The organism is Streptomyces sp. NPDC057950, assembly GCF_042887295.1.
Classification (GTDB): domain Bacteria; phylum Actinomycetota; class Actinomycetes; order Streptomycetales; family Streptomycetaceae; genus Streptomyces; species Streptomyces kaempferi.
This window is the reverse complement of the sequence record NZ_JBHVPP010000010.1, coordinates 1-57,671: the sequence shown is the minus strand read 5'-3', so window position 1 is coordinate 57,671 and position 57,671 is coordinate 1. Positions and strand designations below refer to the sequence as shown.

At 70.0% G+C, this 57,671-nt stretch carries 36 protein-coding genes (1 of these 36 running past the window's edge); 21 read left to right on the top strand and 15 right to left on the bottom strand.

Annotation, left to right across the window (positions count from 1 at the left end):
• The 4 genes from ACFVTC_RS18000 to ACFVTC_RS17985 form a co-directional block, all read right to left on the bottom strand.
• Window positions 1-960 carry the start of an ATP-binding protein gene (locus tag ACFVTC_RS18000; protein ID WP_390127963.1) on the bottom strand. Its footprint begins 1,359 nt before the window's first position, so only the first 960 of its 2,319 coding nucleotides appear in the window; its start codon is at window positions 958-960; its stop codon lies off the left edge, out of view.
• A 316-nt stretch (window positions 961-1,276) separates the two neighbouring features.
• Window positions 1,277-2,962 (bottom strand): ribonuclease J, encoded by a 1,686-nt coding sequence (locus tag ACFVTC_RS17995; protein ID WP_390127961.1) that lies wholly within the window; start codon window positions 2,960-2,962, stop codon window positions 1,277-1,279.
• Between the two features lie 164 nt (window positions 2,963-3,126).
• Window positions 3,127-6,756, bottom strand: a complete 3,630-nt coding sequence (locus ACFVTC_RS17990) for a S8 family serine peptidase (protein ID WP_390127959.1) — start codon at window positions 6,754-6,756, stop codon at window positions 3,127-3,129.
• Between the two features lie 811 nt (window positions 6,757-7,567).
• Entirely contained in the window at window positions 7,568-8,716 is a 1,149-nt protein-coding gene (locus ACFVTC_RS17985; RefSeq protein WP_390127957.1) for a serine hydrolase domain-containing protein, read from the bottom strand.
• 967 nt (window positions 8,717-9,683) lie between these two features.
• Here ACFVTC_RS17985 and ACFVTC_RS17980 point away from each other — a divergent pair.
• From ACFVTC_RS17980 to ACFVTC_RS17945, 8 genes are all read left to right on the top strand, one after another.
• A complete protein-coding gene (locus tag ACFVTC_RS17980) occupies window positions 9,684-10,772 on the top strand; it encodes a sugar ABC transporter substrate-binding protein (protein WP_390127956.1) in 1,089 nt (362 codons plus the stop codon).
• Window positions 10,773-10,891: 119 nt separating this feature from the next.
• Complete coding sequence (locus ACFVTC_RS17975; RefSeq protein ID WP_390127954.1) at window positions 10,892-11,668, top strand: ATP-binding cassette domain-containing protein; 777 nt, start codon at window positions 10,892-10,894, stop codon at window positions 11,666-11,668.
• Window positions 11,665-12,945: a sugar ABC transporter permease gene (locus ACFVTC_RS17970; protein WP_390127953.1), complete on the top strand. Its 1,281-nt coding sequence runs from the start codon at window positions 11,665-11,667 to the stop codon at window positions 12,943-12,945. Before ACFVTC_RS17975 ends, ACFVTC_RS17970 begins: the two co-directional genes overlap by 4 nt.
• Before the next feature lie 94 nt (window positions 12,946-13,039).
• Window positions 13,040-14,164 (top strand): ROK family protein, encoded by a 1,125-nt coding sequence (locus ACFVTC_RS17965; RefSeq protein ID WP_390127950.1) that lies wholly within the window; start codon window positions 13,040-13,042, stop codon window positions 14,162-14,164.
• A gap of 250 nt (window positions 14,165-14,414) precedes the next feature.
• Window positions 14,415-15,398, top strand: coding sequence for a hypothetical protein (locus ACFVTC_RS17960; RefSeq protein WP_390127948.1), 984 nt, complete (start codon window positions 14,415-14,417; stop codon window positions 15,396-15,398).
• A gap of 44 nt (window positions 15,399-15,442) precedes the next feature.
• Entirely contained in the window at window positions 15,443-17,290 is a 1,848-nt protein-coding gene (locus ACFVTC_RS17955) for an HSP90 family protein (protein ID WP_390127946.1), read from the top strand.
• Between the two features lie 2 nt (window positions 17,291-17,292).
• Entirely contained in the window at window positions 17,293-20,241 is a 2,949-nt protein-coding gene (locus ACFVTC_RS17950; protein ID WP_390127944.1) for a tetratricopeptide repeat protein, read from the top strand.
• A 515-nt stretch (window positions 20,242-20,756) separates the two neighbouring features.
• Complete coding sequence (locus tag ACFVTC_RS17945; protein WP_390127942.1) at window positions 20,757-21,602, top strand: alpha/beta hydrolase; 846 nt, start codon at window positions 20,757-20,759, stop codon at window positions 21,600-21,602.
• A gap of 208 nt (window positions 21,603-21,810) precedes the next feature.
• Here the strand turns inward: ACFVTC_RS17945 and ACFVTC_RS17940 are convergent, their stop codons facing one another.
• Window positions 21,811-22,509: a TetR/AcrR family transcriptional regulator gene (locus ACFVTC_RS17940; RefSeq protein ID WP_390127941.1), complete on the bottom strand. Its 699-nt coding sequence runs from the start codon at window positions 22,507-22,509 to the stop codon at window positions 21,811-21,813.
• A gap of 102 nt (window positions 22,510-22,611) precedes the next feature.
• Here ACFVTC_RS17940 and ACFVTC_RS17935 point away from each other — a divergent pair, with 102 nt between their 5' ends.
• Together ACFVTC_RS17935 and ACFVTC_RS17930 are read left to right on the top strand one after the other, a co-directional pair.
• On the top strand, window positions 22,612-23,169 hold the full coding sequence (locus ACFVTC_RS17935) for a hypothetical protein (RefSeq protein WP_390127938.1): 558 nt from the start codon (window positions 22,612-22,614) through the stop codon (window positions 23,167-23,169).
• A 141-nt stretch (window positions 23,170-23,310) separates the two neighbouring features.
• Entirely contained in the window at window positions 23,311-23,469 is a 159-nt protein-coding gene (locus tag ACFVTC_RS17930; RefSeq protein ID WP_390127936.1) for a hypothetical protein, read from the top strand.
• Between the two features lie 456 nt (window positions 23,470-23,925).
• Here the strand turns inward: ACFVTC_RS17930 and ACFVTC_RS17925 are convergent, their stop codons facing one another.
• From ACFVTC_RS17925 to ACFVTC_RS17905, 5 genes are all read right to left on the bottom strand, one after another.
• Window positions 23,926-24,867: an ROK family protein gene (locus ACFVTC_RS17925; protein WP_390128401.1), complete on the bottom strand. Its 942-nt coding sequence runs from the start codon at window positions 24,865-24,867 to the stop codon at window positions 23,926-23,928.
• 50 nt (window positions 24,868-24,917) lie between these two features.
• Window positions 24,918-26,696: a dipeptide ABC transporter ATP-binding protein gene (locus ACFVTC_RS17920; RefSeq protein WP_390127934.1), complete on the bottom strand. Its 1,779-nt coding sequence runs from the start codon at window positions 26,694-26,696 to the stop codon at window positions 24,918-24,920.
• Window positions 26,693-27,592 (bottom strand): ABC transporter permease, encoded by a 900-nt coding sequence (locus ACFVTC_RS17915; RefSeq protein ID WP_390127933.1) that lies wholly within the window; start codon window positions 27,590-27,592, stop codon window positions 26,693-26,695. The genes ACFVTC_RS17920 and ACFVTC_RS17915 overlap by 4 nt, the downstream gene beginning before the upstream one ends.
• Window positions 27,589-28,548 carry an ABC transporter permease gene (locus ACFVTC_RS17910; RefSeq protein WP_390127931.1) on the bottom strand — a complete coding sequence of 320 codons (960 nt, stop codon included), beginning with the start codon at window positions 28,546-28,548 and terminating at the stop codon, window positions 27,589-27,591. The genes ACFVTC_RS17915 and ACFVTC_RS17910 overlap by 4 nt, the downstream gene beginning before the upstream one ends.
• A 166-nt stretch (window positions 28,549-28,714) precedes the next feature.
• Complete coding sequence (locus ACFVTC_RS17905) at window positions 28,715-30,529, bottom strand: peptide ABC transporter substrate-binding protein (protein ID WP_390127929.1); 1,815 nt, start codon at window positions 30,527-30,529, stop codon at window positions 28,715-28,717.
• 352 nt (window positions 30,530-30,881) lie between these two features.
• Here ACFVTC_RS17905 and ACFVTC_RS17900 point away from each other — a divergent pair, with 352 nt between their 5' ends.
• From ACFVTC_RS17900 to ACFVTC_RS17890, 3 genes are all read left to right on the top strand, one after another.
• On the top strand, window positions 30,882-32,138 hold the full coding sequence (locus tag ACFVTC_RS17900; RefSeq protein WP_390127928.1) for an ROK family protein: 1,257 nt from the start codon (window positions 30,882-30,884) through the stop codon (window positions 32,136-32,138).
• 283 nt (window positions 32,139-32,421) lie between these two features.
• Window positions 32,422-33,945, top strand: coding sequence for a M81 family metallopeptidase (locus ACFVTC_RS17895; protein ID WP_390127927.1), 1,524 nt, complete (start codon window positions 32,422-32,424; stop codon window positions 33,943-33,945).
• Between the two features lie 80 nt (window positions 33,946-34,025).
• Entirely contained in the window at window positions 34,026-34,835 is an 810-nt protein-coding gene (locus ACFVTC_RS17890) for a copper homeostasis protein CutC (protein ID WP_390128399.1), read from the top strand.
• 281 nt (window positions 34,836-35,116) lie between these two features.
• Here ACFVTC_RS17890 and ACFVTC_RS17885 read toward each other — a convergent pair whose 3' ends face one another.
• From ACFVTC_RS17885 to ACFVTC_RS17875, 3 genes are all read right to left on the bottom strand, one after another.
• The gene (locus ACFVTC_RS17885; protein ID WP_390127925.1) at window positions 35,117-35,440 is read right to left on the bottom strand and encodes a CPCC family cysteine-rich protein; all 324 of its coding nucleotides are present in this window, start codon (window positions 35,438-35,440) and stop codon (window positions 35,117-35,119) included.
• Between the two features lie 198 nt (window positions 35,441-35,638).
• Window positions 35,639-39,505: a S8 family serine peptidase gene (locus ACFVTC_RS17880; RefSeq protein ID WP_390127923.1), complete on the bottom strand. Its 3,867-nt coding sequence runs from the start codon at window positions 39,503-39,505 to the stop codon at window positions 35,639-35,641.
• 77 nt (window positions 39,506-39,582) lie between these two features.
• Entirely contained in the window at window positions 39,583-41,844 is a 2,262-nt protein-coding gene (locus tag ACFVTC_RS17875; RefSeq protein WP_390127921.1) for a M4 family metallopeptidase, read from the bottom strand.
• Window positions 41,845-43,368: 1,524 nt separating this feature from the next.
• Between ACFVTC_RS17875 and ACFVTC_RS17870 the strand changes: the two genes are divergently transcribed.
• From ACFVTC_RS17870 to ACFVTC_RS17840, 7 genes are all read left to right on the top strand, one after another.
• Window positions 43,369-44,400, top strand: coding sequence for a serine hydrolase domain-containing protein (locus tag ACFVTC_RS17870; RefSeq protein WP_390127919.1), 1,032 nt, complete (start codon window positions 43,369-43,371; stop codon window positions 44,398-44,400).
• 322 nt (window positions 44,401-44,722) lie between these two features.
• Window positions 44,723-45,238, top strand: a complete 516-nt coding sequence (locus ACFVTC_RS17865) for a hypothetical protein (protein ID WP_390127917.1) — start codon at window positions 44,723-44,725, stop codon at window positions 45,236-45,238.
• Window positions 45,239-45,676: 438 nt separating this feature from the next.
• Window positions 45,677-46,018, top strand: a complete 342-nt coding sequence (locus ACFVTC_RS17860) for an ArsR/SmtB family transcription factor (RefSeq protein ID WP_390127914.1) — start codon at window positions 45,677-45,679, stop codon at window positions 46,016-46,018.
• Between the two features lie 3 nt (window positions 46,019-46,021).
• Window positions 46,022-46,528 (top strand): SRPBCC family protein, encoded by a 507-nt coding sequence (locus tag ACFVTC_RS17855; protein ID WP_390127912.1) that lies wholly within the window; start codon window positions 46,022-46,024, stop codon window positions 46,526-46,528.
• A complete protein-coding gene (locus ACFVTC_RS17850; RefSeq protein ID WP_390127911.1) occupies window positions 46,528-47,148 on the top strand; it encodes a dihydrofolate reductase family protein in 621 nt (206 codons plus the stop codon). Before ACFVTC_RS17855 ends, ACFVTC_RS17850 begins: the two co-directional genes overlap by 1 nt.
• 556 nt (window positions 47,149-47,704) lie before the next feature.
• Window positions 47,705-48,340 (top strand): hypothetical protein, encoded by a 636-nt coding sequence (locus ACFVTC_RS17845; RefSeq protein WP_390127909.1) that lies wholly within the window; start codon window positions 47,705-47,707, stop codon window positions 48,338-48,340.
• A gap of 670 nt (window positions 48,341-49,010) precedes the next feature.
• On the top strand, window positions 49,011-51,125 hold the full coding sequence (locus tag ACFVTC_RS17840; RefSeq protein WP_390127907.1) for a discoidin domain-containing protein: 2,115 nt from the start codon (window positions 49,011-49,013) through the stop codon (window positions 51,123-51,125).
• A gap of 406 nt (window positions 51,126-51,531) precedes the next feature.
• On the opposite strand, the gene ACFVTC_RS17835 is transcribed toward ACFVTC_RS17840, so the two are convergent.
• A complete protein-coding gene (locus tag ACFVTC_RS17835; protein WP_390127905.1) occupies window positions 51,532-54,894 on the bottom strand; it encodes a GH92 family glycosyl hydrolase in 3,363 nt (1,120 codons plus the stop codon).
• A 566-nt stretch (window positions 54,895-55,460) separates the two neighbouring features.
• A complete protein-coding gene (locus ACFVTC_RS17830; protein ID WP_390127903.1) occupies window positions 55,461-56,873 on the bottom strand; it encodes a helix-turn-helix domain-containing protein in 1,413 nt (470 codons plus the stop codon).
• A 234-nt stretch (window positions 56,874-57,107) separates the two neighbouring features.
• On the opposite strand from ACFVTC_RS17830, the gene ACFVTC_RS17825 reads away from it, so the two are divergent.
• Window positions 57,108-57,629 carry a hypothetical protein gene (locus ACFVTC_RS17825; RefSeq protein ID WP_390127901.1) on the top strand — a complete coding sequence of 174 codons (522 nt, stop codon included), beginning with the start codon at window positions 57,108-57,110 and terminating at the stop codon, window positions 57,627-57,629.
• Window positions 57,630-57,671 lie beyond the last annotated feature (42 nt).

The following is a 57,671-nucleotide window of genomic DNA, read 5'->3' as shown; positions in this document are numbered from 1 at the left end:
CAGGCCGACGAGTTTGCGCAGGCGTTCGCCGGGTCTCGCGGCGAGCCGTTGCCCCACGATGCGCACGGCGAGCGGCAGATTGCCGCACAGGTCGGCGAGGTCCCGGGCGGCCTGCGTCTCGGCACTGACGCGTTCCGGTCCGACGATCCGGGTAAGCAGTTCCACCGCCTCCTCCCGGCGCAGAACAGACAGTTCGGTGCGGTGGACGGCTTCGAGACCGGCCAGGGCGTTGCGGCTGGTGACGATCGTCAGGCAATGTCCGGTGGCCGGGAGCAACGGCCGGACCTGGGCCTCGTTTCCGGCGTTGTCCAGAAGCAGGAGCACGCGCCGTTCGGCCAGGATGGACCGCAGCAGGCCCGAGCGGTCCTCCGTTCCCTGGGGAACGACCCGGTCGGTGACGCCCAGTGCGCGCAGGAGCCGTGCCAGTGCCTCGCGCGGGTCGGCCGGCTCCGTGTCCATGCCGTGCAGATCGAGAGCGAACTGCCCGTCCGGGAAGAACGGTGCGAGGCTGTGCGCTGCGTGCACCGCGAACGCGGTCTTGCCGAGCCCGGGTTGGCCGCACACGACGACGACCGGCGGATGCGCGGCCTCGGTGGCCGCCGCCAGGGACCGCAGCCCGTCGAGGGAGCGGCGGCGAGCGGTGAAGTCACCCAGGTCGCGGGGGAGTGCGAGCGGGTGGCGAGCCGGGCTGCCGCCTGTACGTCCACCGCGCGGCCGGCCGGTGGCGGCCGCGCACTCCAGTTCACCGGCTGCCGACGGCTCCAGGCGCAGGGCCTCGCACAGCGCCTGCACGGTGCCGCGCTGCGGGCCGCGGGTCCGGCCCCGTTCCATGTCGGCCAACGCGCGAACGCTGACGCCCGCGAGGTGGGCGAGCCGCTCCTGGCTGAGTCCGGCCCCCCGACGCAGTGCGACCAGCAGCTGCCCGAACTCGTCCGGTCCCGAGGCGCCGTCCACGCCCATGATGGTTCCCCCCCGCCCCACGCCGACCGGCCCTCGGCGCGATCTTCCCTGGTTCAGAAGTATGGCCCCCCGGTCATCCAACTCGCCGCGGCCGAGCCGGGGGCGGTGAGGCGGGGGCGGGAAGCGGTGTGGGTGTGGCTGGTTCGCTGACGTATCCGTAGAGGTCGACCAGCGCGGTGCGTCTCCTAGTTCCGGAACTCGTCACTGTCCGCCATGAACGCAGGGCTGCCGCAGCCCGAACACTCCCGCTCCGCTTGTGGATGCCGGAAACCGCTCCTGCCGTCGGCTGGGCAGGAGCGGGAACGGGGACCGCCGGTCAGGCGTCGATGATGACGGGGATGATGAGCGGCCTGCGGCGGTGGGTCCGGAAGGCCCAGTTCGCCACGGCACGGGCGATGAGCTGTTCCAGCTGGTGCGCGTCGCCGACGCCTTCCCGGGCCGCGGTCGCCAGAGTCGTCTCGATGACGGGGATGACCGGTTCGAACGTGGTGTCGTCGTGGACGAACCCGCGGGCCAGGAAGTCGGGTGTCTCGGCGAGGGCGCCCGTGTCGGCGTCGACGATCGCCACCACGGTGACCACGCCTTCCTGCGCGAGGGTGACGCGGTCCTTCAGGGACGCCTCGGTGGCGCCGCCGACCTCCATGCCGTCCACGTAGACGTTGCCCGCGGGCACCTTGCCGGTGATTGACGCACGCCCGTCCACGAGGTCGACGACCACGCCGTCCTCGGCGATGACCACCCGATCGGGATCGACCCCCGTACGGATGGCCAGGTCGGCGTTGGCCCGCAGGTGGCGCCATTCGCCGTGCACGGGCATGACATTGCGGGGCTTGACGATGTTGTAGCAGTACACGAGTTCACCGGCGCTGGCGTGCCCGGAGACGTGCACCTTGGCGTTGCCCTTGTGGACGACATGGGCGCCCCACCGGGTCAGCCCGTTGATCACCCGGTAGATGGCGTTCTCATTGCCGGGGATCAGCGAGCTGGCCAGCAGGACGGTGTCGCCCTTGCCGATGCGGATCACGTGGTCGCGGTTGGCCATCCGGGACAGAGCCGCCATCGGCTCGCCTTGGGATCCGGTGCACACCAGGGTGATCTTGTGGTCGGGGAGCTTCTCCAGTTCCTTCGTACTCACGACGAGGCCGCTGGGCACCTTCAAGTAACCGAGGTCGCGGGCGATGCCCATGTTGCGGACCATGGAGCGGCCCACGAAGGCGACCTTGCGGCCGTGCTGGTGCGCGGCGTCCAGGACTTGCTGGATGCGGTGCACGTGGCTGGCGAAACTGGAGACGATGACCCGGCGCGGGGCGGTACGCATCACCTGTTCGATCGCCGGGTTCAGTTCGCGCTCGGAGGTGGTGAAGCCAGGGACCTCGGCGTTGGTGGAGTCGGTGAGGAAGAGGTCGACGCCTTCCTCACCGAGGCGGGCGAAGGCACGCAGGTCGGTGATGCGGTCGTCCAGCGGGAACTGGTCCATCTTGAAGTCACCCGTGTGCAGCACCATTCCGGCACCGGTGCGGATCGCGACGGCGAGACTGTCGGGGATGGAGTGGTTGACCGCGACGAACTCGCAGTCGAAGGGTCCGAATCCGCGCCGGTCGCCTTCGCGGACCCGGACCGTGCGCGGCCTGATGCCGTGCTCCTTGAGCTTGGCCTCCAGGAACGCCAGGGTCAGCTTCGAGCCCACGACAGGGATGTCGGAGCGCTCGCGCAGCAGATACGGCACGCCTCCGATGTGGTCCTCGTGGCCGTGGGTGAGTACCACGGCCACGATGTCGTCCAGGCGATCACGGATCGAGGTGAAGTCGGGCAGGATCACGTCCACGCCGGGCTGAGTCTCTTCGGGGAACAGCACGCCGCAGTCGACGACGAGCAGCTTGCCGGCGTACTCGAAGACGGTCATGTTGCGGCCGATCTCACCCAGACCACCCAGGGCGACGACCCTCAGCCCTCCTTCGGGCAGGGGAGGGGCGGCTTTCAGTTCAGGATGCGGATGACTCATATTCTGACGTTACCGGAGAGTCTGCCGAGATGATCCACTGGCCGCCCGCCTGCCGGTGCAGGACGGCGCGGCCGCGGCGGTCCCGGCTCCGGATCTCTGTGGTCCTGCGGAGCGGCCGGTGCCGGGTGCCGTCGAAGGGCGTGGGCTCCGGCCGCTCGCGAGGATTACTTGAGGCCGAAGGCCCGGCTGATGGTCTGGGTGACGCCGTCGCCGTCGCGCTGCTCGGCGGAGACCCGGATGGATACGTAGTGCGCCCGGACGGGGGCGCGGAGCCGGGTGTGCCAGGTGCCCTTGTCGTTCTTCATCGCCTGCGGCTGCCAGGAGACGCCGTCGTCGTAGGACACCTCGACCTTGACCGACGCGACCGCGTCCTGAGCGGCGTCACCGCCGAGGACGACGGGCTCGACCGAGAAAGCCGACGCGCGCTCTGCCCGCCCGGCGAGGTCGAGATCTGTTCCGTAGTCGAGTTGGACCAGCGGGATGGCCTGATCGTCGACGTTGCCGGAGATGAACTTCCACTCGGTGTGCGTGGTGGTGGAGTAAGGGGTGAGGTCGGTGTTCCCCTTCGTGTCGGCGACGAGCCGGTACGGGAGTTTCTGGGGGGCCAGGTCGCCCACCCCGAAATCGGGCCGTGGCCCGTTCTGCATCAGCAGTTTGTCACCCTGGTAGAGCGAGAAGCTCCGGGACATCAGACCGGTGTCGCCGCTGTGGGCGGATCCTCCGTCACCGAATCCCGCGAGTGTGCCACCCATGGCGTCCCCGACCCGGTGCGGAACCTCGAAGCTGACCATGCGCGGCCGGGTGATGGGCCCGAACCAGTGTTCGCTCTGCACGCTGCGCGGCTGGTAACCGGCGATGTCGGTGAAGGTTGACCAGCCGTCGATGGTCGCGTACTGCTGCCACTTGACGCCGTTCCCGGCGGAGACCCAGTCGGTGCGGTGCCCGGCGGCGACGGGCTCTCTCGGGAACGGGGGAACGCGCGTCCCACCGTATACGGCGTAGGGGTAGGCAGCCGGCCAGTACTCGTAGGACGGACTGTCCTCCCGGCTTTCGAAAATCTGTTTGCCGGCGGGCGGGGCGAAGGTGTTGTCGATGCGGGCGAGGCTGCCGGGATCCGTCGCGGCGGACGGGTCGTCCGGGACCCCTCCCTGGTGATAGTCGGCCAGGTCGTACAGGTACTCCGGCGCGGGATGGGCTTCGACTGTCAGCGTCGTCCTCTTCCTTCCCGCGGTCGCGAGGGTCCGGATCAGTTCCTCGCCGTCGTCCAGGGTGACCGACGCGACCGGGACGGGCCCGGTCGCCTTCTGGTCCGGGCCGCCGTACCAGTCGTTCTTGCGGCCGTCGCCGTCGTTGACCACGAGGAGCATGGACGCCGCCGCGGCGTGCGCCGCGGCCGCCTGTTCTGCCGGCGCCGAAGTGGTACTGCTACGGACGATCACGGCCTTGCCCCGGGCGTTCAGACGGGCGTAGTCCGATGGTGCGCCGTCGCCGGCGAAGACGGCGTCGACGCGCGTGCTGCCGTCGTGGAACCGAGCAGATCCTGGCTGCACCAGCAGGGTGTCGTCGAGGTCGTGCCCGGCATAGGTGATCTTCAGTGGAGTCTGCTTGGCGCGGATCCGGGTGGTGAAGACGAAACTGCCCTTGGTCACCTTGCCCTTGGTGGGAAGGGCCCAGAGGCTGTCGTAGGCGGCGGAGGGCATGAGGATCTCGTGGAGTGCCTGCCCGTCGCGGGGCGTGGGCTCGCTGGAGGTGAAGGAGCGGAAGAGGTCGATCCTGCTGGTGGTGACCGACGTGGGCTGGGGTGTCGCCACCTTGACCTGGCGTATGCGTGACGCGTCCAGGTCGACGACCTTGTCGGATGTCAGGTTGAGTTCGGGGACGGTGAGGACGGCGTAGCCCAGGGAGTGCGGCCCGTGGCGGCCTTCCACGTCCAGGGTGGAGACGACGGTGTAGGAGCCGGGTGCCCAGCGGCTGGTGAGGGTGCCGTCGGGGACCCACATGACGGTGGTCCTCCCGTCGGCGCCGGTGATCTCGACCTCGCCGCTGACCGGCTTGCCCGACCGGTCCTTCAGGTGCACCGTCAGACCGTACTTCTCGGACTCGACGGACAGGCCCACGGCGGTGTGCACGGCGCCGGCCGCGGAGCGGGCGGTGACCTGGGCGGCGTACCGGCCCGGCGCAAGTCCCCCGGGGTCGGCCACGAGCGCGGCCGTCGAGGTTCCGCGCGCCGGCACCGTGATGTGATCGGCTGCCAGGGTGAACACTCCCGCGGGCGAGTCGCCGCGGGCCACGGAGAGCCGCAACGTGATGGGCCTGCCGGTGGTGTTGGTGTAGGTGACCTGCCGCTCGACCGGCTTCGGCTTCCGGCCGGCCGACCAGGGAACGAGTCCCGCGTCCACCGATCCGCTCGCGATGACCTGATCCTGCAGGTATGCGGTGCCCACGTCCAGCCGGCCGGCACCGGCCTGGTAGGGGCTGTACGCGGGGGTCAGGACGCTGGTGCTCATCAGGGCGTCCTTGATCCGTTGCCCGGTCCACGTCGGATGCTTCTGGGCCAGCAGCACGGCGGCCCCGGCGACATGGGGCGCCGCCATGGAAGTGCCGCTGTCCGAGCGGTAGTAGCCCTCGCCCCAGCTCATCTGCTGCGAGCGCGCGGCGAGTACGTCGACGCCGGGCGCGGTCAGGTCGGGCTTGAGCGCGTCGTCGTTCATGCGCGGCCCGGCGCTGGAGAAGTCCGCGAGGTGGTCGAAGGCGTCCACCGCGCCGACGGTGAGGGCGGCGTCCGCGGTTCCCGGCGCGCTGACGCTGTAGGGGTTGTTGCCGGAGTTGCCCGCCGCGATGACGAAGAGTGCGCCTGTCTCCGAACTCAGGTGGTTGACCGCTTGGCTCAGAGGATCGTCCTGGGTGTGCCAAGCCGGTGTGCCCAGGCTCATGTTGATGACCTTGGCGTGCTCGGTCCGCGCCGCCCACTCCATGCCGGCGATGATCCCCGAGATCGGACCGGATCCGTTGTCGCCGAGGACCTTGCCCACCAGCAGATCGGCGCCGGGGGCGACTCCGCGCTCCTTTCCGTCGGACGCGGCGCCGGTTCCGACGACGGTGGAGGCGGTGTGCGTTCCGTGTCCGTTGCGGTCGATGACGTCCTCACCCGCGACGAAACTGCGGGACGCGACTATACGGTGGGCCAGATCCGGATGAGTGGTGTCCGCTCCGGAGTCCAGTACCGCGACCCGGACGCCCGCGCCCGTGCCGCCCGCGCCCCATGCCCTGGGGGCGCCTATCTGCGCCGTGGTGTCCGCCAGGTCCGCCTGCGCCTTGCCGTCGAGCCACACCTTGTCGACACCAGCGGCGAAAGACGGCCCCGTCTCCTGGTCCGGGCTCGTGCCGGCCCTCGCCGTCGACCGCGGGGCATCCTGCCCGCCGGCGCCGGTAAGGGCGGACCAGAAGGCGGCGGCCTTCGACCGTCGGGCTTCGACGGCCTCACCATGGACGGACGGAAGACGCAGGGTTGTCTTCGCCCCCGGCAACTCGGTGTCGGACGGCAGGTCTTCGCCGGAATCTCCGCTGTTGCGAGCGGACACGTCCGGAGAGTGAGTGATGATCAAGGGGAGCGCGCCCGCGTGGGCGTCGGTGTAACCCTGGGCTATCAACTGGGTGATATTGAAGAGCTGTCTGTCGAGCCGGCCGGTCGCGATGTAGGGCATGGCCCTGTCGGGGTACACGAAGGTGTCCCCGCCCTCGATGGCGACGCGTACCGACCCCCCGGCTCCCGGCACGCGTGCGACGTCATCCACCGACACCGTTCCGCCCGGTTCCTGAGTCGCCGTCACTTTCTCGCCGGTGATCAGCGTCACGGCGACCGGCGCGCGCCGTGCACCACCGAGGGCGTCCGAAGTGATGTGCGGAGGCAGTGAAGGGGTGGAGCCATGGGCCGTCGCCGGGGCCACCAAGGTGGCGACAAGAGCTGCGGCAACCGACGCCGCAGATCTTCGGGCAAGGGGAAGCAGCACATTTCCTCCAGGTCGGTGATCGACTGAATCCGACCACTTCCTCAGAGGAAATGTAAGTTCTTGAATTCCCGACTATCTGACTGTAAGTGCAGCGCATTCAGCCGTCATGGGGCAGGTCAACGGCTGGATATCTCGCAAAACAACGGCAGTTACCTCTTATCGACGAAGATGTCCCCCACCGTCCGAAACCACTGGCTGGAAGGTCGGTCCCTCGAACAACCCCTGTCCGCAGGGACCTTGGACTCGATGCCGATGCGTTAAGGGTTTGTGGGCTGGGGACTTGTGACGAGGACAGTTTGAGATCCGGTGCGGGTCGATCGCGACCAGTTGCGGTGTTCAGTTCGCTCGAGGTGGCAGCCGGACATCTTGCGTCTCACGACGCGGGGGCTTGGCTGCTGAGTCGTCCGACAAGCGGGAGCCGTTCCATGACGTCCTGCTCGATCATTACCGGGGCTCTGCCCGGGAGCTCAGTGGGAAAGCTGCCCGGCGTGACGGACACGCTGCGCCGGGCAGAGCGCAATGTGCACTGTGGTGGCGTCGAGGTCGCCGTGCGGTGCAAGAACAGGTATTACGACGGCCCGGGTGGCGGGTGCTCCTAACCCTGCGCCGCGCACCGCCAGAACTCCCGCATCAGCGGTGTCGGAGTCGGGCCGGTCATCGCCGTCTGGGTCAGCAGGACGGTGACCGTGCCTGTCGGGGGGACGACGTGGGCCGTCGTGCCTGTGGCGCCCACCCAGCCGTAGCGGCCGGGGACGTTCCAGGGGTTGACGGAGGTGACGTCGACCTGGCCGCCGTAGCCCCAGCCCTGGCCCTCCAGGAACAGGGCCGAGGCGTCCCGCTGGGCGGCGGTGAGGTGGTCGGTGGTCATGCGGCTCACGGAGGTGGGGGAGAGGACGGGGGTGCCGTCCGGGGCCGTGCCGTCGTGGGCGAGCATCCGGCCGAAGGCGAGGAGGTCGTCGGCCGTGGAGACCAGGCCGCCGCCGCCCGACTGGAAGCGCGGCAGGCTGCTGTACGCGCCGTCCGGGGCGTCCGTCAGGCGCAGGGTGCCGTCCGCGGCGGGAGCGTAGGCGGAGGTGAAGCGGTGCCGTTTCGAGGCGGGCACCTCGAACGCCGTGTCCCGCATGCCGAGCGGCTCGAAGATCCGCTCCGCCAGGAAGTCGGGGAAGGTACGGCCCGACACCCGGGCGATCAGGATGCCCTGGAGGGCGGACGGTGTGCCGTACAGCCAGGCGTCGCCCGGCTGTTGGAGCATCGGCACCTGGGCGAGCAGGCCCAGCCAGGTGTCCGGGTCCGGCCAGTCCTGGAAGGAGCGGCTGTGATCCTGCACCGCGAACAGGGCCCGCGCGGCGGGCAGGGAGAAGTCGGAGGGGAGGCCCCAGCCGGCCCGGAAGCTCAGCAGGTCCTCGACCGTGATCGGACGGTCCGCCGGGACCACGTCCTCGACCGGTGAGGAGGGGGTGCGGACCACTGTCGGCTTCGCCAGCTCGGGCAGCCACTCCTCCACCGGCGTGTCCAGCGCCAACCGCCCGTCCTTCACCAGCGCCAGGACCGCCGCCGCCGTGACCGGCTTGCTGACCGAGGCGATCCGGAAGATCGAGTCGCGGGCCATCGGGGTGGTGCCTTCGACGTCGACGGAGCCGACGGCGACCACCTCGACGTCGTCGCCGCGGGCCACCAGGCCCACCGCCCCCGGCACGGTGCCGTCGTCGACGCGTCGTCGCAGGGTGTCGTGGAGAGAGCTCATCGGTCGGCCTTCCGGTCCGGGGAGTCGTGGTCGAACACGTCGGATACGACTTTCCTCGCCTCGCGAACTCATCGCCCCCCGATCAGTTCCCCGGTCAGGTGTCGGACGGATCCACCGTCGCCTGGCGCGGCTCAGGAAGATGCTCCTCCCCCTTCAGTCAGGGCAGGGCGCCCCTCCGGCCGGCGCCCTGCCGGCCGGAGGGGCGCGGCCGCCGCCCCCACAGGCCGCGCACGGCATCCCCTCCCACCAACCCCGGTGACCCGGTCGCCGTGGGGTCCGAGGGCGGCGAGCGCGGCGGGTTTGTCCGCGGTCGGTCTGCTCGGCGCCCCTTGAGGATCGCCACTCGTACACCCTGCGAGACCTGAGGTGGCCCGCTCAAGAAGCTTGGCGGCGAAGGCCCTTCTGCTTCGGGAGCAAGGGCGCATGGTCACCGAGGCATGGTCACCGAGGCGCTGGCCGTGGCGAGCGGCGACCGCTCCCGCGCGCTCAGGCCCTCCTCGACACCGACAGCTTCCCGAAGGCGTCCGTGACGGTGTGCCCTCGCGACCGACGTCGGAGGCGGATCGCCCCATCCCCGTGCGGCATGTGCGCGGATCAGGGACTCGTGCTCCTCGGGCTCGACGTCGTCGAGAGCGTCGTCGAGAGCGTTGGCGAAATCCGCGATGCCCCCCGGAACCACTGCCGCTCGGCCCACCGCGAGGCCCCGCGTGCTCGCCGGGCTCGTGAGGCACAGGAGGCGGTGAGGGCACCGCGTTGTGACGGGCGTCACCCAATTGTTATGGCGGATGACAAATAGCGCTTCCCGCGCTCTGGGCACGGGGTCCGGAGCGCCGTAAGTTCCCGCTCACAACATTCGATCCGGGCGGATCGCCCGACACCAGGCAATTCCCCGAGAGCGCGCTTCTCGGCTTCCTGACCGCCCTCGTACGTCCGGTCTCCGGCCGTAACACCAGAAAGGACCCTGCTCATGCGCAAGGGACTCCTCCTCACCGCCGCCTCGGTGGCACTGGTCAGTTCGCTCGCCGCCTGCGACGACTCCTCGTCGGGCGGCACTGGCGGCTCCCACGCCAAGCCGAAGATCGGCGTGATCCTCCCGGACAGCAAGTCCTCCGCCCGCTGGGAGACCGCGGACCGCAAGTACCTCTCCGAGGCGTTCAAGGCGGCGGGCGTCAAGTTCGACATTCAGAACGCCCAGAACGACAAGCAGCAATTCCAGACCATCGCGGACCAGATGATCACCAGCGGTGTGAACGTCCTGGTGATCGTGAACCTGGACAGCGGCACGGGCAAGGCGGTTCTGGACAAGGCCAAGGCACAGGGCGTCGCCACGATCGACTACGACCGGCTCACCCTCGGCGGCTCCGCCCAGTACTACGTGAGCTTCGACAACACCGAGGTAGGCAAGCTTCAGGGCGAGGGCCTCAGCAAGTGCCTGAGCGACATGAAGGCCAAGAAGCCCATCGTCGCCACACTCAACGGCTCACCGACGGACAACAACGCCACTCTCCTCGCCGCCGGCTACAACGGTGTCCTGGACCCGAAGTACAAATCGGGCGACTACGTCAAGGGCCCGGACCAGTCCGTCCCGGACTGGGACAGCGCTGAGGCCAGCACCATCTTCGAGCAGATGCTCACCAGCGAGCCCAAGATCGGCGGCGTGCTCGCCGCGAACGACACTCTCGGCAACTCGGCCATCGCCATCCTGCGCAAGCAGCACCGCAACGGCCAGGTCCCGGTCACCGGCCAGGACGCCACCGTGCAGGCCCTGCAGAACATCCTCGCGGGCGACCAGTGCATGACCGTCTACAAGGCGGTCAAGAAAGAGGCGGACGCCACCGCCGAGCTCGCCGTCTCCCTCGCCAAGGCCGAGAAGGGCGACACGAACGCGACCGTCGAGGACCCCGAGGGCAAGCGCAAGGTCCCGTCCGTGCTGGAGACACCCGTGGCCATCTACAAGGACAACGTCAAGGACGTCGTGGACGACGGCTACGTCACCAAGGAACAGCTGTGCACGGGCAAGTACGCCGCCCTGTGCGCCAAGGTCGGCATCAAGTAGCCCTGCCCGGCCGCTCGGACCGCTACCCCTGGTCCGGCCGACCCGACCGCGGGTCCCGGGGCTCCCACTTGGCCGGGACCCGGGACCTGGGACCTCACGACCACAAGGAGCCGTCTTCGATGACAGCGACCCCGATCCTTCGACTGCGCGGGATCGACAAGAGCTTCGGCGCCGTGCAGGTACTGCACGACGTGTCCTTCGACGTCCAGCCAGGGGAGGTGACCGCCCTCGTCGGAGACAACGGCGCAGGCAAGTCCACCTTGGTCAAGTGCATCGGCGGGATCCACCCGATCGACGGCGGCGAGTACTGGTTCGAAGGCGAGCAGGTCCAGGTGCACAGCCCCCGTGAGGCGGCGGCCCTCGGCGTCGAGATCGTGTACCAGGACCTCGCACTCTGCGACAACCTCGACATCGTGCAGAACATGTTCCTCGGCCGTGAGAGGCGCCGGGGACTCGTCCTGGACAACACGACGATGGAGGAGATGGCCACCAAGACCCTCCAAGGGCTGTCGATCCGCACCGTCAAGTCCATCCGCCAACAGGTGTCCAGTCTCTCCGGCGGCCAGCGGCAGACCGTGGCCATCGCCAAGGCCGTGCTGTGGAACAGCAAGGTCGTCATCCTGGACGAACCGACCGCCGCACTCGGTGTCGCCCAGACGGCACAGGTCCTCGAACTGGTCCGGCGGCTGGCCGACAACGGTCTCGCCGTGGTCCTGATCTCGCACAACATGAACGACGTCTTCGCGGTGTCCGACCGGATCGCCACCCTCTACCTGGGCCGGATGGCCGCCCAGGTCAGCACGTCGGACGTGACGCACTCCCAGGTCGTCGAACTCATCACCTCGGGCCGCAGCGGAGACCTCGGCCTCGCCCACAGCAACGGAGTCACCGGATGACCGCCGCAGTCGCCCCCGAGAAGCCCGAACTGCCGCACGGTCCCGGTACGGCGAAGAAGAACGGAGCGGCCGAAGCCGCGAGTCTGCGCTCGGTCGCCAAGAACTACGTCGACCGGCTTCGGGGCGGCGAGTTGGGCGCCCTCCCCGCCGTACTCGGCCTGATCGTCCTGTGCGTGTTCTTCGCCGTCCTGCGTCCGGTCTTCGTGTCCGAGCTGAACTTCGCCAACCTGCTGACCCAGGGCGCGGGCAGCATCGCCATCGCCATGGGCCTGGTCTTCGTCCTCCTCCTCGGCGAGATCGACCTGTCCGCGGGTTACGCCAGCGGGGTCTGCGCGGCCGTCCTCGCTGTCCTGCTCACCAACCACGGATGGCCCTGGTACGGCGCGGCCGGCGCGGCGATCCTCACGGGCACGGTCATCGGCCTGGTGCTCGGCCTGCTGGTGGCGAAGGTCGGCATCCCTTCGTTCGTGGTCACGCTGGCCGCCTTCCTGGGGTTCCAGGGCATCGTGCTGATGCTGCTGAAGGAAGGCACCAACGTCTCGATCCGAGACCAGACGATCCTGGCCGTCGCGAACAACAACCTTTCCCCCGCGCTGGGCTGGGTACTGCTCGCCGTCAGTGTCGGGACGTACGCGGCGATCCAGCTCCGGCAGAGCCGGAACCGCCGACGGCGGGGGCTCGCCCCCGCTCCACTCACCCTGCTCGCCGTCAGGATCAGCGGCCTGGCGGTGCTCGGTGCGACCGCCGTCCACCTGCTCAACCAGGAGCGCAGCCGCAACGTCATCGTCGACTCGCTCAAGGGCGTACCGATCGTGGTCCCGGTCATCGCCGTCCTGCTCATCGCCGGTACGTTCCTGCTCCAGCGCACCTCGTTCGGCCTGCACATCTACGCGGTGGGCGGTAACGCCGAGGCGGCCCGCCGGGCCGGCATCAACGTGGCAGCCATCCGCGTCTCCGCGTTCGTCATCTGCTCCTCCCTGGCCGCGGTCGGCGGCATCATCGCCGCGTCCCGGGGCAACTCGGTCGACCCCAACACCGGTGGCAGCAACGTGCTGCTGCTGGCGGTCGGCGCCGCCGTGATCGGCGGGACGAGCCTGTTCGGCGGACGGGGCAGGGTCACGGACGCCGTGCTCGGCGGCATGGTGGTCGCGGTCATCCAGAACGGCATGGGCCTGATGGGGTACAGCTCAGGGGTCAAGTACGCTGTCACGGGTTCGGTTCTGCTGGTGGCCGCAGGCGTGGATGCGCTGTCCCGTCGCCGGGCCGCACAACGATGACGTCTGGGGTTCCATGAAAGCCGGTCCCTCACAGGAGGAGATTCGCCGGCACAACCTCGGCACCCTGCTCCGTCATGTACACATCGGCGGATCCATGTCGCGGGCCGTCCTGGCGGAGCGCATGGGGCTCAACCGCAGCACCATCCTGGGTCTGGTGAGCGAGCTGGGCTCGGCCGGCCTGGTCCGCGAGGAACTGCCCCGTGAGACCGGCAGGGCCGGCCGACCGTCCCTGGTCGTACGGCCCGAGTCCGACCGCGTGTACGTCCTCGCATTCGACGTGGGCGTGGACCGGCTGGCCGTCGCCCGCATCGGCCTGGGCGGGATCTTCCTCGACCGCAGGGAGATCTCCATGCCCCCAGGCCCTCGCAACGCCGACCAGGTGGCCGAGGTCCTCGCCGGATCCGCGCTGGAAATGCTGAGCACGGCACAGCACGGCACCCACTGCGTCGGCGTGGCCGCCGCCGTCCGCGGGATGGTGCGCCGACCCGACGGCCTCGTCCGCGCCGTCCCCTACCTCGGCTGGAAGGACGAGGAGTTCGGCAAGGACCTCACGCGCCGACTGGGCCTGGGCCTTCCCGTCTCGGTGGGCAACGAGGCCAGTCTCGGCGCGCTCGCGGAGCACCTGCGCGGCGCCGGAACAGGCTGCCAGGACCTCGTGTACCTGCACGGCGACATCGGCATCGGCGGCGGTGTCATCACCGGTGGCCAACTGCTGCACGGCGACGGCGGATACGGCGGCGAGATCGGGCACATGATCGTCAACCCGCGCAACGGCAGGCCCTGCGGCTGCGGAGCGCACGGCTGCCTCGAAGCCGAGGCGGGAGAGCGCGCCCTGCTGGAAGCCGCGCGGCGCGACCCGTCGGCCACCGGCCGGGAAGCCGTACGCGCCGTCGTCGAAGCGGCCGACCGGGGCGACATCATCGCCCGCGCCGCCCTGCACGACGTCGGCGACTGGCTCGGCATCGGCGTCGCCAACCTGGTCAATGTGCTCAACCCGCGCACGGTCATCTTCGGCGGGACCCTCCGCGAGGTGTTCCTCGGCTCGGCCGCTCGAATCCGCAGCCGTATCAACCGCATTTCCCTCACAGCCTCCCGCGAGAACCTCCGGCTGCGGATGGGAGAACTCGGCGACGACGCGGTACTCGTGGGAGCCGCCGAGCTCGCCTTCTCCGAGATCCTGGTCGGCCCTCTGGAGACGCTGGCTCGCGCCGGTGCGTAGCCGGTACAGCCACGCGACCGGCACACCGGGCGGCCCGCGGCGCCTTCCCGGCCCGCGTCCCTGACATTCCGCTGCGAACCCATCGGACCTACGACGTCGTCAGCAACGGCGCCTGGCTTCCGTCGAGTCCGCCACGCGTCCCTCTGCACGACCGGCGTGCTCGAACGACTCCCCTGCACACGGCTCACCTGTCGGTGGAGCCGCTTATGCTGCACCGAAACGATCACGCGGGACCTGGGGAGGGCGCGGCATGTTCGAGAGATTGTTGAGCGGGCGAAGAGAGAGACCGGCGGATCCGCACGCCTTGCGCGCACCGCGCAGACTCATGAACGGGATGCACAGGCTGCGCGCGCTCGGCGATACCCGGGTGCTCGCGCTGACGGAGGCGGCCCGCTCCGGTGACTGGACGGCGGTCAAGGCAGCACTCACCCCGTTCGACCTCGGACGTGACGACCAGGTCCTGGGTGAACTGGCCGACCTGAACGGTGTGGAGGACTGGATCGGCCGTGCCGTCGAGGGGGACAAGGAGCACCGGGCGACCGCCTTGCTGATATCCGGCGCACGCCACGTCGTCTGGGGCTGGGAGGCACGTACTCGCGCGATGGCCGCGGACGTGACACCCGGACAGTGGCGGGTCTTCGGTGAGAGGCTCCGCATCGCCGAGGACCAGTTGCTGGAGGCGGCGGAGCTGCGGCCGGACTGGGTCACCCCGTGGCGTCGCCTGCTGACCTCCGGCCGCGGCATCTCGGTGGGCCTCGCTGTCAACGAGGCCCGCCTCGATGCGGCCCTGCGCCGCGACCCGCTGGACCTGGAGACCCACGTCGAGTGGGTGTCGTACCTCCAGCCCAGGTGGAACGGCAAGCCCGGCGAGGCACTGGCGTTCGCGCGCGAGGCGTTCGCCGGTGCGCCCGACGGCCACCGCCTCGGCTGCGTGATCGCCGTCGCGCACATCGAGGACTGGGTCGAGTCCGACCACAAGACGTGCCTCGTCACCCCCGAGATCCAGGACGAGTTGCTGGACGTCGCCGAGCGCAGCATCCTCCACCCCGCCTACGTGCGCCGGCCTGGCTGGCAGCAGGACTTCAACGCCTTCGCCATGGCGCTCTCCCTGGCTTCGGAGCGGATCGCGTCACCGATCGTCTTCCGCGAGCTGGGCGGCGCGTACACCACGTGGCCGTGGAGGTACATGGCGGAGCCGGAAAAGATGTACGCCCGCGCCCGGCGCAACTCCTGAGCCACCGCTCCCTGCCCGCCGCTCATCTCACCCCGGACTGCCCGATGACTTTGTCCCACACCCCTTCGAGCCCGGCCGGCGCCGACCGCACCTTCCAGGTGGATCTGCGCGGCCTCGTCGACCTCCTCTCCCATCACCTCTACTCCAGCCCCCGCGTCTACCTGCGGGAACTCCTCCAGAACGCCGTTGACGCGCTGACCGCGCGGCGCGGTGTCGAACCGGGCGCCGCCCCCGACGCGTTCGGTATCCGTCTGTACGCCGATGGTTCGGTGGTGCGGGTGGAGGACGACGGCGTCGGCCTCACCGAGGACGACGTGCACCGCTTCCTCGCCACGATCGGCCGCAGCAGCAAACGCGCCGAACAGATCGCCGCACAACGTGCCGATTTCATCGGCCAGTTCGGCATCGGCCTTCTCTCCTGCTTCCTGGTCGCCGACGAGATCCACGTCCTCAGCCGGTCCGCCCGCACACCCGGCGCCCCGGCCGTGGAATGGCGGGGCCGCGGCGACGGCAGCTACACCGTCCGCACCCTGCCCGCATCCGCCCGACCCCGGCCCGGCACGACTGTCACCCTGACGCCCCGCGCCGACGCCGGAGAGTGGACCCGGCCGGTCCAGGTGCAGGCGCTCGCCCGGCACTTCGGATCCCTGCTGCGGCACCCAGTGACCTTCGACGACGGCTCCGGCGGCCCCGGCACAGCCGTCAACCCCGAGCCCGCCCCCTGGGCGCGCACCTACCCCACGCCGGGAGCTCGCTCCCGCGCGCTGGCCTCCTACGGCGAGGAGATCTTCGGATTCACGCCCCTGGACACCATCGACCTGGACCTTCCCGCCGTGGGCCTGAAGGGCATCGCGTGCATCCTCCCCGAGACGGTCCCCGCCGGACGCCGTCACGGCCACCGCGTGCACGTCAAGGGCATGCTGCTGTCCGAACAGGCCGAGGAACTCCTGCCCGAATGGGCCTTCTTCGTCCGCTGCGTGATCGACGCCGAGAGCCTGCGCCCGACGGCGTCCCGCGAGTCCCTCTACGAGGACGACACCCTTGCCGCGGTCCGTGACGCCCTCGCCGGACGACTGCGCGACTGGATCGCGCGGACCGCCGCCAGCAACCCGGACCTCCTCGGCCGCTTCCTCCAGGCCCACCACCTGGCCGTGAAGTCCCTGGCCGTGCACGACGACGAGATCCTGCGCATGCTGCTTCCGTGGCTGCCGTTCGAGACCACCGACGGACACGCCACCCTGGACGAGTTCGCGCGCACCCACCGCACCGTGCTCGTGACCTCCAGCGTGGAGGAGTTCCGGCAGGTCGCCGCGATCGCCGCGGCCGCCGGCCTCGGCGTCGTCAACGGCGGTTACACCTACGACCGAGAACTGGTCCACCGGCTGCCGGAGATCAGACCCGAGGTCACGGTCGCCGACCTCGACCCGGCCACCCTCACCGCCCACCTCGACCCCGTCGAACGCGAGACGGAACTGGCCGCCGCGCCCTACCTCGCCCTGGCCCGGGACGCGCTCGCCGTCTTCGACTGCGACGTCGCGTTGCGCACCTTCCAGCCGGCCTCCGCACCCGCCCTCCTCCTCGACAGCCGCGAGGCCCGGCACGAGCGCACCCGCTCCCAGCTCGCCCGCGAACAGCAGGGCGGCATCTGGGGCGACATCCTCGGTCACCTGCGCCAGGAGGCCCCGCGGGCCCAGCTGATCCTCAACCAGCTCAACCCGCTGGTACGCACCGCGGTCACCATCGACGAGCCCGAACTGGCCCGCACCAGCGCCGAGGCCCTCTACGGGCAGGCCGCGATGCTGTCCCGGCGCCCGCTGCGGCCGGCCGAATCGAGCCTCATCAACCGCTCCTTCCTCGACCTCCTCGCCCACGCCCTGCGCAAGGACAACTGACGATGCCGACCGCACCCCGGACCACCGACGAGCTGTACCAGGCGCTCCAGGACAACGACCGCCGCCCGTACGGCCGAACCCGCACCGTCACCGCCGAAAGCCTCGCCGAGGCCGCCGAGCTGTTCGCCGAGCCCTTGCCACTGGTGCGCGCCCTGCTGGAACTCCAGGAGGCGTACACCTACGGCTCCGAACCCCGTAAATCCCCTGTCGTCTTCGCGCGATTGCTCAACCTGTTCGACGAGCAGCCCGACGTGTTCGACGAGCAGCTGCGGCACGCGCTGTTCTGGCGCTTCAAGTGGGTGGCCAACGCGCTGGTCGCCCTGCCCGAGATGCCCCTGCCCAGTCTCCGCCAGTGGCTGACCGAGATGCGCGACCGGTATGAGAAGGCCGGCCTCGCTCTCCAGCCCTACTACGGACAGGCATACCGGCTTGCCGCACACACCGGTGAGGACACCGACCTCGCCTTCGAACTGTGGGCGGGCCGCACCCGCACGCAGCTCAGCGACTGCGAGGCATGCGAAATCTGCGAGCGCGCCCTCCACCACCTCGCGGCGGACGACGACGAACGGGCGCTGCGCGTCTGGCAGCCTGTCCTGGACGGACAGGAGTCCTGCCAGGAGGAGCCCGCCCGGTCCGTGTCGTACGCGCTGCTCCCGCTGCTGCGCACCGGCGGTGCCGACAAAGCGCGCGAGCTGCACCTCACCGGTTACCGCGCCTGCCGCCGCAACCCCTCGATGTCCAGCGAGGTCGGCCGCCACCTGGAATTCTGCGCCCTCACCGGCAACGAGGCCCGCGGTCTCGAACTCCTCGCGGAGAACCGGAACCTGTTCGACGACGTCGACTCACCCCTGGACCTGCTCGGCTTCCTCACCGGCGTGGAGGTCCTCCTCCAGCGTGTCGAGCTCCTCGGCCACGGAGAACTGCCCACGCCCGGCTACGCGGGCCGCACCTGGACAGTGTCCGGTCTGCGCGCCGAGGTACGGGACCGCGCCGACGACCTCGCCGCACGCTTCGACGCCCGCAACGGCACCAGCACCCACACCGACCGGCGACGGGACCGCCTCGGCCGCGCACCCCTCCTGGCCACACTCGAACTGACCCTGCGCACCCGCACCCTCGATGACACGGCCCCGACAGCCGTCCCCGCCACCACTCCCGCCGCCGCGGTCGCCCACACCGAGTCGCCGTCCGAACTCATCGCCCGTGCGAGAGAGTTGGATGAACAGGGACACCCGGACGCGACGGCTTGCTGGGCTCGGCTGCGGGTCCTCGTCGCGGACCCCGGCTGGATCCACCCCGACGACCCAGCCCTGGGACCGCCGGCCCGGCTCCAGGCGGACCTGCTGGACGACGAGGCGGGCACGGAGGGCGAGAAGGACCGGTTCGCCGAAGCGATCGCCCTCTACGGGCGGGCCGCGGGTCTCTACGACGAAGCGGGGGCACCGGGCCACGCCGTCCTCGCCCGCGCCTGCACCCGGCTCCCCGCCGTCGAGATCTCCGGGGAGTGGGCCGACGACGACGCGAAGGCCACCGCGCTCGCCGACGTCCACACGGACCTCGTCCGGCTGCACGAGGAGACGCCCGGCCTGGCCCCTCACCTGGAGGCCCGGCTGCTGCGGCTGCGGGCGACCGCGCTCGGCATACGCTTCCAGACGTCGCGAGACGACGAGCACAAGGCGCCCGTACTCGCGGAAACGGACCTTCTGCTCGCCTTCGCCACCCAGCACGAAATCGCCGGCCAGATCTCCGGAGCCCACCTGGTGCGGGCCAACACCCACGCGCTCGCCGGTGACCTGTCCGGAGCGACCGCGGAGATCGACCGTCTCCTCGACCGACTGAGGGTGAACGGGCCAGCCTGGCACCTGCCCCGGACTCTCGGCCTGCGCGGCCGTATCCAGTTGCGCCGGCAGGACGCGAAGGCCGCACACGCGGACCTCACCGAGAGCTTGCGACTGGCCGCCGACTGGCCCTCGCTCACCGTCGGCCAGGCCCGCCTCCACGCGGATCTGGCCGAGGCATCCATGCGACTGGGGCGGCCCGAAGAGGCGCTGCGGCACCTGACCCGCTCCGCGGAACTGGATCTGCGCCACGGCAGCCGCACCGACGCGTTCTGCACCTACGGCAACGCGGCACAACTCAGCCTGGACATGGGCCACGTCGAGGACTGCATCGCACTGCTCGACTCCCTCCTGGCCGAACCAGACGTCGGCGCGGGGGAGATGGACGACCGCCTCGTCGCCCAGTTGCGCCTCACCCGGGCCCGCGCGCTGCACGCGGGAGAGGACCTCAAGGCCGCCACCGCCGAACTCGCCGCCCTCGCAGCCGAATCGGCCGGCTGGGACGACGACCCTGGAAGCCACGCCATGATCGCCGCCGAGACCGCCGTACTCCTCGCCGAGTCCGGCGAGTTCGACCGGGCTCGTGAAGCCGCGGACCAGGCGCTCGCCGCGCACGCCCGGTCCCCACGCTACGAACAACTCAGCAACAGCCTGCGCGAACTCGCCCGGCTCCAGGCAGAACAGCGGGGCGCCGAGGGCCTGGCCGGCGCCCTCGCCCTGCTCGCCGACGCCGGCCGTGTCGCCGACGAGGCCCGCGCCGCGGGGTACGAGGCCCGCGGCCGCTCCCTGGACAGCGCCCTCGCCTATGAACGGGGGCGGGTCAATGCCTACGCCCATGAGTACGAGGACGCCCTGTCGTCCCTGGACCGGGCCCTCACTCTGCTCGGCGAACCGGGTCCCGGGAAGGACGAAGACACCGGTGAGTGGGCCGAGTGCGTCCGACTCGCGGCCCTCGTGGAGGGTACGTACCTGAAACGCCCCGCCCCCGCCCTGACCCGCCTGAATGAGGCCGTGTCCCGCCTCGACACCCTCGGTCACACGGAGAACAGCGAGCGACTGGCAGCCCTGGCCGGCCGCTTGCGCGACCTGGAGCCGGGGGCGGCACCCGCGTGAGCGGGGAGCAGAACGCCGCCGCTTGACGAAATCCGAGGACGGCATCATCCGGCTGCAGAGTCAGATCGACGACGGACTGTCCGCGCAAGCGGTCGGAGCATGGTGTCAGAGCATTGGAGGAGGCCCCGGAGCCCGGACGGTGTCCGGGGCCTCCTCCAATGCGACGGGCCTTCCCTAGGGGATTCCGCGATCCCGACACCGTGAATCGGCGCCTGAGCGGTCATTGGCCTTTCTGCGAAGTACATGCGGACCCGTGCGTCTCGCGGATGACACGTGACCAGCCGCACTCGGAAGTCACCATCAAACCCCCTCAGTGCTGTGACCTGTACTTTCCGGGACTTTCCGGGAGTGAGGCACAGGCGTTGTGGCCCAGATGCTGATGTGGCGGCATGGCGTTACCGTCGTGTGGAGAACCAGGAGCGTATCGACCGGTCGGCAGCGCGTTTCGATTTCGAGGTGCTTCCCACCGATCTTTTTTATGGATGCGTTCCCTCCGGTGGACAAGGAGGATTCCGATGGCGTCCCTTACCCGACCGCGGTATCTCCCGATGACTCTGGCGGCGGCCACGATCGCCGTCACCAGCATGGTTGCCGCGGTCCCGCCAGGCGACGCCGCGAAGGCGGGAACAGCCGGCAAACAGGCGAAGCCCACCGTCGTCCTCGTCCATGGGGCGTGGGCGGACGCGTCGAGCTGGAACGGCGAGGTCAGCCTCCTGCGGAAGGCGGGTTACACGGTGCGTGCCATCGGCAACCCGCTTCAGGACCTGACCACCGACGCGCAGACGGTGAAGGACTTCCTCAAGACCATCAAGGGCCCGATCGTCCTGGCGGGACACTCCTACGGGGGTTCGGTCATCACGAACGCCGCGCAAGGGGTCAGCAACGTCAAGGCCCTCGTCTACGTCGACGCGGCAGCGCCGGCGGTCGGGGAGAACACGGGGCAGCTCAGCGGCCCGACGTCCGTGCTGGCGAAGAAGCCGCCGTCCGATCTGTACGACGCGGTACCGTACGCGAACGCGCCCTCCAAGGCATCGGCGTTGTACCTCAAGGAGAACGTCTTCGTCACGAAGTTCGCGAGCAGCGTGCCGCATGAACAGGCCGTGAACCTCTGGGCCACGCAGCGCGCCGCCACCACCGTGGCCTTCCAGACCCCGTCCAAGTACGCCGCGTGGAAGGCGATTCCTTCCTGGTACTTCATCAGCAGCGGGGACCAGATCATCACGCCGGACTCGGAGAAGATGATGGCGCGCCGCGCCCACTCGAAAGTCACGATCTACAAGGGTGGTTCGCATCTGACCTTGGTGTCGGACCCCGCCGCGGTCACGAAGGTGATCCGGGCGGCGATCTCGTCCGTGAAGTGATGCAGTGCGAAGTGCGGGCAGCCGCGGTGCCCACCGGCTGATTGCCGGCGGGCGCCGCGGCGCCGCGCCGGGGACGGCCCCCCCATCCGCGCCGCGGCCCCCCATCCGGGGAAGGTCCCCCATCCGGGGCCGCCGCTCAACACCGGGTGTCAGCCCGCCGCGGGGGCCCGCTCCGCGCTCAACGCGGCCGGTCGCGCCCCGACCACGGTTACGCGCCGGGCGGCGAGCACTCGATGTCGGAGACCGTCGTGGCCGCCGGGGACACCTGGCCGGGTGCTGAGGCGGTGCGCTCGTCGAGCCCACGGGCGGCGTGGATCCGCAGCAGTCCTTCGATGCCGCGCAGCAGGGTCTCACCGGCCGGGACGGGGTCGCCGAGGTAGCCGGCGCTCATCGCGCCGTCGCGGAGCATGACGAAGTGGCGACCGGCGTGGTCGGCTTGCGTGGCCGTGATGTCGGCGAACAGCCCGGTGACCGTCCGCAGGAACCACTCGCGGTGTTGCACGACGGCACGGTGGACCGGGTGGTCGGGATCGGGGAATTCCGCCGCCGCGTTGAGGAAGGCGCATCCGCGGTAGCCGGGCGAGCGGATCTGTTCGACCAGGGACGCGCCGATGCCCCGCAGGATGCTGTCGGTCGGCACCTCCGCGGCCATCAGGGAGCCGATCTGGCCGCGGACCGCCTGGTCGACGCTTCCGATGTAGGCGACCGCGAGATCTTCCTTGCTGCGGAAGTGGCGGTAGAAAGTGGCGTTGGTGATCTTCGACTCGGCGACCAGGCGGTCGACGCCCACCGTGTGGATGCCCTCCGCGTAGAAGAGCTGCCCGGCGGTCCTCAGGAGCCGCTCCCGGGCCTCGGAGACTCTCCTGCCGGTTCCTGTGCCGGTTTCCGTCCGTGTCATGCCCTCCATGGTAGCGGGTAGAACGCTCTCTCTTGTTTTCGGGGAAGGGATGTGCCAGGCTCCGAACAAGAGAGACCGTTCTCTCTATCTCACAGTCACTTGGAGAACCCCATGGCATCCGCCGCCTCCGCCGAGCACGTCGGCGCCACGCCCGCCCTGCGACGGCTGCACGTCAGCCGCTTCCTCTTCGCCGCCGCGTGGGCGGCGCTCCTGCTGGTGTCCGGCCCCGACCTCACCACCGGGGCCAAGGTGCTGCTGTTTCTCTATCCCGCCTTCGACGTGGTCGCGGCCGTCGTCGACTTCAGGTCGGCGGGCGCTGCCGCCCCGGTCAAGGGCCTGTACGCCAACATGGCCATCAGCGCGCTCGCCGCCGTCGGCGTCGCGGTCGCCAGTGCCTCGGGCGTCGCCGACGTGCTGCGCGTCTGGGGCGCGTGGGCGGTCGTCTCCGGCCTGGTCCAGCTCCTCGTAGGTCTCGCGCGACGACCGATGGGCGGCCAATGGGCCATGATCGTCAGTGGTGGCATCTCGGTCCTGGCGGGCGCTTCCTTCATCCGGAACGCCTCACAGGACGACCCTTCGCTGACCACCCTCGCCGGCTACGCCACGCTCGGAGGGATCTTCTTTCTCGCCTCGGCGTTCCGTCTGTCCCGCTCGACCCGCAAGGGCTGATCGGTGGCGGGGATGGCGGTGACCGGACGCGGCGACCGGACGCGGCGACCGGACGCGGCGCGCCGCCTCGCCGCTGCCCCGCCATCGCCTGCGGGCTACCGACGGCATCCACAAGCTGACCCGTGGTCGACCTCCAGCCCCATGTGCCTGCAGCCCTACGTGCCCACTCCCGCGGAGGGCTCGGACCGGCACCTCGGCACGCAGTTGGCGCAGGCCCGGACGGTCGCCCCGGGCGTGGAGTGGCTCCGGTCGCGGAAGCGGTGCGCGGGCGTGGTGCTGGGGCGGCTCAACGACCGCTGACCGGCGATCAGTTGGCCGGCGGGCGAAGTGGCCGGCATCGAGAAGTCCCTCCGGTACGCGCTCAGGCACTCCTCCGCGCCGCGCCTGGCGACCGTGCGGCCCGTGAGCCCCGGCCCGACGCACGACCCCACAGGTACCGCGGGCCTCGCTCCGACTCATGCGGTCAGCTCCTCCGCCGAGCGGACCGCCGGCCGCGGCACCCGCTCCGGCATCCTGGCTTCGCTCGGCGCGCTGCCGTCCCGGGGTGATGCTCCCCGAAAGGGCCTGACCCCCGGTCGGCCTCGGCGGGCGCTGGGTGGGCACGGCCCTGGCACAACTGGGCGAGGGGGACGAGCGGACCGGGCGCGGACGCCGGATCACTCCGTCGGTTTCGCGCGCCCGGACCGTCATGCCGTCATGCCCGTGTGGTCCGCGGGTGGGGCCCCACGGTGTTCACAGGAGCCGGGGCTCCCGTCGTCACGTCGTTGCCCTCACCCCCGTGCCCAGTTCGCCTCGGACGCGGGCGACGGCGCCGACCGGGACGGCGTCGGAGCCCAAGGCGGCCCGGACCAGGCGGACGGGGTGACCGCTGATCGGAGGGTCGGCGGCGAGGGCGGACAGGATGAAGGGTTCCAGCAAGGGCCATGCGCGGCTGACGCCACCGCCGACGACCACCGTGGTGATATCGGCGACACCCGCCGTGATCACGATCGCACGGGCGACGCCCTCTCCCGCGGCGCGGTACACCGCGAGAGCGTCGTCGTCACCTCGGTCAGCGGCCTCGGCGACCTCACGGGCGGAGCGGTGGTGCCCGGTGCGGTCGGCGTAGCGAGCGCCGATGGAGCGGCCGGAGGCCAGCGTCTCCAGATGGCCGCGGCCGCCGCAGGAGCAGGGCAGGTCCCCGAAGCCGGGGATGTGCCCGATCTCGCCGGCCGCGCCGTGCGGACCCGCGTACAGGGCGCCGTTGGTCCACAGGGCGCCGCCGACGCCGGTCCCGAGGGTCATGCCGAGGACGTCGGCCTCCCCGCGCACCGCCCCGCCGCAAGCCTCCCCGTAGAGGAAGGCGTTGACGTCATTGTCCAGGTAGGCCGGGACGCCGAGGGCGTCCTCGACGGCGGCGGTCACGGCGAAGCCGGCCCAGCCGCGGAAGGAGTCGCTCGCGACCAGGATGCGGCCGTTCGCCGAGTCCACCACCCCGGCGGCGCCGATGCCGGCGCCCTCCAGGTGCCCCGGGGTACGGGCCAGCAGCGGTTCGAGCGCTTCGAGCGCGGCGCCCACCATGGCCCGGCCGCCCTCGCGCGCCGGAGTGGCGGCCTCTGCGCGGTCGAGGACCGTCAGGTCGTCGGAGCAGACCACCACCTGGGTGGTGGTGCCGCCGATGTCGATGCCGGCGAACAGCGGCCGGCGGGAGGTGCGCATGTCCGGTTCCTGCGGGGTGTCGGGGGTGTGGGGGGAGAGAAGGGGGCCGGTCACGTCCGGGCCTCCGTACGGCCGGCCGCGAGAGCGGCCAGGCGCTCGGCCCTGCGGCCCCGCTGCACCACCGGGTCGGGCACCGGCACGGCGGCCAGCAGACGGCGGGTGTAGTCGGTCTCGGGATGCAACAGGGTCGTCCCGGTGGAGCCCTGCTCCTCGATCCGGCCGGCACGCATCACGACGACGCGCTGGGCGAAGTGCTGTACAACGGCGAGGTCGTGGGAGACGAACAGACAGGAGAAGCCCAGCTCGCCCTGGAGTTCGGTGATCACCTCCAGGACCGCTTCCTGCACGCTCACGTCGAGCGCGCTGGTGGGTTCGTCCGCGACCAGCAGCCGGGGTTCCAGCACCAGGGCGCGGGCCAGGCTGACCCGCTGGCGCTGTCCCCCGGAGAGTTCGCCGGGCGTGCGCCGGGCGACCTCGCGGGACAGACGGACCTGGTCGAGGACGGCGGCGACCTTGGCCTGCCGGTCCTTGGCGGACAGATCGCGACGGTGTATCCGGAGCGGTTCGGCGATGCACTCGCCGATGGTCATCCGGGCGTCGAGGGAGGCCACCGGGTCCTGGAGGACGACACCGATGCCGGCCCGCAGCGCGCGCCGGGCCCGGGCGCGGGTTCGGCCGAGGTCGGCGCCGAACAGGGAGACGGTGCCGGACGTGGGCGGGATCAGACCGAGCGCGACGCGGGCGGCGGTCGACTTGCCCGAGCCGGACTCACCGACCAGACCCAGGGTCTCCGCCGCTCCGACCCGGAACGACACTCCGTCGAGGGCGTGCACGGCGGTCTTCCCGCGGCCGAACACCACGCTGATGTCCCGCAGTTCGACCACCGGGCGGTCCTCGGCGTCGTCGGACCCGGCGGGCGGGACCGACGCCTCGGCCGCCGGACGGTGCGCGGGAGCCGGCGCCGTCGTGCCGGGCAGGCCGGTCGCCTCCGCGGTCCCGGCGACGGACAGCCGGGGCACGGCGGCCAGCAGACGCCGGGTGTAGTCGTGGGTGGGACGCAGCAGGACGTCCTCCACCGGCCCGGTCTCCACGATCTTCCCGTGGTACATGACGGCGACCCGGTCCGCGAAGTCGGCGACGACGCCCATGTTGTGGGTGACGAGCAGCACGCCGGTGCCGGTCTCGACGGCCAGCCGACGCAGCAGGTCGAGGATCTCGGCCTGCACGGTCACGTCGAGGGCGGTGGTCGGCTCATCGGCGATGAGCAGCCTGGGCTCGTTGGCGATGGCCATGGCGATGACGACTCGCTGGCGCTGTCCGCCGGAGAGCTGGAACGGGTAGGCGCGGGCACGCTTCTCCGGCTCGGGGATGCCGACCCGGCGCAGCAGGTCGACGGCCTCGGCGGCGGCGTCCCCGGAGGTCACCTCGCGATGGTTGCGGATCACCTCGGCGATCTGCTTCCCGACGCGGGTGAGCGGGTCGAGCGCGGTGGCCGGTTCCTGGAACACCATGGAGGCGGTCTTGCCGCGCAGCGCCGCGAGGCCGTTCTCCGAGGCGCCGACGATCTCGGTACCGTCGATGACGGCGCTGCCGGTGGTGCGGGCGTTCCCGGTGAGCAGGCCCATCGCGGCGAGCGCGATCGTCGACTTGCCGGAGCCGGACTCGCCGACGAGTGCCAGCGTCTCGCCCGGTCGGACCTGGAGGGACACGCCCTTGACCGCGGGTACCTCGCCCGTCTCGGTGGTGAAGACGACGCCGAGGCCGTCGAGTTCGAGGATCGGAGCGGGTGCTGCGGCGCGGGCGGGGGAGCCCTCGGTGGTGGCGGTCATCCGCGTCCCCTCACATCGAATGCGTCGCGGAGCCCGTCCCCGATCGCGTTGAACGCCCACACCACCAGGATGATGGCCAGGCCGGGCGGCAGGATGAGCCACCAGTAGCCGGAATAGGCGGCGGTGAGACCGGCGGAGAGCATGCCGCCCCAGTCGGTCTGCGGCGGCCGGACCCCCATGCCAAGGTAGGAGACGTACGCGACCAGCAGGATGGCATCGGCGACCTGGAAGGTCGCGGCGACGATGACGGTCGAGACCGAGTTCGGCAGGATGTGCCGAAGGATCGCCCGTGCGTGCGTGCCGCCGATGGCGCGCAGGGTCAGGACGTAGTCCCGGTTCTTCAGGGTCAGTGTCTCGGCGCGCACCAGCCGGGACGGCACCAGCCAGGACACCAGGCCGAGGATGAGGACGAGTCCGCTGAGGCCCGGTGTGGTGATGGCGGAGACCACCAGCAGGATGAACAGCGCGGGGATCGCGATGCCGGCATCGACGATCCGCATCATGACGGCGTCGACCCAGCCGCCCGCGTAACCGGCGGCGGCGCCCCACAGCGTGCCGATGCAGGTGGCGAGGACGCCCGCGGCGAGGCCGACGATCAGCGAGACCTTGCCGCCGTACATCAGCCGACCCAGCTCGTCGTGGCCGACAGCGTCGGTGCCCAGCCAGTGGGCGCCGCTGGGGGCGAGGTTGACCTGCTGGAGCATGGTGTGGGTCTGGTCGGTGGAGTACACGAGCGGACCGGCGAAGCAGAACAGGATGAAGAGGACCACGACGGCGAGTCCGACGACGGCCAGCCTGTTGCGCAGGAAGCGGCGGACGGCGAGCCGTGCGCTGGTGGCCTCGCGCGGAGCGGCGGCCTTCGCCGGGGCCGCGTCCGGCTGGATGACGGCGCTCATGCCCGGCCTGCCTTCACTCGGGGGTCGATGATCCGCTGGACGATGTCGGCGAGCAGGGTGCCTGTGACGGTGGCGACGGCGATCACCAGGACGCAGCCCAGGAGGACCGGGTAGTCGGAGGACTGTGCCGCCGTCCAGAACAGCAGCCCCATCCCCGGGTAGTTGAAGAGCTGCTCGACGACCAGGGCACCGCCGAAGAGCACCGGGATGTAGTAGCCGAGCATGGCCACCACGGGCGTCAGCGAATTACGGAACACGTGCCGTCCCAGGATGGCGCGGGAACGGGAGCCGCCGGCCCTGGCGGTTCGGACGTAGTCCTCGGAGAGGTTCTCCAGGGTGGCCGCGCGCATGTACCGGCTGAACACCGCGACCATGGAGGCCGCGCCCGCGACGACCGGCAGTACCAGTGCCTGCGGTTCCGAGAACACCTGGCCCAGGGTGTCCCCCTGCGGAGCCTGCGAGGGGAACCACGCCAGCTGCTGGCTGAAGACCAGCACCAGGATGAGCCCGAGGAAGTACACGGGCGTGGAGTAGGCGATGAAGCTCAGCGTGGTGATGATGTAGTCCGTGGCCTTGTTGCGGCGCACGGCCTGCCACATGCCCAGCGGTATCGCGAGGACGAGACCCACGAGAGCCGACAGCAGGGTGAGGACCAGGGTCTTCGGCAGCCGTTCGGTGATGAGCTGGGAGACCGGCTCGTTCAGGGTGTACGACGTCCCGAGGTCCCCGTGCAACAGCCGGCCGAGGTAGTGGAAGTACTGCACGGGCAGGGACTTGTCCAGGCCCTGTTCGTGGTTGAAGCGGGCGATCTGCTGTGCGGTGGCCTGCGGCCCGAGGATCCCGCGCGCGGGCCCTCCGGGAAGGGCGTGCAGCAGGCCGAAGACGACGATCGTCACGATGACGATCACCACGACGGCCTGCAGGACGCGTCTGATCAGGTACGAGGAAGTGCTCATGTGGTTTCCGGTCGCTTCGTCTCTGTGGCGCGTACGGGCGTCACCTGGACAGGGGCGTCACCGCGACGTGAGCGTCGGCGTGACACGGGAGCGCGAGGTGGGCGCGGGCTTCGGCCGGCCGGCCGGGCGGCCGGGTGTCCGAAGCCCGCGCCGGCACCGACCGGGCTTACTTGGTCCACTTCCACATGGCGGGGTGGAAGTTGGCGAGCGAGTCCTGGGCGAAGCCGCCGAGGCCGTTCTTGACCACGGAGATCTGGTAGTCGGGCTCCGGCAGCCAGATCACGGGGAGGTCCTTGGCGAGTGCGGCGCTGTACTTCTGCACCGCCTCGTTCGAGGAAGAGGTGGTGGTCTCGGTGATCAGCTTGTCGACGTCGGCGTTCGAGTAGCTGCCGAAGTTGGAGCCGCCCCCGGAGGCGAAGAGCGAGTCGCCGCTCGGGTAGGCGGGGAAGTACCAGCTGCCCGCGGTGCCGAAGAAGGACAGCTGCCACGAACAGCTCGACTTGCCGGCGGTGCACTGTCCGGCCTGCGACAGGACGGAGTTGACCGGGGCGGTCTTGATACCGAACTTGATGCCGGTCTTCGCGAACGACGACTGCAGCGCACTCATCATGTTGTCGGTCACGGTCGAGCCGGACTGGGACAGCACCTGCATCTCGAACTTGGTGCCCTTGTCGACGCCCGCGCCACACTGGTTGCCGCCGGTGCCGGGGGCGTTGCACACCATGGTGCCGCCCTGCTCGGTCCATCCGTGGTCGGTGAGCAGCTTCTTCGCCTTGACGGCGTCGAAGGGGTACGGGTTGTTCTTCTGCTCGGAGGAGACGAAGGACGACTCCTGACCCTGCGGAATCGGGCCGTAGGTGGAGACGGCGCTGCCGTTGAAGACCACCTTGGAGAGGGTGGTCTGGTCCACCGACATCTGGATCGCCTGGCGGGCGTACAGCTGCTTGAACACCGGGCCCATAGCGGGGTTGTTGAAGTTGTACGGCATGTAGGTGATCGCCCAGCCGCTCCACGGCTTCACCGAGTAGCCCTTGGCCTTGAAGGACGACTCCTGTCCCAGGTCCGTGGCGTTGATGTAGCCGTAGTCGACGGTGCCGGCGCGGAGGGCGTTCTCCTCGGCGTCGGTCGTGGTGAACGGCAGCAGATTAACGTTCTTGATGTTGGCCTTGCCGCCGCCGTCGTACTTCGCGTTGGCGGTCAGTTGGACCTTGCCCGCGGTGGAGAACGACTTGATCGTGTACGGGCCGCTGACCGTCTTCCACAGCGGGTCGGTCGCGTAGCCGGAGATCTTCTTGGCGGCGTTGTTGAGGTACGTCCAGACCTGCTTGGCGCCGGCGGCGGTGCGGTCGAGGTCGGAGACGGCGCCCGCGTCGCTGGTCTTGTCCCAGACGTGCTGCGGGATCGGGCGGATCATGCTCAGCTCGTTGGCGAGCATCCACTCCTGGTTGTAGGCCTTGTCGAAGGTGATCGTGAAGTGCGTGTCGTCGACCGTCTTGAAGGAGGCCCAGTTGTCCGGCGCCTTGCCCGGGCTGTAGCTGGCCCAGTCCGCCTTGTCGGCCTTGACCAGGTTGAACCAGAACTCCACGTCGCGTGAGGTGATCGGCTTGCCGTCGCTCCAGTGACGCTGGTCGAGGGTGATCGTCACGCTCTTGCTGTCCGGGGCGAACTGCGCTTCGGTGGCCAAGGAGTTGTCCTTGTTCCAACCGACCTTGCCGGTGGAGCCGTCATACGCGATCAGCGGCTCCCAGGCGGCCTGGGATATGGAGGAGTTGTTGGTGTTCAGGTGCGAGGCGGTGCCGATCGGGAGGATCCAGTTCGGCGTGAAGTTCGCAGGGAGGGCGTAGTTGATCGTGTCCGACGACGCCGAACCGGAGGACGAGATACCGCCGCCGGAACAGCCGGTGACCAGCGCGCCGGTGACGGCGGCGGCACCCGCGACGAGGGCCCAGCGGCGGCCGGCGGCCGTGTGATCAAGGAACATGACTCTCCTCAGACTGAAAGGACCCGCAAACGTCATGGGAGGACCCAGAACCGGCGCCGCGGGATTCGGCGCTGTGTATGGCGACAGTCAACGACGGACCAGCCGAACAAACAAACAAGATTTAATAACAAATAAGTTACTGCGATCTCGAATAAAGTCTGAAGCGCTCGCTTCAGGCACCTCGAGCAGTCGCTATGTGATGGTTTAGGTCGAATTGCCTTCGCGTCGGCACTCTCCCCTCACCTTCGACTTCCTTTGCCTTCCTTCGTCTTTCTTCGCGAAACCGTTCCCCGTCGGCAGCAACGGGCGTACTGTCTCCGGCACACCCAACAGCGCGGAAGTTACTTCGTACATGACTGAAATAAGTGCACGGGACCGCAAGGGCACCAAGGGCGTGTCCCCGAAGGGCACCGCGTCGAAGAGCGCGACCCTCGCCACGCGGGTCCTCGAACTCGTCGCATCAGGACAGGCGTCGTCCCGCGCCGAACTCGCGCAACTCCTCGGCACGGCCCCCTCCACCATCTCCCTCACCGTGGCCGAGCTGGTCGAGCGCGGGCTCATCGCCGAGGAGGGCACCCAGTCCTCGACCGGAGGCCGCCCCCGCAGGGTGCTCAGGGCGGGCAGCACCGACGAATACGCGGTCGCCGCCGATGTCGGCGGCCGCCACGCCCGGATCGGTGTGGTGCTCCCGGGCAACGGTGTCCGCGACGTCGCCAACGTCTCCTTCGAGATCGCCGACGGTCCCGAGGCCGCCCTGCCGAGACTCGCCGAGCACTTGGAGTCCCTCGCCGAGCGGCGTGGACGCGACCGGCTGCGGGGCGTCGGACTCTCCTTGCCGGGGCCGGTGGACGTGGCCGCGGGCGCCGTCGTCCTGCCCTCCCGGATGCCCGGTTGGAACCGTTTCCCGGTCGCTGCCTGGCTCGAGGAGCGCTTCGGGGTCCCGGCCGTGGTCGACAACGACGCCAACTGCATGGCGGTCGGCGAGCAGAGCGTCAGGCCCGCCGAGCACCGACGGACGATCACGGTCAAGATCGGCTCGGCGATCGGCGCCGGCGTCATCATCGACGGCCACCTCTACCGGGGTGCCACCGGTGCCGCCGGTGACATCACCCACATCCGTATCGACGGCGGCGCCGACGTCCCCTGCTCCTGCGGCAACACCGGCTGCCTCGAGACCGTGGCGTCCGGCGCCGCGCTCGTCCGTATCCTGCGCGAACGGGGTCTGGACGTCACCAGCACCGAGGAAGTCGTCCAGCTCGCCACCGACGCGGACCCGGAAGCTACCCGCGCCGTGCGCCGGGCCGGCGAGCACCTCGGCCAGGTGCTCGCCGCCAACGTCAACTTCTTCAATCCGGACGCCGTCTATCTCGGTGGCATCCTCTCCACCCTCGAACCGTTCGTCGCCGCGGTGCGCAGCCAGCTCTACGACAGCTGCCACCCGCTGGTGACCGAACACCTCACCATCGAGCGGGCCGTCCTCGGTGCCGACGCGGGACTGGCCGGAGTCGGGCTCTTCGCCCTGCAGCGCGCCCTGGCCCGCGCTCTGGGCGATGCCGGCGGCACCGGCGCGGACCGGTTCCACATCCTCACGCCCCCAAGAAGTGGCTGACGCCGCTCATCGCGCCCCGACCCGGGCGAACTCCCGTCCCGGACACGGTCCGACGACGCCGAAGCCCTCCGACAACCGGAGCCGTCCGGCGGCCGACCCCGTGCCGGAAACGAAGTCCTGAAGGAAGCGAAGAAAGTCCGGGGCCCGAGGCCCGGGGCCCCGCCCCCGACCGCAAAGGGGATCCCGGGCAGGAGTCCGAGCCCCGCGGAACGAATCTCCCGCACCGCCCACACCACGCACACCGCCCGCACCGCCCACTACGCATCACCCCGCACGAGGAGCCATGACGCACACCCGCACCGCCGTCGCCCGCCCGGTCATCGCCGTCGCCGGCCTCGGCATCGAGTCCTCGACCTTCTCTCCCGCCCGCACCGACGCGCCCGCCTTCCATCCCTCGCGCGGTGCAGGGGTGTTCGACCGATACCCCTTCCTGGCCCCGGGCGAGGAACTGCGCGAGGCCGCCGAATGGCACGGCGCCCTGGTCGGCAAGTCGCTGCCCGGCGGAACCGTCACCGCCGCCGCCTGGACCGCGCTCACCGACGAACTCATCGAACGCCTCGCCGTGCTGCCCCGGCTGGACGGTCTCTGGTACGACATCCACGGCGCCATGACCGTGGAAGGGATCGACGACGCCGAGGCCGTGCTGCTGGAGCGCATCCGCGCCACCCTCGGCCCGGACGTGATCGTCTCCACCTCGATGGACCTGCACGGCAACGTCTCCCGCGAACTCGCCCATCGCAGCGACCTGATCACCTGCTACCGGATGGCCCCGCACGAGGACCACATGGAGACCAAGGAGCGCGCCGTGCGCAACCTGGTCGAACTGCTGGTCTCCGGCAGCCCTCGCCCGGTCAAGGCGTGGGTGCCGGTTCCTGTGCTCTTGGCCGGCGAGCAGACCTCCACCCGGATCGAGCCCGCGAAGAGCGTGTACGCGGCGGTCGACGAGGTCGAGGCCACCGACGGCGTGACGGACGCCGCCATCTGGGTCGGGTACGCATGGGCGGACGAGCCCCGCAACCGCGCCGTCGTGGTCGTCACCGGCGACGACACGGCGGCCGTCTCGGCCGGGGCCGAACGCCTCGCCCGGGGGTTCTGGGAGGCCCGTCACGACTTCGACTTCGTCGCCCCGACCGGCACCTATGACGAACTCCTCGACGAGGCCCTGGCCTCCGACCAGCGGCCCTACTTCATCAGCGACACGGGCGACAACCCCACCGCAGGAGGCGCCGGCGACGTCACCTGGGGCCTGACCCGGCTGTTGGAACGTCCCGAGTTCCAGAAGGAGGACGGGCCGACCGTCATCTACGCCTCGGTGCCCGCCCCCACCGGGATCGAGACCGCCGTCGCCGCGGGCATCGGCGCCGTCGTCACCGTCACCGCCGGCGCGGAGGTCGACGACCGGCACGCCGGCCCCGTCACCCTCACCGGCGTGGTCCACGCGATCCGGCACGGTGACCGGGACGCCGAGACCGAGGTCGTCATCCGCGTGGGCAGCGTGTACGCGATCCTCACCAGGCTGCGCAAGCCGTACCACCACGAGCACGATTTCACCGACCTCGACCTCGCACCGCGTTCCGCCGACATCGTGATCGTCAAGATCGGGTACCTGGAGCCCGAGCTGTTCGACATGTCGGTCGGCTGGAAGATGGCCCTCACCCCCGGCGGCGTCGACCAGGACCTGGTGCGCCTCGGTCACCGTCGTATTCGCCGCCCCATGTTCCCCTTCGACCGTGACATGGCCGCCCCGGACCTGACGGCCCGTATCATCCCGGCTTCCGAGCAGCCGCTGACCGGGGACGACGAGTGAGCGAGCGCATCAGCCGGCCGCTCGACCCGACCCGACCCGACGCGACCCGGGCCCACGGTGCGGGGGCGGCCTCCGCACCGATGGCCGCTGTCGAGGTTCCCGGACGCGGGCAACGCGCCCCGGCCGCACCGGCACCGCGGCCCGCACTGGAGATCGCCGTCACCTCACCGGCCGGCGCCCGTGTCGCCCTCGAGCACGGAGCCGATCGCGTCGAACTCTGCACCGGTCTGGAACTGGGCGGTCTGACCCCGTCGGCCGCCCTGGTCGAGGCGGTCGCCGCGGTGGGCCTGCCGGTCCATGTGCTGGTCCGCTGCCGACCGGGCGACTTCGTCTACGACGCCGAGGAAACCGCCCTGATGGTCGCCGAGGTGCGGACCGTGATCGCCTCCGGAGCCTCCGGCGTGGTGGTCGGGGCGCTCACCGCCGACGGCAGCCTGGACACCGCTGCCGTCGCCCGCTTCGTCGCGGCGGCTCACGACACGGGCCGCCCTGTCGAGGTGACGCTGCACCGTGCGATCGACGTGTCCGCGGATCCGGTCGCCACCGCCGCGCTGCTGCCCGCCCTGGGGCTCACCAGGGTGCTCACCTCCGGCGGCGCCCCGGCAGCCGGCCAGGGGCTGACCCGGCTCACCGCCATGGTCGACATCGCGCCCGGTGTGCAGGTGATGGCGGGCGGCGGTGTACTCCCCGCCGACATCCCGGCGTTGACCGCCGCCGGCGTGGCCGCCGTCCACCTCTCGGCGAAGCGCCGCGCCGAACCCCGACGCGGTGGCGCGTGGATCCCCCTCGGCGCCTCCAGCGCGTCCGCCGAGCAGGACACCCACTTCGTCACCGACCCGGCCGTGGTCGCCGAAGCGAGGAAAATGCTGGAGGCGCGGCCAACAGGCTGACCGCCCCGCGTTCCCTGGAGGTCTCGCCGTCCGGAAGTGCGTGGTCCGCGTCGGACGGCGGACTCCGGGCAGTGACCCCGCCCTGCCGAACCTGACGCCTTGTCAGCGCCGGTGGATCGGGAACTTCAGCCTGGGAAACTGGGGCTCCGGCGGTCAGTTGGTGGGCTGGACCGGGCGAAGGGCTGATGCGTGGCCCTGTGGAGCTCGGTTGCTTTCACCGAGGGTCCCAGCTGTTCCCCGCTCGATCTGGTGCGCGTGTGGTCCGGCTCAAGCTCGGGGGGTCAGGACCCCGTGTAGAGGGTGCCGATTCCATAGGGTGTGCCGCTGCCAGGGTGCTCTTCCGGCAGCGGAGCGCGAGCGAAGTGGGCACCGCGCTCGTCGCGCGCGCCGAACACGTGGAAGTTCCGGCGAGGTTCGCGCAGGCTGAGGCCGCGGTTGGGGCCGCCGCGCACCTCGCCGGCATCGTGCTCGTCCTGGCCGTCGTCCTCCCAGCGGCAGACAGCGCAGATCTCGAAGCCTCCACGCTCGGCCAGGGTGATGAAGCCGCAGCAGGGACAGCGGTACGGCCCGCACTCGGCGCTTCCACGACCCACCGTGAAGGTCACCTCCGCGTCCTCATCCACTGATACCGCGCGATCAAGGGCTTCGACCCCGATGTGCGCGCTGCGCCGGGGTGGTCTCGCCGGGCATCCTGGGCGTCCCCGGACGACGCCAAACGACGCGGCGGGTGCCGGGGTACGAAGACCCCGGCACCCGCCGCGCTCAGGCCGGGACGGTGCACGCCACCGGTGGTTACCGGCGGATCACTTGGGGCCGGGCTGCAGGAACGCGCGGACCACGGTCTGCTGAACCTTGTTGCCGGCCGCGTCCGTTGCGGTCACCCGCAGGGTCACGTACGCGTCGCGGTGTATGTACGACGGCCGCTGCAGGTTGGCGATGAACTGTCCGTCGCTGCCGCGCCGCACCGTATGCACCGTCGTCCAGTTCTTCCCGTCCTCGTAGGACGCCTCGACCTTCAGCTTCACCCCGTGCGGGGCGGCCATGCCGTCCTGCATACGGACGTTGACACCGAGCGTGTGCATGCGTGCTCGGCTCACCGCGTTCCGGGTGTTGACCGGTACGTTGTAGTCGAGCTGGAGCAGCGGCAGCATGGTCGCGCCGGCCGTGGTGTCCGAGTGGAACGTCCACGACGTGTGCGTGTCGGTGCCGAAGTGCCAGTCGTCGGATTCGCGGGCCGTCGTCAGGTCCAGAGCGTATGTGGCCTTGCCCGGGGGCACTTCCAGGTTGCCCCAGGCGCCGTTGTTGGACGTGACGATCTGCTTCCCGTTGCGGTAGAGCACCGCTGTGGCCGTGTCGGGCACGGGGAAGGGATCGCTGTCGTTGACCGTGGCGCCGCCGACACCGCCGCCGAACGACGGCAGTTCGGAGAACGACCAGTGGCCGGTGCCGGAGTCGTTGAACTCCGGAACGTACACCGACAGGGTGTCGCCGTTGCGCACCGACTTCATGGCGAAGCCGCGCGGGATCGACGGTCGGACCACTGCTCCGAACCACCGCTCCGTGGCGTGCTGGCCGGGCCGGTAGGTGTGCGGGGCGTCGTGCGACCCGGCCTGCAGGGCGAAGTCCGGGATCCAGACGACGTTGTGGTGCACGAAGTGGTTCCACAGCGTGTCCGCGGCGCTGCTCACGTACTCGACGCGGGTCTGGCCCACAGGCACGTAGCGGCTGTACTGGTTCCACGCGGTGTCCTCGTACGGCCGCCATGCGAACCGCTGCTCACTCGCCCAGGCCGAGGCGCCGGTGCGGGTGTACGTGGCGCTGACCTGCGCGGTGTTTCGATCCGAGACGGTGTAGACCATCCGCTGGGGGATGGAGCCCTTCGAGACCGGCATCACGTCGTACAGATACGGGCTGTTCACCGTGCCGGAGAACTCCAGCGTCGTGGTGCCCTTCTTGATGCGATCCAGCACGGCGCCCCCGTTCTTCCAGTCGGTCCGCATCGAGGGCAGCTCCAACCGGTCACCGTCCGGCTGCCACCTGGTCCAGGCGGCTCGCCCGGTCGGTTCCCAGGCGAAAAGCACCGCCTTGGCCCCGGCCGCCGCGGCGAGCCGTGAGAAGCCGGCGTAGTCGCCCGTGGGCCACGTGTACCGGGCCACGGCCAACTTGCCGCGCACGTTGCGGAGTTCGGGCGCCGTCACGGAACCGGCGTCCACGGCGGTCAGCCGTGCGCCACGGTCCCCGAAGACCGGGGAGTACGGCTCGTAGTACGGCGTGAACACCTGCGAGCTGCCGGACATCTTCGCGCGCAGCTGCGGGGCCACCATCTGCCAGCGCGAGTGGTACTCGAAGGCGCCGTCGGTGACCGGAGCGGTGGGGCTGACGTAGAGGTGATTGACGGTGTCGAAGTACAGGGCGCCCTGGAGGAGGCCGTGACCATCGATCTCGCGGTGCAGCATGGTGCTGATGACGCCGTGCTGTTCGGCCGGGCGCGGCGTGTGGATCTTCACCTCGGTGACATCGGCGGCGTTGAGCGTCACCGTCGTGTCCTTGGTGACCTTGACTTCGGGGACGACGATGTCGCCCACCTGGTCGCCGTCCGATGTCGTGTCGTAGAAACCGGAGTTGAGGTAGTACGTGCCTTCTTCCACGACGGCGACCGCCGCGTCCCGGTCGGTGTACTGCGCCCAGCCGGCGGGGCTCCAGATGTTCGGCAGCGAGCCGGGCACGACCTTGCCGTTGCGGTCCCGGACGACCACGGTCAGCCGGTGTTGCGGGGCGTGCACCACGAGGGAGACCGTGGTGTGCGCGAGCACCTCGCCGGATGCGGACTTCGCGGTGACGTAGCCGTAGAAGCCACCGCGGACGGCGCGCGCCGCGTCGGTGCGCAGCGGCACGTCGGCGGTGGCGCCGGCGGCCAGTTGCACGGTGTCGGAGCCCAGGCTGAGCACTCCGGCAGGAAGCGCCCTCCCGGTGTCCGTGGCCAGGTTGGCCGTCAGGGAGAAGGTGATCGGGTGGTCGCCTGTGTTGGTGTAGTGGAGGGTGGCCGCCTGCCGCTGCCCCGCGGCGCCGCCGATCTGGAGCGGCGCGAGGGTGACGGAGCCGGTGGCCGTGACCGGACCGATGGCCGTCGCCAGGTCGATGCGACCGCCGCCCTGCTCGGTCACCTTGGTGCCAGGAACGGTGTGAGCGGTGCTGGTCAGGGCGTCCTTGAGCTGCTGCGCCTGCCAGTCGGGGTGCTGCTGCGCCAACAGGGCGGCCGCGCCGGCGACGTGCGGGGTGGCCATGGAGGTCCCGGACAGCGCGATGTAGTTGGCGTCGACCGGGTCGCCCAGGGTGGTACCGGCCGCGCGGGCGGCGACGATGCCGACCCCGGGGGCCGTCACGTCGGGCTTGACCGCCCCGTCGCCGAAGCGCGGGCCGCGGCTGGAGAACGGTGCGAGCGAGTCGTCGCGGTCGACGGCCCCCACGGTCAGCGCGGAGTCGGCCGCTCCGGGTGTGCCGACGGTGGACATCCCTGGTCCCTCGTTGCCCGCCGCGACGACGAACAGCGTGCCGGTGGAGTCGGTCAGGGTGTTGACGGCCTCGCTCAGCGGGTCGGTTCCGTCGGTCTCGATGGACGCGCCGAGGCTCATGTTGACGACCTTGGCGTGCTCGCCGGTCGCCCACTCCATGCCGGCGATGATGCCCGACTCGTCGCCGGACCCGCTGTCGTCCAGCACCTTGCCGATCAGCAGGTCGGCCTTGGGCGCGACACCCCTGCGGGTCCCGCCGGACGCCGCGCCGCTGCCGCCGACGATCGAGGCGACATGCGTGCCGTGCCCGAAGTGGTCACCGGTGTTCCCACTGCCGGAGAAGTCCTTGGCCTCCGCGATGCGCCCGGCGAGGTCGGGATGGCTCGCGTCGGCACCGGTGTCCAGCACGGCCACCTTGACGCCCTGGCCCTCGTAGCCCGCCTTCCACGCGGTGGGGGCGTTGATCTGCGCGGTGCTGCGGTCCAGCAGCGCCTTCACCTTGCCGTCGAGCGAGATCCGCGGAGTGACCGCCGCGCGGGCGGCGTCCGACGATCCGCCGGGGTTCAGCGTCTTCCAGAACTTGCCCAGGTCGTGGTCCGCGACACGCATCGACCGAGCGTGGATGCTCTCCAGGTCGCGGAAGGGCGCCCCGGCCGCCTTGAGTGCCACGAGCCGGTCGGCGGTGGCGGTGGCGGCCTTCGACGCCTGCGCGGTGACTCTGGCTCCGACCCGTGACGGCACCGGCCGCGAGGAGACGATCAGTGGCAACGCGGTGGTGTGGGCCTCGTCGTAGCCGTCGGCGATCAGCGCCGTCACATCGAACAGCCGCCGGTCCAGGGTGCCCGCGGACACCAGCCCCTGGGCGTCGAACGGCATCACGGTCAGTGCCTTGTCGTCCCCCTCCAGCGTCCGGAAGGGAATGTGCTCGCGCCCGGGTCCGGGCTGCACCGACGCGGTGTGCCGGCCGCCGGGCAGCGTCGTCACCGTCACCTGATCACCGGTCACGAGCCGTACGGTCGCGGAGTGGGCCGTCGGCGCGGCGGCGGGCGGGGTGGCGGTCTTGGCGCGGTCCGGCTGCGCCGCGAACGCTGCCGGCACGGCTGCGGCGACCAGCATCAATCCCGTTGCTATCGCCGCCGCCGGGCGGGTTGTGGACATCAGTCAGATACCTCTCGTATGGCTGGGGTGACAGGGCCGTGATCACGGGCACTGTCCGGCTGTGGACGGGGCACCGCCTAGAAGGTGAGCTTCCAGCTGTTGATGTGGCCGCTGTCCAGGTGGTACGCGTCCTGGACCTTCAGTTTCCAAGTCCCGCCGGCGGTCTCACCGGAGGCATTGACGGTGTAGGTGGCGATGACATTGGCCGCCGAGTCGAAGCCGTTGGACTTCTTCAGGTGGTAGAGGCTGCCGTCCGGGGCGACCAGGTCGACGACCAGGTCACCGCGGTAGGGGTGCACGATGTTGACGCCGACCGCCAGGGTGCTCGGCGCGTTGCCCGCCCGGCCGGAGACCTTGATGGCGGAGTACACGGCCGCGCCCGCGTCCGGCACCGGCACGTCGGTGGTGTTGGTGAAGACGTTGCCGCCGGTCTTGGTGACTCCCCAGCCGAAGGTCGCCGAGCCGGTGACCTTGGAGGAGTCCTTGACCTTGACCGTCACGGTGCCGAGACCGACGGTGGTGGGCGTGCCGGAGATCAGCCCCGTGGTCGCGTTGATCGACAGACCAGCCGGCAGGCCGGTGGCGGAGTACGTCAGCGCTCCCGGGTTGTTGCTGCCGGCCTGCACCTGCAGGCTCACGGGGGTCTTGACGACGGTGTTCTGGTCCGCGGGCTTGGTGACCGTGACGCGGGCGACGACGCCGATGGCGGCCCAGGTTTCGGCGACCGTGTTGTAGGTGGCGCTGCCGGCTCCCCACAGGTCGGCGGCGGCCTGCAGGGTCTGGGTACGCGCGCCCGAGTAGTCGGTGGTGGAGGTGAAGCGCTCGGTCAGGGCCTTGTACCAGAGCTTGGCGGCGTTCTCCCGGCCGATGCCGGGCACCGCCACACCGTCGGCGGTGGGGCTGTCGTAGCTGACGCCGTTGATCACCTTCGCGCCGCTGCCCTCGGACAGCAGGTAGAAGAAGTGGTTCGCCGGGCCGGACGAGTAGTGCACGTCCAAGTTGCCGAGGCCGGGGGACCAGTTGTCCGGCGAAACGCCGTCCCGTGAGGGCTTGTCCTGGTAGCGCAGTGGGGTGCCGTCACCGTAGAGGTCGATCTTCTCGCCGATGAGGTAGTCGCCGACGTCGTTCGCGTTGTCGGCGTAGAACTCGACCGAGGTGCCGAAGATGTCCGAGGTCGCCTCGTTGAGGCCGCCGGACTCATCCCCGTACACCAGACCCGCGGTGGCGGCGGTGACGCCGTGACTCATCTCGTGGCCGGCTACGTCGAGCGAGGTCAGTGGGTGCTTGTCGCCGTCGCCGTCACCGTACGTCATGCAGAAGCACGCGTCGTCCCAGAAGGCGTTGTTGTAGGCGACGCCGTAGTGGGTGCGGGAATAGGCAGCGGCGCCGTCGTCGCGGATCCCGTTGCGGCCCATCACGTTCTTGTAGAAGTCCCAGGTGACCTGGGCGCCGTAGGCGGCGTCCACACCGGCGGTCTCGGCCGTGGACGGCGAGCCGTCGCCCCAGGTGTCGGTGGAGTTGGTGAACAGCGTGCCGGTACCCGAGTCGCCGTGGTTCAGGTCATACGTCTTGTGGCCGCCACGGGTGTTGTCGGTCATGCTGTACGTCGAGCCCGACAACGAGGTCCCCAAGGTGACCCTGCCGCTGTACTCACTGTTGCCGACGCCGGTCTCGATGGCCTGGTACTCGAACAGCCTGGCGCCGGTCTTCGCATCCGAGACGACGTGCAGCCGGCTCGGGGTGCCGTCGTCCTGCAGACCGCCGACAACGGACTCCCAGGCCAGGACCGGGGCGCCGGAGGCCGCCGCCCACACCACCTTGCGGGAGCTGGTCACCGTCGGGCTGGTGGCCCCCTTGGCCTTGGCACGGCCGATCGCGAGGGTTTTCGCCGAAGCGGCGGAACGAGTCGCGGTGGTGCTCGGCACGCTGATGCGCGTGCCGGTGGCCTTGTCGGCCCCCTTCGAGGTCCCGTCGGCAGCCGTGTGCACGACCAGGTCGCCGCCGAGGACCGGCAGCCCCGCGAAAGTGCGCTCGTAGCGGGTGTGCACGGTGCCGTCGGCGTCCTTGACGACCGACTTGGGGACCAGCTGCTCCTGCGTCCCCAGGTGCAGCGACCGGGCGGTGGCCGCTCGGCCCGCCAGAGCCGCTCCGAGCAGCCTCGCCTGCTCGGCGGCCGAGAGCTGGACGGGCAGTGCCCCCGCCCGGGGCTGGACCCGGACCGCACGGGTGTGCGCCGGGGGCGTATCGGCCGTCGCGGTGCCGGACGGCGCGGTGACAGCGAGCACCGTGGCGCCGGCTATCAGCACACCCGCGACCGACTTGCGAGGGGATCGTCTCACTCGGACTCCTTCTGCGGCGCCATCGGATGGCGCCGGTGAACAGGCCGAGCAGGGAGGGGCGTTGGACCCTGCTCGGTTGGAACTGACGGCGTGGACAGGCCATATGCGGCCGCTGTGCAGGCGATTACCGCGCTGCAAAACACCACGCGTACAGCTTGAGGTAAAACCCTCCGAAAGGATTGGCTAATAGAGCCTGAACCGTCACTAGTGCTGGGTGTCGCAACTGCGACATGTCTCATTGGCGACACACGACGCCCGCACGCCGCCGTGACACCGTCAGCGCGACGTGGACCGTCAGGAATTACGCGGGTCCGGTCTCGAAGGAGCCGCCCGCCGTGCCGGCCTCGCCCCGCTCACCGACGCGACCCGCACCCGCACCCTCTTCCGGCCGGGGACCTCATCCGACCTGGTCCGAGCCACGCGCGTGCTCTCCGCACTTCCGGACGCCCCGCCGACGCGGTGCTCCGGCCGACAGGACGGCAATCCCGAACCCCGCGGCAGGCGGACCGGCCGCCGGCGTGGCGCGCAACGCCGTCCCGTCGCGGGATTACCCGTTCCCGAATTTCAGCCGGATCCTGGTGGCGCGGTCCGAGGCGAATGCCGTCACCCGACTCGGGTGCGGCCCCGCAACTACCAAACGGGAGTGCAGAGTTGGGGCCGCTATTATGCGGCGTTCCACCGGAGTGCACAAATCCCGGCCGGAATGAGCAGGCCCTTTACCGGACCTAACCCGCACAGGCCGGCAGTGCTGCGCGGCGCACGTCCAAGGGCTGTCCCGTACAAGATCTCCTGGATCGTCCCACGACGCGGCGGCAGGGTGAGCGTCAGTCGATCAGCGGCTCGGCGAGGCGCCGGACAGACCTCGGGGGAGGGCCTTCAGGGTGGCCCTCGTCTGCTCGACCGCGCCTCGCGTGACCTCGGTGCGGTGCCGGACCGTGGAGAACGTCGACTCGGTGGGGTTCGTGGTCCGCAGGTGAAGCCGGCCAGTCGTCGCGGGACTTCGAGGCCGAGCCCGACAACTCACTGAAACCGCTCGTTTCGCGGACTCCCCCTTGGAAAACACGATTGAGTATCTGATACTCATCTTTTTCATCCTGCCGTCGACTATCCTCCGAAGGATTCCCCAGGGCTGACAGGGCCCGCCGGAGCCGGCTTCGCGCCAGGTCCGGGCGACAACTCGGCGGCGGAGTCCCGTGTTCTCCTCCCCGCCCCCCGATCGTGCCCGACGGTCTTCCCGGATTCTCGAAGGAGCATGAATTGCGTGCGAATGTGTGTGTTCGACGGCGCCCGCAACTGACGGGGTTCCGCGCAGTGGCAACGGTCGCGGTGTCCGCGGCCCTCGTCGTGCCCCTCGCCGCGACCCCGTCGAGTGCGAACCCGGTTCACGAGAGCGCGGCGGTCCGTGAGAGTGCGGCCGTCGGCCCTCGGACGACGCTCGCGACCGTCCGACAGGACGGCACTGCGGGGACACGTGCTCACCTGCGAGAGTTGGCGCGGAAGTTGGTGGACGAAGGAGTGCCTGGGGTGATCGTGCGGGTGGACGACGGTCACGGCAGGCCCATCGAGATCTCCGAGCAGGCCGCCTGGACGAAGAAGGACCATCGGCTCAGGGCGGACGACGAGGTGCGAGAAGCGTCCAACACCAAGACGGTGATGGCCACCCTCGTCCTGCAACTGGTCGCTGAGCACAGACTCGCCCTCACCGACCCGGTCGACAAGTGGCTGCCCCGCCAGGTGCGCAACGGCAGGGCGATCACCCTGCGCATGCTGCTCAACCACACCAGTGGGTTGTTCGACTACACCGAGGACCCCGCCCTCGCACCTGCCCTCACCGGCCGGGACTCCCACGTATGGACGTCGACGGAGATCCTGAGGCTGGTGAGCCGACACCCGGCACTGTTCGAGCCCGGCACCGAGTGGTCGTACAGCAACACCAACTACATCGCGATCGGCGCCGTCCTGGAGAAGGTCACCGGTAAGAACCTTGCGGCGCTGGTGCGGGACCGGATCGCCGGACCTCTGGGGCTCCGGCACACCTTCTACGCCACCGGCTCCGCCTGGCGCGACCGGCACGCGCACGGCTACGAACCCGACGCCGCCCACATGCCACCGGACGTTCCCGACGAGTTCAGGAACTACGCCGGACCGCGGCACGACGACCACGTGGACGTCACCGGCGACTACGTCACGGCCGACGGAGCGGATGCCGCGGTCGTGTCCACCGCCGGCGACTGGTCCCGTTTCTACGGCGCGCTGATGTCGGGCCGCCTGCTGCCCGCCGCCCAACTGGCCGAGATGCGCACCACCGTGCCGGAGGACGGGCCGGGCGACCCGGACGAGCTGGGCTACGGGTTGGGCATCGAGTCGGCGAAGACTCGCTGCGGCATGGTCTGGGACCACGTCGGTGTCGTCCCGGGATACGCGACCTACAACGTCACCGACTCCACCGGCCACCGCACGGCCGCCTTCTTCTTTGCCACGTCCACTCTCGACAAGCAGGCGCACCAGATCGGCGCGGCCCTGATGGACGCGGTCAACTGCGCCATGTTCGACTGACCACTGCGTTTCCGTGGGAGCCGCCTCCGGATCACGATGTGAGGCGCTGAACCGGGCGGTTCCAACTTGGCTGATTGGGCGCGGAGTCGACTCCACGGTGTTCCGCGCCCATCGGCATGCGGCCGGGACCCGTGAGCAGGGCGACTTGCAGCAGTAACCACCGGGCGGCGTGTTCACCGATCCAGGTGATCACGGACCGGGACGTTCACGCGGCGCCTTCACCACCGAGCCGCACCTGGCTGGCGAGCAGGCCCGAAAGCCCCCGCCGATCGTGGTCACGGCAGGGTTGTGCCAGGCTTCCGTCCCGAGGCGGATGAGAGGGGTGACGGTGGTGTCGAGCGGTTCGGTGTCAGCGGACGATCCTGACTGGGACCCGGACGAGCACGTGCGGTTCGCTCGCTACCGGCGGTCGTTCGACGAGGTGGCACCGGCGGATGCGGCAGCCCTCATCGTCCGAGTACTCACCGATCCGGATCAAAGGATGGCGAGCAGTGCCGTCTGCGAGTACCTCGACAGACGAGCCGCTGAACTGCTCACGGATCCCGGCTATCCTGCCTGGCACCTGGAGATGACCGGTCCTGTCGCGGTGGACGACTTCTCCACAAGGCGCCTCGATGAGTGGACGTTGCTGCGGGCGATGACCTTGAGCGAGCCGTGGGACGCCGAGGATCTGCTCGGGGCCTCCAACTGGCTACAACTCCACACCGCCGAAAGGTCTTCAGCCATGGGCGTTCTGGAAGTGCTGGCCGAGAGCGGCCGCACCCGCCGCATCCGCAACGTCGCCAAGTCCCGGCTGTCCGCAGCCCAGCGGTCGACGCCGGCCGGACCGGAGCGCTGAGCCGCTGCCCCTTCGGCGCGAGCAGGCGCAAAGGGCCCGATGCTCGATCCACGGCGGGCTTCGGGCACCAGCGCCGCCGCTCTCGAGCAGCGGCGCGGTGACGTCGCTGATCCTGTGAAGGGGGCACGCCGCCGGCTTCGTGGAAGGCCCACAGCCGAAGTCGCGTTCTGGTCAAGCCGTCGTGTCGGCGGGCGAAACGGGGGCGGTTGCCCGGCGCACGGTCGGAGCTTGGGGAAGGCCGCTCAGTGGTGGGTCGGCTGCGCGCAGGGGCTCCAGCCGGCTCCAGTCGGCGGCACACGCAGTGGGCACTGCCAAGGTTTACCTGGCCCCCTGAATGAGCCCCGGCCCGCTCCGGTCGAAGCCGCCGGGCCGGACCTGACAAGCCCCACCTGACTCGTGCGGCTTGACGCATGCCGATATCGGAATACGATGGAATCCATGGCACGAGCAGCTACGACGTCGGACGTCTTCAACGCGATCGCCGAGCCGCAGCGCCGGCAGATCCTGCTGTTGCTGCGGGCGGGGGAGCGGCCGGTGACCGAGTTGGCCCAGGAGCTGGGGATGACCCAGCCGGGGGCGTCCAAACACCTGCGGGTACTCCGAGAGGTCGGGCTGGTGCGGGACCGCAAGGCGGGCAAGCAGCGCCTGTATGGCCTCGACGCCCGCGGGCTGCGACCGGTCCACGAGTGGACCGGCGGGTTCGAGCGGTTCTGGAACGAGAGCTTCGACCGACTGGACGAGTACGTGCAGGACCTCAAGCAGGCAAAGCAGGAGGAGTGACCGATGGCAGCGACAGGACGGGACGCGCCGGCGCAGTCACCGGCGGCCGACCGGGAGATCGTGATCTCCCGGGTCATCAATGCCCCACAGGAGCTGGTGTTCGAGGCATTCACCGAGGTGCGGCACCTGTCGCGGTGGTGGGGCCCGGAGGGGTTCACCACCACCACGCGGGCCTTCGAGTTCCGCGTCGGCGGGGAGTGGGACTTCGTGATGCACGGACCGGACGGGACGGACTACCAGGAGTGGATCTCCTGGACCGAGATCGCCCCGCCGGAGCGGATCGCCCTGCTCCACGGTGAGTCCCACGGCGACCCGAACGCCTTCGAGTCGACCCTCACCTTCGCGCCGGACGGCGCGGCGACCCGGATCGAGATGCGCACGGTGTTCCCCACCAAGGAACTACGCGACGAGGCGGTCGAGAAGTACCACGCGATCGAGGGAGGCCGGCAGACCCTGGGCAACCTGGCCGCGTACGTCGCCGAGATCGTTCGGAAAGGAGCGGAGGACTGATGGCCGGGAAGGTGTTCTTCAGCGTGACTATGTCGCTGGACGGTTTCATCGCGCCTGATTCCCCCGAGGACTTGATGGGGCAGCAGTGGATGGAGCTCCAACAGTGGGTCTTTCCCCAGCGGTTCTTCCGGGAGAACCTGAAGCTCGGCGAGGGCGGCGAGGAGGGGCTCGACAACGACATCGTGCGGGAGACGTTCGAGCGCACCGGCGCGAGCGTCATGGGCAAGCGCATGTTCGACGCCGGCGAGCAGGCGTGGCCGGAGGAGGCGCCGTTCCACACGCCGGTCTTCGTCGTGACGCACGAGAAGCGTGACCCCTGGGAACGGCCGGGCGGGACCACCTTCCACTTCGTCAACGACGGTATCGAGACCGCGCTCGACCAGGCCCGCGAGGCTGCCGGCGACCGCGACGTCCGCATCGCGGGCGGCGGCGCGACGATCCTCGAGTACGTGAACGCCGGCCTGATCGACGAGTTCTCGATCGCGCTGTCACCCGTGCTGTTCGGCTCCGGGATCCGCCTGTTCGAGGGCGTGGACGCGGCCCGAGTGGTCCTGGAGCCGGTCCGCGCGGAGCCCTCCCCATGGGTGACGCACCTGACCTACACCGTCCGGGAGCGGTAACGGTCCCCAATCAGCGTGCAGGTGCGGCGTGTGGTGTCGTTCAACGGGGGAGTCCTTTCTGTCTGTTCAGCTGCAACACCTTGGACCTTGGACCCTGGATCCGGACCGGTGCCGGGCGGCGGGCATCCCGGACAGCGGGGGGGCGTCCGGTGGCCGAGCGTCGCCGGACGGTGGAGGAAACCTTCGAGTCGGCGAAGGGCCTGATCGGCTGGACGAGCATCGGGTCCGCCGCTGGACCCTTGGCATCGCTGGACAACATCCGCCATGCTCGTGCACGCCTTCCGTGGTCCCGGCCGCGATCGGACGGACCGCCGCGACCACACCGCGGCTCGCCCTGCTGACCTGCGGGGAGATTCAGGGCCACTTCGCCAAATCACTGTGCCACATCCCCACGGCCTGGCGCACCGGCTCAGCTGGTCGCGCCGGCGCCGACAACGTCAGGCCCGTGCGCGCAGCAGCCACTACCGGCGCCAGGCCCTCCAACACTAACCTTCGAGGTCACGGCACTGGTTATCCCATCGCCCATCGTGAGCGACGTGGATGTGAAGGGGCGCGGATGAGCGTGATGGGGGTCTGGGTGGTCGGCATCGTGCCGGACAATCCCATCGAGGAAGTGCGTCGCCGATTCCCCGGGGCGGCAGGCGCCCACGGCACCTGGCCGGCGTCGTCCGCCGACATGAGCCAGTGGTGCGAGCCTGTCGCGCCCGCGGAATTGCTCGACGCGGCTGCCGAGCGGCCGTCGCGCATTGACGAAATCGCGCGCTTTGCGGACGCGGTCGACAGAGTCCGGAACGACGGGACCGACGTGGACGAGTTCCAGGACTACCTGCTTCACGCGGTCCCGCAGCAGGAGAGCGAGGGCATGTTCTGCGCCGCCGTACCCAGGGGCGATGGCGCGGCGGCGCTCATGTGGGGACTCGGCCGCGACACGGCACTCCGGATTCCAGGATGCTGTGGGCAGTTCCTGTTCGACGCCGCCCAAGTACGGGTCGCGCTCCCCGCGGCCGAGCAAGCGCTCGTCCTTCACCCTTCGCGTCGGGCCCACGTGGCCGCCCGGATCCGGATGTGGCTGGACGAGATGGCGGACGACCCGAACCGCGACATCAACGAGCTGATCGACGGCCCGCTCCGGGTGCTGCGTCACGCGGCGCGCACGGGAGCCGGCGCAGTCGGGCTCACTCTTTGGTACTGACAGGAGCTTCTGGAGGCCGTGGTCCCGGCCGGCAAGATCACGATCTACGGCTGGAGTACAGGCCTGTCCGACGGGTCGAGTCACCCACCCCGCGCCCGACAGCAATGTCACCCTCGACCGCGCCTCTACGGCGGTCAAGGGCGCCGAGAGGGCTGCGAAACCCGCCGAGCACGCGGTGAAGGTGGGACTCGCGCTGACTGAGACCCGTTTGGCGGAGGACGCGGTACCCGACGCCGCGGCCCGCTCGGTCCGCAGCTTCGTCACCAGCACCAGCACCAGCACCAGCACCAGCACCAGCACCAGCACCAGCGTCCGCCTCGCCCACGGAATATCGAGACCGATCAGCGAGGTGAAAGCCGGACACGTGGCTCCGGCGATCAGGATCTCCTTGTCGGTGCGTCGCGTTCAGCGGTTCACCGACCTGTTGGTACATAACGGGCACTCCGGGTCCGTGCAGCTCAGGCGCCTTCACTCTTTGAAGGCATATCGCGACCGAGGAAAGCCCGACGCCCGATTCCGTTCACAGTCTTGACGTGTCAGCAACAAGGCCGTAACCATCAGTCATCCGGAGAGCGCTCTCTCATTCGGCGACCAACCCACAGGAGACGCCGTGAGTGGAAGACCCCCGTACCGCTTATTCCGCCGTGCCCCCGCACGTTCGCCCCGAACCGTGCTGTTCACCGTCGTCACCGCTCTGCTGGCGACCTGCCTGCTGGCCCTGGTACAGGCGCCCGCCCAGGCAGCCGGAACGCTGTTGTCGCAAGGCAAGCCCGTCACCGCCTCGTCCATCGAGAACGTCGGCACCCCCGCCTCCGCCGCGGTCGACGGCGACGCCGGTACACGCTGGTCCAGCGCTGCCACCGACCCGCAGTGGCTGCAGGTCGACCTGGGCTCGAGCTCCACGGTCAACCAGGTCGTCCTGAACTGGGAGAGCGCCTACGCCACGGCGTACAAGATCCAGACGTCGGCGGACGGCAACTCCTGGACCGACGTCTATTCGACCACCACGGCCACCGGCGGCACCCAGACGCTGACCGTCAACGGCACCGGCCGCTACATCCGCATGTACGGCACGGCGCGTGCCACCCAATACGGCTTCTCCCTCTGGGAGTTCCAGGTCTACGGCACCAGCGGCAGCGGCGGCACCGGATGCTCCACGACCAACGCGGCGCTGAACAAGCCGGCCACGGCCTCGTCCACAGAGAACGCCGGCACCCCCGCGTCGGCCGCCGTCGACGGCAGGAACGACACCCGCTGGTCGAGCACCGCCGCCGAACCCCAGTGGATCCAGGTCGACCTCGGCGCCACGCAGAGCATCTGCGGCGTTCAGCTCAGCTGGGAGGCCGCCTACGGGAAGGCGTACCAGATCCAGGTCTCCGACAACGGCACCACCTGGTCCACCGTGTACCAGACGTCCACCGGTGTCGGCGCCACCGAACTGCTCACCCTGACCGGCTCCGGCCGCTACGTCCGTATGAACGGGACGACCCGGGCCACCCAGTACGGCTTCTCACTCTGGGAGTTCCAGGTGTTCACCACCGGGACCACTCCACCGCCGGGCGGCGGCAACGCGGTGCTGCTCTCCTACAAGAAACCCGCCACCGCCTCCAGCGCACAGGACGACGCGCAGTGCGGCGGCTGCACCCCGGCCAATGCCTTCGACCACGACCCGGCCACCCGCTGGGCCACGGCCGCGGGCAGCGGCTGGACCGACCCGCAGTGGATCAGCGTCGACCTCGGCGCGAGCGCGCACGTCACCCAGGTCGTCCTGCAATGGGACCCGGCCTATGCCAGCGCCTACAGGGTCCAGGTCTCGGCCGACAACACGAACTGGACCGACGTCTACTCGACGACCACCGGCATGGGCTTCAAGCAGACCCTGAACGTCGACGGAACCGGCCGGTACGTGCGGATGTACGGCACGGCGCGAGGCACGGCGTACGGCTACTCCCTGTGGACCTTCGACGTGTTCGGCACCGGGGGCAGCCCGACGGCTCCGCCGCCCAACCCACCCGACCCTGCCAACCCCCAACACGTGGTGTTCCAGGACGACTTCAACACGCCGGCCGGTACCACGCCGGACGCCTCGAAGTGGACGCAGGACACCGGCCCCGGTGTCAACGGTGAGCTGGAGTACTACACCAACGGCAGGAACACCACGATGGACGGCGCCGGGAACCTCGTCATAGAGGCCCGCAAGGAGGCCACCCCGGGCTCCAGTTGCCCCACCGATCCGCTGACCGGCTCCACCACCTGCCAGTACACCTCGGGCCGTATCAACACCTCCGACCATTTCAACTTCACCTACGGACACGTCGAGTCACGGATCAAGGTGACCGGCACACAAGGACTTTGGCCCGCGTTCTGGCTGCTGGGCTCCAACTTCAAGACCGGCACACCGTGGCCGGCCTGCGGTGAGATCGACATCATGGAGCACATCGGCAAGGTGCCCGACACCGTCTACTCGACCCTCCACGCGCCGGCCTACAACGGCGGCGGTGGCTTCGGCTCGCCGTACCAGGTCGCGGGCAGTGACTTCTCGTCCGCCTTCCACACCTACGCGCTGGACTGGGACTCCAGCCACATGACGTTCACGGTCGACAACAACGCCTTCTTCACCGTCGCCCGCTCCACGCTGGAGACGACGAAGGGTCCGTGGGTGTACGACCACCCCTTCTACATGATCCTCAACAACGCGGTCGGCGGCGACTGGCCGGGCGCCCCGAACGCCACCACCGTCTTCCCGCAGAGGATGCTGGTCGACTACGTGCGCGTCTCGCAGTAGCCGAGCGGTCCCGGCCCGTCCGGACCCTGTGGCGGGATGCCCGCGCATCCCGCCACAGGGTCCGGGAGGTGCTCCCGATGGGCCCCCAGCGGACCGGCCGCTGGGCCCCAGGCGGACCGGCCGCGCCGAAGCGGACCACTGGCTCGGTCTGGGGCCTGGACTCATCAGCTTCAGCCTTGCCTTCATCGCCGATCCCGATGATGACGACGGTTGCCTCACGTACGTGATGCATGTGATGCACGCGATGCACGCGATCTACGCGACGTACCGCTCGCGGTCCGAGGCCCGGCCTGGCGCGGTGCGCGACGGCGGGCGGGCAGCGCCGACAAGTCCCTCCCGCGCCCAGAGGGCTGGTTCCGGAGGTAGTGACCGGAACCAGCCCTCTGTCGTCAGCGCCTGCCGCGCCTCACTGCCCGAAACCGTAGGCGAACAGGTGGACAGTGCCGGTGGAGCCCGTCACCGGAAGGGTGATCGACGCCACCTGCTTGGACACGTCGAGGGGGACCTTCGTCGCGAAGACATACGTCTTCACCCCGTCCCGACCTCCGCTCGCCGTGTTCCGGTAACCCGTCGCGACGGCCGTCGTGTCCCCCGGAATCGGCTTGCTGCCGCCTCCGTTGAGCGTCCAGTCCGAGAAGCCGACTGTCGCCCGGGAAGTGGTGCCGTCGGTGTAGTTGACGGTCAACGTGCCCGAGACCCCGCTGCCGTCGGTCGGCGCGTTGGTCGCGGCGCCCAGCAGGCCGAGGGACGCACCTGCGGTGCCGGCCGGCATGGGGATGGTCTGGCCGGCCATCTCCAGGTTGTCCGGCTGACCCGACGTCACCGTCGGCCAGGTGTAGGAGATGCCGTCGGCCGTGATGGCGGAGCCGTTGGTGACCCCGGCCGCCGACAGCGCGTTCTGCGAGAACGCCCAGCCACCGCCGTCGAACCCGGACGAGAAGGTGGCCCCGTCGGGGAAGACGCCCTCATTGGTGTCGTAGGGCCACAGCGCACCCGCCTTCGCAACGGCCACGCGGAGGACGGCACCGCCCACTGCCGTACCGGTGGTGTGGTCGGTCAGTGCGAAGGTGACCGGGAACGTGCCTTCGTTCGAGCCCGCCGTCACACGGACCTTGGTCTCGGCGCTGCCGGACGCGGCCACCGGCAATGAGCCGGATGCCGTGTCCAGCGTGACTCCCGAGGGTGCCGTGGCCTTCCAGTCGACCGTGACGGCCTTGCTGCCGAGGTTGGTCAGCTTCAGCGTCCCGTCACCGGACGCGCCCGGTTGGAGGACAAGGCCGTCGCTGGTGGGGCCGGTCGCGGCCAGCACCCGGTCGCCGCCGGTGGTGTCCGACGGAGGTACCGCGGACGGGTCGGACGCCCACGACTTGTCGGGCTGGGTGCCGAGCGTGAAGTCGAGCGTGCCGGCTCCCGTGAACTGCTGGTAGGTCAACCAGGAGGTCTTCCACGGCTTGCCCTTGACGTCCAGCGACTGCACGTACGGCGCGTCGGGTGCGGCCTGCGGCGCCTTGATCTGTACCGCCTTGCCGCTGCCCAGGGTCACCTTGGCCACCGGGAAGGCCGGACTGCCGAGCACCAGGGTGTCCGCGCCCGGGGTCTCGGGATACATGCCGAGCGCGGACCAGACGTACCAGGAACTCATCGCGCCGAGGTCGTCGTTGCCGAAGGAACCGACCGGGGCGTTGAAGTACAGCTTCTGCTGGGCGTCGCGGACGGCCGCCTGGGCCTTCCACGGCTCGCCCGTGTAGGCGTACTCCCACGGGATCTCGACGCTGGGCTCATTGCTCAGGTCGGCGTCGGTGCCGCCGGGGTGGGCGACGTTGTCCAGCAGGCTGTCCAGGTAGGACGAGTACGCCTGCGTGCCGCCCCGTGCCTGGATGAGCTGCCGCAGGTTGAACGGGACCATCGGCGTGTACTGCGCCGACGTACCCTCGACGAAGCCGTTGGAGGTGCCCGGGGTGAATCCGCCGGTGAACTGGCCGTCCTTGTTCTTGCCCTGCATGTACCCGGTCTGCGGGTTGAAGACGTTCATCCAGTCCTGTGCGCGGGTGGCGAACTTCGTGTAGACGGACGTCTTGCCCAGTGCCTTGGCGAAGGCGGCGACAGCGTAGTCCGCGGAGTCGTACTCCAACTGCGTGGAGACGGGCCCGTAGAAGTTGCAGCAGCTGTAGTCGTTCTCGTCGAGCGGGAGGTAGCCCTTCGCGTCGCGCACGGATTCGCCGGGGCGGTCGTTGTTCGGCGCCGTGCCCTCGTGCTGCAGGGCGGCGAGCGCCTTGTCCGTGTCGAAGCTCCGGGCCCCGAAGGCGTACGAGTCGGCGATGATGCCGGCGGCCGGGTCACCGACCATGACGTAACTCTCGCCGTTGTTCGACGCCCACTTGGGGAGCAGACCCGTCTGGTCGTACCCGTTGAGCATCGAGGTGACGACATCGCTGGTGACCTTGGGCTCGACCATCGCCATCAGCTGGGTCTGGGAGCGGTAGGTGTCCCAGCCCGAGTAGTTGGCGTACTGGGCCTGTTGTCCCTTGGCCAGCTTGTGGACCTGGTTGTCCATGCCCATGTACTGCCCGTCGGCGTCCGAGAAGACGTTCGGGTGCAGCAGCGCGTGGTAGAGCGCGGTGTAGAACTGCACCTGCTGGTCCGTGGACCCGCCGCCGACCTGGACCTTGTTCAGTACCGCGTTCCAGGCGTCATGGTTGGCCTGCTCGACGGTGGCGAGGTTCCAGTTCTTGATCTCGCGGGAGAGGTTGTCCGCGGCACCGGCGTCACTCGTGTACGAGATGCCGACCTTCGCGCGCACTGTGGGGTTGGTGGAGGTGTCGAAGGTCAGGTACATCCCGTTCGCACCGGTCGTCGGCGGCTCGGCGCTCGACCCGGCCTTGCCCGCAGCCGACTTGCCGGCTGCGCTGCCCGCGCCCGCCGCTGGGGACGGGGCGACGGATTTCGCGCCACCGCCGGCGTGGTGCACCGTCGGGGACGGGGCGGCCGGAACGGTGAAGTGCTTCTCCTTCAGCGGCTTCGACGGGTGCGTCAGCAGGTCCTGCCGGGCCTTGCCCGCCTTCAGCGAGGTCGCGCTCGGGTTGATCGTGCCGCCGACCCAGGTGCCGCTGGCAGTGAACGGCTGGTCGAACTTGATATCGAAGTGCAGCGTGTACCTGTTGCTCGCGCCACAGAAGTGACCACTGTCGATCGAGCCGCTGATCTCCTTCTTGTTCACCACCTGGACACGGGTCCCGTCCACCTGCGTGGCGCCACCACTGAGCTTGAAGAGCAGGTTGGCCTGCCGGCCCGCGGGGAAGGTGAAGGCGCCCAGACCGGCGCGGGTGGTGTCGGTCAACTGGGTCGTGACCCCGTTCGCATCGGTCACTTTGTAGGAGCCGATGCCGGTCTTCTCGTCATCGTGGTTGAAGCCTACGGACGTACCGCCGAGGCTGCCGGACAGTGCTCCGGTGACCGGCAGGACGGGCAGATCGCCCGCGACGCCGCAGCCGGGCCCGGAGACATGGGTCAGGCTGAAGCCGGAGAACTTGCTGTCGTTGTACTCGTAGCCGCCGCCCGAGGGCCGGTCGGGCGTCGTGTCGGGACCCCACTGCACCATGCCGGCAGGCATGTCGGGGCCGGGGAAGGTGTCCACCGCACCGGAGGTGCCGATGAGAGGGTTGACCAGGGACGCGGGGTCCTTGACGAAGCCCGGGGTCGCGGCGCTCGCCGCTTGGGCGTTCCCGATCGTGGGGAGCGGAAGGACGGCGATGCCCAAGACGGACACCACGGCCAGGCGTTGACGGAATCTCTTGCGGTTACGTGGAGCGGCTGAACGTCGGGGTCTTGCCATCGGTTGCCTCCACAGCGGGGTCCCACTTCGCACACGAGGTGTCGGCGTGCCGAACAGCGCACGCCGACGAGAGGCAACGGTGCCGGTCGCTCCAACGGCCTGACAACGTTGCCATTCACGAGAGACGAGTGAACGCGCGTGCCTGCGGCGTGTCAACGAGACCAACGGAACTTTCTGGTGCGGCAGTTCACGGTGAGCAACCGTGGGGGCATCCGTCGCGTCGGCTGATCGAGCTGGTCAGAACGGCGGGCGGCCTCGAGTACGGGCCGCACCTGCGCGACTTCGGCAGATCGGGCCTTCCGGCCGTCCGACTCCCCAGCCGCACCAGGCAGCCGAACTCACGGGCAGTCACCGCGGGCGCGTCAAAGGTTGGGCAAAGACGCCTCCCACGATGCCGGTCCACGGCCCGGCCGGGGCGCCAGGAAGGGGCGACCGGCTCGCGGTGCGGGGTGGTGGGCGCGTTGAGTATCCGGGGGGTGATGTCGGGTGGCAGTGGGCCCTGTTCAGCTTGTGAGGGGGGTCCAGCCGTGGCGTGCGTACCAGTAGCGCGGCAGGCCCTTGATGGCGCTGGTGCGGAATGCGAGGCCGTGGTCGTCGATGCGCTCGGTGCCGGTGCGGCCCTGCGAGGACCAGTCGAGCTCCAGGTACCAGCGGCAGTCGCAGTCAGCGGTTCGAGCGTCGACCAGCAGCACCTCGGGATCCTTCGAGGACACCCGGTAGGGCATGCGCATCGCCGGGGTGCTCGTTCCGCCCTCAGCGCCCTGGACCGAGCTGGCGATCGGTCGGTCCATGTCCAGATCGACGGCGAACGAACGGGGATTCATGTCGCTGCCGCAGCCTTGGCCGGTGGCGTAGACGGTGCCCTTCATCGGGGTGGCCCGTCCCACGACGCGGACCCGCAGCGCTTCCAGGACGACGGCCGCGTCCGTTCGCCCCTGCACAGAGATGCCCACGAGTGTCTGGCCGCCGTGCACCGCGCCTTGTGTACGCGCCCACGGGGCGGCGTCCTGGGGGGCCGGGGGTGGCGGCACCTGCCGGGGTGCCTTGTCGATGACGTAGTCGTGCTGACAACCGAGTTCCCACAGTTGGGAGTTCGAGGTCCAGGCGAGGGGCGGCGCGGCGGGGACGGTCTCGGCGGGCGGGGCCATGGACGGGTTCGACGAGCCGTCGCCCGCGGCGGGTGCCTGCGGCGAGGGCGCGCCGGGCGGTCGGCGGAGCGTGGTGGGGGTGCGCGCGGACGGTGTCGGGGAGTCGTGCCGTGCGTCGGCGGTCTTCGCGGTCGTCGTGCCGGACGCCTGGTCGCCGTCGGCGGCCCAGTAGTGCCCGTACGACAGGGCGGACAGGCTGCCCAGGATGGCGACCAGTGCGGTCGCGACAGTCGCGGCGACCGCTGAGCGGCGCCTGGACCAGGGCTTGCGCGAGGCGGGGTGCGATGCCGCGTCGCGCTCCCGCGACGAGCCGGCGAGGCTCCCGGCGGGGGTCTGGCGGGGACCGGGTGAGGGGGCGGGGGCTGCCGCGGACACAAAGCCGGCGGCCGTCGTGGAGAGGGAGTCTGCGGTTACCGCTGACGCGGATTCAGCCGCACCCTCGGTCAAGGGGCTCTCGCTGCCCGCCGGGCGGCCTCGTGCGACTTCCGGTGCGGGCTCGGTCGCCGTCCGGGACCGTTGTCGTGCCGCCACGGCCAGGACCCACCGCCGGTGCAGCTCTATCCGTTCGGCCGGAGTGGCCTCGCACATGGCGGCGAATCGTTCAACGGGTGCGAAGCCGAGCGGCACGGCGTCCCCCGCGCAATACCGGTGCAGCGTCGAGGCGTTCATGTTCAGGCGGCGCGCGAGTGCCGCGTAACTGCGGTCCGTGCGGGCCTTCAGACGCCGCAGCAGCGCCGCGAACTCCTCCACCTCGTCCTGGGACGACACCGGTTCCCCCGCCTCGCGTCCCAGGACGGCATCCCAGGCACTCCTGATGAAGAGAGGTCAAATGGCCTGGGACGGTTCCACCGTTGCGTAGCGGGCGCCGTCCGTTGTGCCCGGACCGCGGGGCCGCCGATGCTCTTGCTGTCGCCGGAGCCGCCCCCGCACCACGAGGGTCGAGGGGCCGTCCCGCACCCAGCGACGCACTTTCGAACCCATCGAAATCGGGGAGACACTCGGATGAACAGCAACAGGACCGCCCGCAGGCTCGTCCGCCGCACCGCTCTGACCGCCGGCCTTGTCGCCGCCGTGACCCTGCCGCTGGGGCTCAGCGCGTCGGCACAGGCGTCCGCCCCGGCGAGCGCGAAGGTGTCCGCCGTCGCGCCCCGGTCGGTCAGCGGCACGTTCGGCCGAGCGGTGACCCGGGTCGCCGACTTCTACGGCGCGTACATCGACGCGAAGGGCGACTACGAGGACCCGGACGGCACGCTGGCCACCGTGCTTCGCGAGCACTACCTGACGCCCGACTTCAACCGGCGGCTGGAGATGTGGGAGGAGGAGAACGGGGCGGACGGCGTCCTGCGTGTCCAGAACGTCCCGGCCCGGTGGACGGTTACCGACAACGGCGCTGTCGGCAACGGCCATGAGGTCGTCGTCACCCTGACCTTCGGCAGCGGGGCGACGACGCAGAAGACCAAGCTCTTCGTACTGCTGGAGCGGTACGACCACATCGTCGACATCGGCACCACGAGCGGCCACTGACGGCAAAGCCGCGCCGCGCGGTCCGTCCCGGCCGGGACGGAC

Bases quoted from the DNA above. Each gene is read 5' to 3' on its own strand.
- ACFVTC_RS17995 (WP_390127961.1), bottom strand. From the start codon at position 2,962: ATGAGTCATCCGCATCCTGAACTGAAAGCCGCCCCTCCCCTGCCCGAA.
- ACFVTC_RS17985 (WP_390127957.1), bottom strand. From the start codon at position 8,716: ATGAGCTCTCTCCACGACACCCTGCGACGACGCGTCGACGACGGCACC.
- ACFVTC_RS17980 (WP_390127956.1), top strand. From the start codon at position 9,684: ATGCGCAAGGGACTCCTCCTCACCGCCGCCTCGGTGGCACTGGTCAGT.
- ACFVTC_RS17975 (WP_390127954.1), top strand. From the start codon at position 10,892: ATGACAGCGACCCCGATCCTTCGACTGCGCGGGATCGACAAGAGCTTC.
- ACFVTC_RS17970 (WP_390127953.1), top strand. From the start codon at position 11,665: ATGACCGCCGCAGTCGCCCCCGAGAAGCCCGAACTGCCGCACGGTCCC.
- ACFVTC_RS17965 (WP_390127950.1), top strand. From the start codon at position 13,040: ATGTCGCGGGCCGTCCTGGCGGAGCGCATGGGGCTCAACCGCAGCACC.
- ACFVTC_RS17960 (WP_390127948.1), top strand. From the start codon at position 14,415: ATGTTCGAGAGATTGTTGAGCGGGCGAAGAGAGAGACCGGCGGATCCG.
- ACFVTC_RS17955 (WP_390127946.1), top strand. From the start codon at position 15,443: ATGACTTTGTCCCACACCCCTTCGAGCCCGGCCGGCGCCGACCGCACC.
- ACFVTC_RS17950 (WP_390127944.1), top strand. From the start codon at position 17,293: ATGCCGACCGCACCCCGGACCACCGACGAGCTGTACCAGGCGCTCCAG.
- ACFVTC_RS17945 (WP_390127942.1), top strand. From the start codon at position 20,757: ATGGCGTCCCTTACCCGACCGCGGTATCTCCCGATGACTCTGGCGGCG.
- ACFVTC_RS17940 (WP_390127941.1), bottom strand. From the start codon at position 22,509: ATGGAGGGCATGACACGGACGGAAACCGGCACAGGAACCGGCAGGAGA.
- ACFVTC_RS17935 (WP_390127938.1), top strand. From the start codon at position 22,612: ATGGCATCCGCCGCCTCCGCCGAGCACGTCGGCGCCACGCCCGCCCTG.
- ACFVTC_RS17930 (WP_390127936.1), top strand. From the start codon at position 23,311: ATGTGCCTGCAGCCCTACGTGCCCACTCCCGCGGAGGGCTCGGACCGG.
- ACFVTC_RS17925 (WP_390128401.1), bottom strand. From the start codon at position 24,867: ATGCGCACCTCCCGCCGGCCGCTGTTCGCCGGCATCGACATCGGCGGC.
- ACFVTC_RS17920 (WP_390127934.1), bottom strand. From the start codon at position 26,696: ATGACCGCCACCACCGAGGGCTCCCCCGCCCGCGCCGCAGCACCCGCT.
- ACFVTC_RS17915 (WP_390127933.1), bottom strand. From the start codon at position 27,592: ATGAGCGCCGTCATCCAGCCGGACGCGGCCCCGGCGAAGGCCGCCGCT.
- ACFVTC_RS17910 (WP_390127931.1), bottom strand. From the start codon at position 28,548: ATGAGCACTTCCTCGTACCTGATCAGACGCGTCCTGCAGGCCGTCGTG.
- ACFVTC_RS17905 (WP_390127929.1), bottom strand. From the start codon at position 30,529: ATGTTCCTTGATCACACGGCCGCCGGCCGCCGCTGGGCCCTCGTCGCG.
- ACFVTC_RS17900 (WP_390127928.1), top strand. From the start codon at position 30,882: ATGACTGAAATAAGTGCACGGGACCGCAAGGGCACCAAGGGCGTGTCC.
- ACFVTC_RS17895 (WP_390127927.1), top strand. From the start codon at position 32,422: ATGACGCACACCCGCACCGCCGTCGCCCGCCCGGTCATCGCCGTCGCC.
- ACFVTC_RS17890 (WP_390128399.1), top strand. From the start codon at position 34,026: ATGGCCGCTGTCGAGGTTCCCGGACGCGGGCAACGCGCCCCGGCCGCA.
- ACFVTC_RS17880 (WP_390127923.1), bottom strand. From the start codon at position 39,505: ATGTCCACAACCCGCCCGGCGGCGGCGATAGCAACGGGATTGATGCTG.
- ACFVTC_RS17860 (WP_390127914.1), top strand. From the start codon at position 45,677: ATGGCACGAGCAGCTACGACGTCGGACGTCTTCAACGCGATCGCCGAG.
- ACFVTC_RS17855 (WP_390127912.1), top strand. From the start codon at position 46,022: ATGGCAGCGACAGGACGGGACGCGCCGGCGCAGTCACCGGCGGCCGAC.
- ACFVTC_RS17850 (WP_390127911.1), top strand. From the start codon at position 46,528: ATGGCCGGGAAGGTGTTCTTCAGCGTGACTATGTCGCTGGACGGTTTC.
- ACFVTC_RS17845 (WP_390127909.1), top strand. From the start codon at position 47,705: ATGAGCGTGATGGGGGTCTGGGTGGTCGGCATCGTGCCGGACAATCCC.
- ACFVTC_RS17825 (WP_390127901.1), top strand. From the start codon at position 57,108: ATGAACAGCAACAGGACCGCCCGCAGGCTCGTCCGCCGCACCGCTCTG.